The 56,152-nt window shown below is 61.3% G+C and carries 51 protein-coding genes and 2 pseudogenes (1 of these 53 cut by a window edge); 28 read left to right on the plus strand and 25 right to left on the minus strand.

Annotated elements, in window-relative coordinates; genetic code table 11:
• Positions 1-122 precede the first annotated feature (122 nt).
• Positions 123-1,616: a CoA-acylating methylmalonate-semialdehyde dehydrogenase gene (locus tag ACLD1X_RS03915; protein ID WP_008021905.1), complete on the minus strand. Its 1,494-nt coding sequence runs from the start codon at positions 1,614-1,616 to the stop codon at positions 123-125.
• 74 nt (positions 1,617-1,690) lie between these two features.
• Entirely contained in the window at positions 1,691-3,040 is a 1,350-nt protein-coding gene (locus ACLD1X_RS03920) for an aspartate aminotransferase family protein (RefSeq protein WP_085718112.1), read from the minus strand.
• A gap of 139 nt (positions 3,041-3,179) precedes the next feature.
• Between ACLD1X_RS03920 and ACLD1X_RS03925 the strand changes: the two genes are divergently transcribed.
• The 3 genes from ACLD1X_RS03925 to ACLD1X_RS03935 all read left to right on the plus strand — a co-directional run bounded on the left by ACLD1X_RS03925 (position 3,180) and on the right by ACLD1X_RS03935 (position 5,533).
• On the plus strand, positions 3,180-4,100 hold the full coding sequence (locus ACLD1X_RS03925; protein WP_007971880.1) for a LysR family transcriptional regulator: 921 nt from the start codon (positions 3,180-3,182) through the stop codon (positions 4,098-4,100).
• Positions 4,101-4,294: 194 nt separating this feature from the next.
• Positions 4,295-4,945: a TetR/AcrR family transcriptional regulator gene (locus tag ACLD1X_RS03930; protein ID WP_429366211.1), complete on the plus strand. Its 651-nt coding sequence runs from the start codon at positions 4,295-4,297 to the stop codon at positions 4,943-4,945.
• Positions 4,946-4,951: 6 nt separating this feature from the next.
• A complete protein-coding gene (locus tag ACLD1X_RS03935; RefSeq protein WP_429366212.1) occupies positions 4,952-5,533 on the plus strand; it encodes an IMPACT family protein in 582 nt (193 codons plus the stop codon).
• 379 nt (positions 5,534-5,912) lie between these two features.
• Here ACLD1X_RS03935 and ACLD1X_RS03940 read toward each other — a convergent pair whose 3' ends face one another.
• Positions 5,913-6,350, minus strand: a complete 438-nt coding sequence (locus ACLD1X_RS03940) for a hypothetical protein (RefSeq protein ID WP_429366213.1) — start codon at positions 6,348-6,350, stop codon at positions 5,913-5,915.
• A gap of 82 nt (positions 6,351-6,432) precedes the next feature.
• Here ACLD1X_RS03940 and ACLD1X_RS03945 point away from each other — a divergent pair, with 82 nt between their 5' ends.
• From ACLD1X_RS03945 to ACLD1X_RS03965, 5 genes and pseudogenes are all read left to right on the plus strand, one after another.
• On the plus strand, positions 6,433-6,789 hold the full coding sequence (locus ACLD1X_RS03945; protein ID WP_429366459.1) for a MerR family transcriptional regulator: 357 nt from the start codon (positions 6,433-6,435) through the stop codon (positions 6,787-6,789).
• Positions 6,790-6,808: 19 nt separating this feature from the next.
• Positions 6,809-7,498 (plus strand): SDR family oxidoreductase, encoded by a 690-nt coding sequence (locus ACLD1X_RS03950; protein ID WP_429366214.1) that lies wholly within the window; start codon positions 6,809-6,811, stop codon positions 7,496-7,498.
• Between the two features lie 254 nt (positions 7,499-7,752).
• Complete coding sequence (locus ACLD1X_RS03955) at positions 7,753-9,111, plus strand: 8-oxoguanine deaminase (RefSeq protein WP_429366215.1); 1,359 nt, start codon at positions 7,753-7,755, stop codon at positions 9,109-9,111.
• Between the two features lie 394 nt (positions 9,112-9,505).
• Positions 9,506-9,754: pseudogene (locus ACLD1X_RS03960) on the plus strand (BMP family ABC transporter substrate-binding protein); the annotation flags it as partial.
• 85 nt (positions 9,755-9,839) lie between these two features.
• Positions 9,840-10,793: an adenosine deaminase gene (locus ACLD1X_RS03965; RefSeq protein WP_429366216.1), complete on the plus strand. Its 954-nt coding sequence runs from the start codon at positions 9,840-9,842 to the stop codon at positions 10,791-10,793.
• Positions 10,794-10,870: 77 nt separating this feature from the next.
• Here ACLD1X_RS03965 and ACLD1X_RS03970 read toward each other — a convergent pair whose 3' ends face one another.
• Together ACLD1X_RS03970 and ACLD1X_RS03975 are read right to left on the minus strand one after the other, a co-directional pair.
• Positions 10,871-11,605, minus strand: a complete 735-nt coding sequence (locus ACLD1X_RS03970) for an ArsR/SmtB family transcription factor (RefSeq protein ID WP_429366217.1) — start codon at positions 11,603-11,605, stop codon at positions 10,871-10,873.
• Between the two features lie 315 nt (positions 11,606-11,920).
• Complete coding sequence (locus ACLD1X_RS03975; protein WP_429366218.1) at positions 11,921-12,850, minus strand: LysR family transcriptional regulator; 930 nt, start codon at positions 12,848-12,850, stop codon at positions 11,921-11,923.
• A 125-nt stretch (positions 12,851-12,975) separates the two neighbouring features.
• Here ACLD1X_RS03975 and ACLD1X_RS03980 point away from each other — a divergent pair, with 125 nt between their 5' ends.
• Positions 12,976-13,989 carry a zinc-binding alcohol dehydrogenase family protein gene (locus ACLD1X_RS03980; RefSeq protein ID WP_429366219.1) on the plus strand — a complete coding sequence of 338 codons (1,014 nt, stop codon included), beginning with the start codon at positions 12,976-12,978 and terminating at the stop codon, positions 13,987-13,989.
• A gap of 251 nt (positions 13,990-14,240) precedes the next feature.
• Complete coding sequence (locus ACLD1X_RS03985; RefSeq protein ID WP_008021930.1) at positions 14,241-14,414, plus strand: hypothetical protein; 174 nt, start codon at positions 14,241-14,243, stop codon at positions 14,412-14,414.
• Between the two features lie 8 nt (positions 14,415-14,422).
• Here ACLD1X_RS03985 and ACLD1X_RS03990 read toward each other — a convergent pair whose 3' ends face one another.
• Together ACLD1X_RS03990 and ACLD1X_RS03995 are read right to left on the minus strand one after the other, a co-directional pair.
• Positions 14,423-15,619 (minus strand): multidrug effflux MFS transporter, encoded by a 1,197-nt coding sequence (locus tag ACLD1X_RS03990; protein WP_429366220.1) that lies wholly within the window; start codon positions 15,617-15,619, stop codon positions 14,423-14,425.
• 90 nt (positions 15,620-15,709) lie between these two features.
• The gene (locus tag ACLD1X_RS03995; RefSeq protein WP_429366221.1) at positions 15,710-15,907 is read right to left on the minus strand and encodes a cation transporter; all 198 of its coding nucleotides are present in this window, start codon (positions 15,905-15,907) and stop codon (positions 15,710-15,712) included.
• Positions 15,908-16,055: 148 nt separating this feature from the next.
• Between ACLD1X_RS03995 and ACLD1X_RS04000 the strand changes: the two genes are divergently transcribed.
• The 3 genes from ACLD1X_RS04000 (at position 16,056) to cueR (ending at position 19,415) form a co-directional block, all read left to right on the plus strand.
• The gene (locus ACLD1X_RS04000; RefSeq protein WP_429366222.1) at positions 16,056-16,439 is read left to right on the plus strand and encodes a hypothetical protein; all 384 of its coding nucleotides are present in this window, start codon (positions 16,056-16,058) and stop codon (positions 16,437-16,439) included.
• A 172-nt stretch (positions 16,440-16,611) separates the two neighbouring features.
• Positions 16,612-19,005: a heavy metal translocating P-type ATPase gene (locus tag ACLD1X_RS04005; protein ID WP_429366223.1), complete on the plus strand. Its 2,394-nt coding sequence runs from the start codon at positions 16,612-16,614 to the stop codon at positions 19,003-19,005.
• Entirely contained in the window at positions 19,002-19,415 is a 414-nt protein-coding gene (cueR, locus tag ACLD1X_RS04010) for a Cu(I)-responsive transcriptional regulator (RefSeq protein WP_429366224.1), read from the plus strand. Before ACLD1X_RS04005 ends, cueR begins: the two co-directional genes overlap by 4 nt.
• A gap of 153 nt (positions 19,416-19,568) precedes the next feature.
• Here cueR and ACLD1X_RS04015 read toward each other — a convergent pair whose 3' ends face one another.
• Positions 19,569-20,462, minus strand: a complete 894-nt coding sequence (locus ACLD1X_RS04015; RefSeq protein WP_429366225.1) for a PA4780 family RIO1-like protein kinase — start codon at positions 20,460-20,462, stop codon at positions 19,569-19,571.
• Positions 20,463-20,908: 446 nt separating this feature from the next.
• On the opposite strand from ACLD1X_RS04015, the pseudogene ACLD1X_RS04020 reads away from it, so the two are divergent.
• Positions 20,909-21,997: pseudogene (locus tag ACLD1X_RS04020) on the plus strand (cache domain-containing protein); the annotation flags it as partial.
• 129 nt (positions 21,998-22,126) lie between these two features.
• The gene (locus ACLD1X_RS04025) at positions 22,127-22,855 is read left to right on the plus strand and encodes a methyl-accepting chemotaxis protein (protein ID WP_371317838.1); all 729 of its coding nucleotides are present in this window, start codon (positions 22,127-22,129) and stop codon (positions 22,853-22,855) included.
• 122 nt (positions 22,856-22,977) lie between these two features.
• On the opposite strand, the gene ACLD1X_RS04030 is transcribed toward ACLD1X_RS04025, so the two are convergent.
• Positions 22,978-24,255: an acetyl-CoA C-acetyltransferase gene (locus ACLD1X_RS04030; RefSeq protein WP_429366226.1), complete on the minus strand. Its 1,278-nt coding sequence runs from the start codon at positions 24,253-24,255 to the stop codon at positions 22,978-22,980.
• 265 nt (positions 24,256-24,520) lie between these two features.
• Between ACLD1X_RS04030 and ACLD1X_RS04035 the strand changes: the two genes are divergently transcribed.
• Positions 24,521-25,873: a 3-oxoacyl-ACP reductase gene (locus ACLD1X_RS04035; protein WP_429366227.1), complete on the plus strand. Its 1,353-nt coding sequence runs from the start codon at positions 24,521-24,523 to the stop codon at positions 25,871-25,873.
• A gap of 2 nt (positions 25,874-25,875) precedes the next feature.
• A complete protein-coding gene (locus tag ACLD1X_RS04040; RefSeq protein WP_429366228.1) occupies positions 25,876-26,730 on the plus strand; it encodes a MaoC/PaaZ C-terminal domain-containing protein in 855 nt (284 codons plus the stop codon).
• 595 nt (positions 26,731-27,325) lie between these two features.
• Here the strand turns inward: ACLD1X_RS04040 and ACLD1X_RS04045 are convergent.
• Positions 27,326-27,739: a response regulator gene (locus ACLD1X_RS04045; protein ID WP_429366229.1), complete on the minus strand. Its 414-nt coding sequence runs from the start codon at positions 27,737-27,739 to the stop codon at positions 27,326-27,328.
• Positions 27,740-27,814: 75 nt separating this feature from the next.
• Complete coding sequence (locus ACLD1X_RS04050) at positions 27,815-28,012, minus strand: Flp family type IVb pilin (RefSeq protein WP_429366230.1); 198 nt, start codon at positions 28,010-28,012, stop codon at positions 27,815-27,817.
• A 323-nt stretch (positions 28,013-28,335) separates the two neighbouring features.
• Between ACLD1X_RS04050 and cpaB the strand changes: the two genes are divergently transcribed.
• From cpaB to ACLD1X_RS04075, 5 genes are read left to right on the plus strand one after another with little or no spacing between them, the layout of a single operon-like run.
• A complete protein-coding gene (gene cpaB, locus ACLD1X_RS04055) occupies positions 28,336-29,277 on the plus strand; it encodes a Flp pilus assembly protein CpaB (protein WP_429366231.1) in 942 nt (313 codons plus the stop codon).
• A 26-nt stretch (positions 29,278-29,303) separates the two neighbouring features.
• Positions 29,304-30,494, plus strand: a complete 1,191-nt coding sequence (locus ACLD1X_RS04060) for an AAA family ATPase (protein WP_429366232.1) — start codon at positions 29,304-29,306, stop codon at positions 30,492-30,494.
• Entirely contained in the window at positions 30,491-31,771 is a 1,281-nt protein-coding gene (locus ACLD1X_RS04065) for a CpaF family protein (protein WP_429366233.1), read from the plus strand. Before ACLD1X_RS04060 ends, ACLD1X_RS04065 begins: the two co-directional genes overlap by 4 nt.
• Before the next feature lie 9 nt (positions 31,772-31,780).
• Positions 31,781-32,665: a type II secretion system F family protein gene (locus ACLD1X_RS04070; protein WP_429366234.1), complete on the plus strand. Its 885-nt coding sequence runs from the start codon at positions 31,781-31,783 to the stop codon at positions 32,663-32,665.
• A gap of 2 nt (positions 32,666-32,667) precedes the next feature.
• Positions 32,668-33,558, plus strand: a complete 891-nt coding sequence (locus ACLD1X_RS04075; protein WP_429366235.1) for a type II secretion system F family protein — start codon at positions 32,668-32,670, stop codon at positions 33,556-33,558.
• On the opposite strand, the gene ACLD1X_RS04080 is transcribed toward ACLD1X_RS04075, so the two are convergent.
• The 3 genes from ACLD1X_RS04080 to ACLD1X_RS04090 all read right to left on the minus strand — a co-directional run bounded on the left by ACLD1X_RS04080 (position 33,555) and on the right by ACLD1X_RS04090 (position 35,977).
• Entirely contained in the window at positions 33,555-33,818 is a 264-nt protein-coding gene (locus ACLD1X_RS04080) for a DUF6124 family protein (RefSeq protein WP_429366236.1), read from the minus strand. The two genes, ACLD1X_RS04075 and ACLD1X_RS04080, sit on opposite strands and share 4 nt — an antisense overlap.
• A 791-nt stretch (positions 33,819-34,609) precedes the next feature.
• Complete coding sequence (locus ACLD1X_RS04085) at positions 34,610-35,392, minus strand: response regulator transcription factor (RefSeq protein WP_429366237.1); 783 nt, start codon at positions 35,390-35,392, stop codon at positions 34,610-34,612.
• Between the two features lie 114 nt (positions 35,393-35,506).
• Positions 35,507-35,977, minus strand: coding sequence for a prepilin peptidase (locus ACLD1X_RS04090; protein WP_429366238.1), 471 nt, complete (start codon positions 35,975-35,977; stop codon positions 35,507-35,509).
• A 75-nt stretch (positions 35,978-36,052) separates the two neighbouring features.
• On the opposite strand from ACLD1X_RS04090, the gene ACLD1X_RS04095 reads away from it, so the two are divergent.
• Both ACLD1X_RS04095 and ACLD1X_RS04100 read left to right on the plus strand, forming a co-directional pair.
• On the plus strand, positions 36,053-36,493 hold the full coding sequence (locus ACLD1X_RS04095; protein WP_429366239.1) for a TadE/TadG family type IV pilus assembly protein: 441 nt from the start codon (positions 36,053-36,055) through the stop codon (positions 36,491-36,493).
• Positions 36,490-39,258: an ATP-binding protein gene (locus tag ACLD1X_RS04100; RefSeq protein WP_429366240.1), complete on the plus strand. Its 2,769-nt coding sequence runs from the start codon at positions 36,490-36,492 to the stop codon at positions 39,256-39,258. Before ACLD1X_RS04095 ends, ACLD1X_RS04100 begins: the two co-directional genes overlap by 4 nt.
• Here the strand turns inward: ACLD1X_RS04100 and ACLD1X_RS04105 are convergent.
• The 5 genes from ACLD1X_RS04105 to ACLD1X_RS04125 form a co-directional block, all read right to left on the minus strand.
• The gene (locus ACLD1X_RS04105; RefSeq protein WP_429366241.1) at positions 39,228-41,210 is read right to left on the minus strand and encodes a pilus assembly protein TadG-related protein; all 1,983 of its coding nucleotides are present in this window, start codon (positions 41,208-41,210) and stop codon (positions 39,228-39,230) included. The genes ACLD1X_RS04100 and ACLD1X_RS04105 overlap by 31 nt on opposite strands.
• A gap of 149 nt (positions 41,211-41,359) precedes the next feature.
• Positions 41,360-41,923: a DUF4136 domain-containing protein gene (locus ACLD1X_RS04110; RefSeq protein WP_429366242.1), complete on the minus strand. Its 564-nt coding sequence runs from the start codon at positions 41,921-41,923 to the stop codon at positions 41,360-41,362.
• Between the two features lie 55 nt (positions 41,924-41,978).
• On the minus strand, positions 41,979-42,581 hold the full coding sequence (locus ACLD1X_RS04115; RefSeq protein ID WP_429366243.1) for a DUF4136 domain-containing protein: 603 nt from the start codon (positions 42,579-42,581) through the stop codon (positions 41,979-41,981).
• 12 nt (positions 42,582-42,593) lie between these two features.
• Positions 42,594-43,343: a methyltransferase domain-containing protein gene (locus ACLD1X_RS04120; RefSeq protein WP_429366244.1), complete on the minus strand. Its 750-nt coding sequence runs from the start codon at positions 43,341-43,343 to the stop codon at positions 42,594-42,596.
• Positions 43,343-43,645: a MazG-like family protein gene (locus tag ACLD1X_RS04125; protein ID WP_007971343.1), complete on the minus strand. Its 303-nt coding sequence runs from the start codon at positions 43,643-43,645 to the stop codon at positions 43,343-43,345. Before ACLD1X_RS04125 ends, ACLD1X_RS04120 begins: the two co-directional genes overlap by 1 nt.
• Before the next feature lie 230 nt (positions 43,646-43,875).
• Here ACLD1X_RS04125 and ACLD1X_RS04130 point away from each other — a divergent pair, with 230 nt between their 5' ends.
• Entirely contained in the window at positions 43,876-44,169 is a 294-nt protein-coding gene (locus ACLD1X_RS04130) for a hypothetical protein (RefSeq protein ID WP_429366245.1), read from the plus strand.
• Between the two features lie 161 nt (positions 44,170-44,330).
• Positions 44,331-45,680, plus strand: a complete 1,350-nt coding sequence (locus ACLD1X_RS04135) for an MATE family efflux transporter (RefSeq protein ID WP_429366246.1) — start codon at positions 44,331-44,333, stop codon at positions 45,678-45,680.
• Positions 45,681-45,710: 30 nt separating this feature from the next.
• Here ACLD1X_RS04135 and ACLD1X_RS04140 read toward each other — a convergent pair whose 3' ends face one another.
• The 6 genes from ACLD1X_RS04140 to ACLD1X_RS04165 all read right to left on the minus strand — a co-directional run bounded on the left by ACLD1X_RS04140 (position 45,711) and on the right by ACLD1X_RS04165 (position 52,487).
• Positions 45,711-46,505: a DUF4123 domain-containing protein gene (locus tag ACLD1X_RS04140; RefSeq protein WP_429366247.1), complete on the minus strand. Its 795-nt coding sequence runs from the start codon at positions 46,503-46,505 to the stop codon at positions 45,711-45,713.
• Positions 46,502-47,821, minus strand: a complete 1,320-nt coding sequence (locus ACLD1X_RS04145) for a type VI secretion system Vgr family protein (RefSeq protein WP_429366248.1) — start codon at positions 47,819-47,821, stop codon at positions 46,502-46,504. Before ACLD1X_RS04145 ends, ACLD1X_RS04140 begins: the two co-directional genes overlap by 4 nt.
• A gap of 232 nt (positions 47,822-48,053) precedes the next feature.
• A complete protein-coding gene (speA, locus tag ACLD1X_RS04150; protein ID WP_429366249.1) occupies positions 48,054-49,967 on the minus strand; it encodes an arginine decarboxylase in 1,914 nt (637 codons plus the stop codon).
• Positions 49,968-50,186: 219 nt separating this feature from the next.
• On the minus strand, positions 50,187-50,558 hold the full coding sequence (locus tag ACLD1X_RS04155; protein WP_008016777.1) for a translation initiation factor Sui1: 372 nt from the start codon (positions 50,556-50,558) through the stop codon (positions 50,187-50,189).
• A gap of 300 nt (positions 50,559-50,858) precedes the next feature.
• Positions 50,859-51,416 (minus strand): NUDIX hydrolase, encoded by a 558-nt coding sequence (locus ACLD1X_RS04160; protein ID WP_429366250.1) that lies wholly within the window; start codon positions 51,414-51,416, stop codon positions 50,859-50,861.
• 3 nt (positions 51,417-51,419) lie between these two features.
• On the minus strand, positions 51,420-52,487 hold the full coding sequence (locus ACLD1X_RS04165) for a DUF2333 family protein (protein ID WP_429366251.1): 1,068 nt from the start codon (positions 52,485-52,487) through the stop codon (positions 51,420-51,422).
• A gap of 485 nt (positions 52,488-52,972) precedes the next feature.
• Here ACLD1X_RS04165 and gcbA point away from each other — a divergent pair, with 485 nt between their 5' ends.
• Both gcbA and ACLD1X_RS04175 read left to right on the plus strand, forming a co-directional pair.
• Complete coding sequence (gene gcbA / locus ACLD1X_RS04170) at positions 52,973-54,643, plus strand: diguanylate cyclase GcbA (RefSeq protein WP_429366252.1); 1,671 nt, start codon at positions 52,973-52,975, stop codon at positions 54,641-54,643.
• A gap of 955 nt (positions 54,644-55,598) precedes the next feature.
• Positions 55,599-56,152: the 5' portion of a methyl-accepting chemotaxis protein gene (locus ACLD1X_RS04175; protein WP_429366460.1), read on the plus strand. 490 nt of this gene lie beyond the right edge of the window; only the first 554 of its 1,044 coding nucleotides appear in the window; the start codon lies at positions 55,599-55,601; its stop codon lies beyond the right edge, outside the window.

Consider the following 56,152-nt stretch of genomic DNA (forward strand, 5'->3'; position numbering starts at 1 on the left):
GCGAATTATAGGCTTCCAGAATCTGCCGTCAACACCTATTTTCACAAAACTGTCATATAGGTCAAAAAAGCCCCAGAAACAAAAAGGCCGACCCAATGGGTCGGCCTTCTTCGCCCTTCTACTTACAAGCTAGGGAAGGCGAACTGCGAAGCTTCATGGCTCGCACGCTGCGGCCAGCGCTGGGTGATGGCTTTGCGGCGGGTGTAGAAACGCACGCCATCCGGGCCATAGGCGTGCAGGTCGCCAAACAGCGAACGCTTCCAGCCGCCGAAGCTGTGGTAAGCAACCGGCACCGGCAGCGGTACGTTGACGCCGACCATGCCGACTTCGATCTCATCGCAGAACAAACGCGCCGCTTCCCCGTCACGGGTGAAGATGCAGGTGCCGTTGCCGTACTCGTGATCGTTGATCAGTTGCATGGCTTCTTCCAGGCTGTTGACCCGAACAACGCAAAGCACTGGTCCGAAGATCTCTTCTTTATAGATACGCATCTCTGGCGTGACGTTGTCGAACAGGCAGCCACCCAGGAAGAAACCTTCCTCGTGACCAGCCACGGTCAGGCCACGGCCGTCCACGACCAGTGTCGCGCCGGCAGCTACGCCGTCTTCTACATAACCGCTGACTTTATCGCGGGCCTGACCGGTGACCAGAGGCCCCATGTCCAGACCGCAAGAAGTACCGGCGCCGATTTTCAGCGCCTGGATTTGCGGTACCAGCTTGGCCACCAGCGCATCCGCCACTTGATCGCCCACGCACACGGCCACCGAGATCGCCATGCAGCGCTCACCGCAAGAACCGTAGGCTGCGCCCATCAGTGCGCTGACGGCGTTGTCCAGGTCTGCATCCGGCATCAGCACCGCGTGGTTCTTCGCGCCGCCCAAGGCCTGAACGCGTTTGCCGCGCTTGGTGCCTTCGGAGTAGATGTACTCGGCAATCGGGGTCGAACCGACGAAGCTCAGTGCCTTGACTTCCGGCGCTTCGATCAATGCGTCCACCGCAGTCTTGTCACCGTGCACCACGCTCAGTACGCCTTTAGGCAAACCGGCTTCCAGCAGCAACTGGGCGATCAGCAGCGTCGAGCTTGGATCGCGCTCGGATGGCTTGAGGATGAAGCAGTTGCCGCAGACGATCGCCAGCGGGTACATCCACAGCGGCACCATGGCCGGGAAGTTGAACGGAGTGATACCGGCAACCACGCCCAGCGGCTGGAAGTCAGACCAGGCATCGATGTTCGGGCCGACGTTACGGCTGTACTCGCCCTTGAGGATTTCCGGGGCTGCACAGGCGAACTCGACGTTCTCGATGCCGCGCTTAAGTTCACCGGCAGCATCTTCCAGGGTCTTGCCGTGCTCTTCGCTGATCAGTTGGGCGATACGCGCTTCGTTCTGCTCCAGCAGTTGCTTGAAGCGGAACATCACCTGGGCACGCTTGGCCGGTGGCGTGTTACGCCAGGCCGGGAACGCCGCCTTGGCCGCGTCGATGGCGCTCTGGATGGTTTCGCGGGTCGCCAGCGGCAACTTGTGAATGGCCTGGCCGGTGGACGGGTTGAACACATCAACCGCGCGACCGTTCTCGGTCACCAGTTCGCCATTGATCAAATGCGGGATAACGCTCATGGAAGCTCCTGAAAAGTTGTCCACAGGCGCCTGTTTCCAGGCGCCCGTTGTTTGTAGGTATATAGAAGGAGAAATCAGTCGATCTTGCTCAGCACTTCGCCGACCGCGTCGAACAGGCGGTCCAGGTCCTGCGGCTTGCTGTTGAAGGTTGGGCCGAATTGCAGGGTGTCGCCGCCGAAGCGCACGTAGAACCCGGCTTTCCACAGCGCCATGCCGGCTTCGAACGGACGCACGATGGCGTCGCCGTCACGTGCAGCGATCTGGATCGCGCCGGCCAGGCCGAAGTTGCGGATGTCGATGATGTTCTTGGTGCCTTTGAGGCCATGCAGCGCATTTTCGAAATGCGGCGCGACTTCGGCCACGCTCTGCACCAGGTTTTCCTTTTGCAGCAGGTCGAGCGCGGCCAGGCCCGCGGCGCAAGCCACCGGGTGCGCCGAATAGGTGTAGCCATGAGGGAATTCAACCGCGTATTCAGGCGTCGGCTGATTCATGAAGGTCTGGTAGATCTCGGAGCTGGCAATCACCGCGCCCATCGGGATGGCGCCGTTGGTGACTTGCTTGGCGATGCACATCAGGTCCGGGGTCACGCCGAAGGTGGTGGCGCCGAACATGGTGCCGGTACGGCCGAAACCGGTGATCACTTCGTCGAACACCAGCAGGATGTTGTGCTGGTCGCAGATTTCACGCAAACGCTTGAGGTAACCCTGTGGCGGAACCAGCACGCCCGCGGAGCCGGCCAATGGCTCGACGAATACCGCCGCGATGTTCGACGCATCGTGCAGTTCGATCAGCTTCAGCAGTTCGTCAGCCAGGGCGATACCACCCTGCTCCGGCATGCCTCGCGAGTAAGCGTTGCTTGCCAGCAACGTGTGCGGCAGGTGGTCGACGTCCATCATCGCCTGGCCAAACAGTTTGCGGTTGCCGTTCACGCCACCGAGGCTGGTGCCGGCGATGTTCACACCGTGGTAACCACGGGCACGGCCGATCATTTTGGTCTTGGTCGACTGGCCTTTCAGGCGCCAGTAAGCGCGGACCATCTTCACCGCCGTGTCAGCGCACTCGGAGCCCGAGTCGGTAAAGAACACGTGATTCAGGTTGCCCGGGGTCAGGTCGGTGATTTTCTCGGCCAGCTGGAAGGACAGCGGATGGCCGTACTGGAAGCCTGGCGAGTAGTCGAGGGTGCCCAGTTGCTTGGCCACGGCCTCCTGGATTTCCTTGCGGGTGTGCCCGGCGCCGCAGGTCCACAGACCGGACAGCGAGTCATACACCTTGCGACCCTTGTCGTCGATCAGCCAGCTGCCTTCAGCGCCAACGATCAGGCGCGGGTCGCGCTGGAAGTTGCGGTTGGCGGTGTAAGGCATCCAGTGAGCATCGAGCTTGAGCTGGCTGGCCAGGGAAGACGGGGCGTTTTCAGGCAAGTTCATGGGCGAAACCTCGCAAGGCAATAAGCGGCGTAAGGATTGAAAACCGTTGTTGCAGCTAAATTGCCACGGGGATAAAGTCGGTGAAATGCAACTTTTCTAATGTTCAGTCAGCCCATTACTAAACTTTCGAGTAACAAGCATGAGCACTCGCCGTCCCGATCCGCTGGCCCAGGTCAGCGACTTTGACATTCGCCTGCTGAGGATCTTTCGCAGCGTGGTGGAATGCGGCGGCTTCTCCGCGGCGGAAACCGTGCTGGGCATCGGTCGCTCAGCAATCAGCCAGCAGATGAGCGATCTGGAGCAACGCCTCGGCTTGCGCCTTTGCCAACGCGGACGTGCCGGTTTTTCCTTGACCGAAGAAGGTCGCGAGGTCTATCAATCGGCGTTGCAGCTGTTAAGTGCGCTGGAAAGCTTCCGCACCGAGGTCAATGGCCTGCACCAGCACTTGCGCGGCGAATTGATCATCGGCCTGACGGACAACCTGGTCACCCTGCCCCACATGCGCATCACCCATGCCCTCGCGCAATTGAAAGAGCGCGGCCCGGACGTGCAGATCCAGATCCGCATGATCGCGCCCAATGAAGTCGAGCAAGGCGTACTCGACGGTCGTCTGCACGTCGGCGTGGTGCCGCAGGCCAGCGCGCTGTCGGGGCTGGAATATCAACCGCTGTATAGCGAACGATCGCTGTTGTACTGCGCGGTCGGCCATCCGCTGTTTTATGTCGACGATAAACAACTGGACGACGAGCGCCTGAACAGCCAGGACGCCATCGCACCCACCTTCCGTTTGCCAGCGGAGATTCAGGCTCACTACCAGGCGCTCAATTGCACCGCCAGCGCCTCGGACCGCGAAGGCATGGCGTTCCTGATCCTGACCGGGCGCTATATCGGCTACCTGCCGGATCACTACGCGAGTCTTTGGGTGCAGCAAGGCCGGTTACGAGCGTTGAAAGCAAAAACGCGCTTTTATGATCTCAGCCTGGCGTCGGTCACCCGCAAGGGGCGTCGACCTCATCTGGTGCTGGAGAGTTTTCTGGAGAGCCTGGCCGCGACACGCTGAAAATTGTGGGAGCGGGCTTGCTCGCGAAGACGGAGTGTCAGCCATGCAGATATCGACTGACGCGCCCTCTTCGCGAGCAAGCCCGCTCCCACAGTAGATTGCGGAGTAGGGTTTTATCGTGTGAGGACTTGTCTGAAGCCGGTGGGTGCGATATCAACGCACTGGCCGTCCCACCCACCCGTTCGGAAGTGCTTATGACCTTTGAAGTCCCAGCCCACGGCGCAAAATCCGTCAGCCGCATTCGTCAGAAAAACGAAGAGACCATCATCAAGGCCGCCGAAGACGAGTTCGCCCGTCACGGGTACAAAGGCACGAGCATGAACACCATCGCCCAGAACGCCGGGCTGCCCAAGGCCAACCTGCATTACTACTTCACCAACAAGCTCGGTTTGTACGTGGCGGTGCTGAGCAACATCCTGGAACTGTGGGACAGCACCTTCAACACCCTCACCGCCGTGGACGATCCTGCCGAAGCCTTGACCCGCTATATCCGCGCGAAAATGGAGTTCTCACGGCGCCAGCCGCAAGCCTCGCGAATCTTTGCCATGGAAGTCATCAGTGGCGGCGAATGCCTGACCGAGTATTTCAACCAGGATTACCGCGCCTGGTTCCAGGGCCGTGCGGGCGTGTTCCAGGCCTGGATCGACGCCGGTAAAATGGACCCGGTCGATCCGGTGCACCTGATTTTCCTGTTGTGGGGCAGCACCCAGCATTACGCCGATTTCGCCACGCAGATCTGCCGCGTCACCGGGCGCACCAGGTTGACCAGACAAGACATGGAAGATGCCGGGGACAACCTGATCCGCATCATTCTCAAGGGCTGCGGCCTGTCACCGACCATTTAAGTTCTTATGCCTTTTACCCTCAGCGGTTTTTGCGAACACCGCGAAGAAATTCGCAAGAGCCGCTTCATCACCTTTGCCGCGCCCATCTCCAGCCCGGCCGAAGCCCAGGCATTCATTGAACAGCACAGTGACTTGAATGCCACGCACAACTGCTGGGCGTGGAAGCTCGGCGATCAATACCGCAGCACTGATGATGGCGAACCCGGCGGTACGGCCGGTCGACCGATACTGGCGGCGATAGAGGCACAGGACTGCGATCAGGTCGCAGTGCTGGTGATTCGCTGGTATGGCGGCATCCAGCTGGGGACCGGCGGGCTCGCCCGGGCCTATGGCGGTGGTGCGAACAAATGCCTGCAAGCGGCACCAAAGATCGAGCTGATCAGCCGAGTGCCACTGCATTGCGCTTGCGGATTTGCCGAGCTGGCCCTGGTCAAGCTGCGGGTGGCGGAGGCAGGTGGATTGGTTGTGGATGAAACCTTCACTGCCAATGGTGTCGAGCTGCAGTTGGCCGTGGGTGATGCACAAATCGACACCTTGCAGTCTCAATTGGCCGATTTGAGTCGCGGGCGTATTTTGTTGCAGCGCTAAAAGACTCCGCTGCAGGCTGCGATCTTTTGGGGCACGGCGTTTTTTCACTTATTCCATACTTGCCCACATCTGCTGTGCACCCGGCTGTGGATAACCTGAGCACATACCGCTGCAACCCTTCTGTCATGCGGCTTTGCGGACTTTGCTCAATTTTCGTCCAATCTGCCATCAAGCACAGTAAATTCAAATAAAAACAAACAGTTAGATCGGTATATCGCCTTTAGAAGAAAGCCACCCAGTGCTTATGCCCGTGCTTTGCGCTTGCACACAAATACTGTGGAGCAATCTGTGGATAACCCGTTCATGGCCGTCGCCGCGCCGTGTGCGACATGGCTCGTGATCATTTGCTCATTTTTTGATCAATGGCACACGAGCAAAATCAGGGCCTGATTCTCGGCATTGCCCCCATGTGGTGCCCGGCCCCTTCGCGAACAGGCAACGCCTGAGCCACGCCCCACGCCAATTCAAACACCAGAAAAACCACCAGCAGCGAACTCACGCCGTGGATCAGGGCATAAGCCTGCCATGCCGCAAACAGAAACCTCGCGACCGAGTCATACCGCCCATAAGCCTGCTGCGGATCACGAATCCGCAACACCGCCCACACGCAGACAATCGACCCCAGCAGATTCGCCATCAGCATGTGCACCGGTTCGAACGGCGGCAGCTCACCGGCTAAATTCAACGCCTGGCTCACGCCCGTCAAAACCCCGTGCAACGCCGCAAAACTCCACGGCGTGACAAACGCGACCGTCACGATCAGGTCGTACCAGGCACTGCCTTGCACCAGGCGGCGATATTGCGTTGCAGTCCACATCGATATTGCTCCATCAATTTCGGGAGCAACAAGGCTAAAGCCTGGAGTATGCTCCAGGGTCAAGCCCCTTCGAGAGGTCATGATGCGCATCGGTGAATTAGCCCAGGCCAGCGCCGTCAGCCGCGACACACTGCGTTTCTACGAGCAACGCGGGTTGATCGCGGCGCAACGCAGCGCCAACGGATATCGCGACTATCCGCCAGACATGGTGCAACTGGTGCAGTACATCAAGACCGCTCAACGGCTGGGCTTTACCCTCGGCGAAATCGGCAACAGCGTCGCGGCAATCTGGCAGTCGCCCGATCCCGACGGTGCCGTCACGCAACTGCTGCAAGACAAACTCAAACTGATCGAAGCCCGCATGACCGAACTCGGCGCTCTGCGCGATGAGTTGCAACAACGGCTCGGGCAACAGTGTCCATTGAATCCACGACTCTGAATTTTCAAGGAAGCCACTCATGTCCAAGGCAAAAACCGCACTCATCATCGGCGCCTCCCGGGGGCTTGGCCTCGGTCTGGTTAAAACCCTGCTGGCCGATGGCTGGCAAGTCACCGCCACCGTGCGCAATCCGCAAAAAGCCGAAGCCTTGCAGGCCCTGGGCGATGTGCGGATCGAAAAGCTCGACATGGACGACCAGCAAGCGGTGGCTGCCCTGAGCCAACAACTCAAGGGCGATGTGTTTGACCTGCTGTTCGTCAATGCCGGGGTCAAGGGGCCGGATGTCCAGATACCGAACGGTGGCGCGACAATGGCCGACGTCGGCCAGCTGTTTTTCACCAATGCAGTGGCGCCGATCAACCTGGCCCAGCGTTTTGTCGAGCACATCCGCCCGGACACCGGCGTGCTGGCGTTCATGAGCTCGGTGCTGGGCAGCGTGACCATGCCCGATGCACCAGAACTGGCACTGTACAAGGCCAGCAAGGCGGCACTGAATTCCATGACCAACAGCTTTGTCACTCAGTTGGGTGAAACCAGCCTCACCGTGCTGTCGCTGCACCCGGGCTGGGTGAAAACCGACATGGGCGGCGAAGGCGCGGACATCGACGTCGAAACCAGCACCCGTGGCCTGGTTGATCAGGTGAATGCGTATATCGGCAAGGGCGGGCACCATTTCATCAATTACCGGGGTGAGACCATTCCCTGGTAATACCCCAAATCTAAATGTGGGAGCGGGCTTGCTCGCGAAGGCGTCGTATCAGTCGACAGGTATGTGCCTGACACACCGCTTTCGCGAGCAAGCCCGCTCCCACAGGGTTATGGGTTGTCCTGTCGGGCCGGGCTTGCCCCCGGCAACGTTTTGTTTGACACTTCGCACCTCGCCTCCCCGGCGACCCTGGATCAGCAGACAGGGCAACACTGAGCTGGCAACCCTGAACCCAACTTTCAGAGGAGCCGGCCAACATGCCTGCGACCCGTACCTGGTTAAAAAATCCCCTCGCCATTTTCACGGCCAACGATCTCGATGCCCGTGGCGGTCTGGTGCTGCAAGACGGCTTGATCGTCGAAGTGCTGGGCGCTGGCCAGCAACCTTCCAGCCCCTGCAATGAAGTGTTCGATGCCCGCGAGCATGTGATCCTGCCCGGCCTGATCAACACCCATCATCACTTCTATCAGACCCTGACCCGCGCCTGGGCGCCGGTGGTCAACCAGCCGCTGTTCCCGTGGCTGAAAACCCTGTACCCGGTCTGGGCACGCCTGACCCCGGAAAAACTCGCCCTCGCCACCAAAGTCGCGCTGGCTGAGTTGCTGCTGTCCGGCTGCACCACCGCGGCCGACCATCACTACCTGTTCCCTGAAGGCCTGGAAAATGCCATCGACGTGCAGGTCGAGAGCGTTCGCGAACTGGGCATGCGTGCCATGCTCACCCGCGGCTCCATGAGCCTTGGCGAAAAGGACGGTGGCCTGCCGCCGCAACAGACCGTGCAGGAAGGCGAAGTGATCCTCGCCGACAGCCAGCGGCTGATCGCCGAGTACCACGAACGCGGCGAAGGCGCGCAAATCCAGATCGCCCTGGCTCCGTGCTCACCGTTCTCGGTGACAGCGCAAATCATGTCGGCCAGCGCCGAACTGGCGAACAAACTCGACGTGCGCCTGCACACCCACCTGGCCGAAACCCTCGACGAAGAAGATTTCTGCCTGCAACGCTTCGGCCTGCGCACCGTGGACTATCTGGACAGTGTTGGCTGGCTCGGCCCGCGTACCTGGCTGGCCCATGGCATCCATTTCAACCCGGATGAAATCGCCCGCCTCGGTGCCGCCGGTACTGGTATTTGCCATTGCCCGAGTTCGAACATGCGCCTGGCCTCGGGCATCTGCCCGAGCATCGAGCTGACCGATGCCGGTGCCCTGCTTGGCTTGGGTGTGGACGGTTCGGCATCCAACGATGCCTCGAACATGATGCTCGAAGCACGTCAGGCCCTGTACATCCAGCGCTTGCGCTACGGCGCCGAGAAGATCACCCCGGAACGCGTGCTCGGCTGGGCAACCAAGGGTTCGGCCAGCCTGTTGGGCCGTACCGATATCGGTGAACTGGCTGTAGGCAAGCAGGCCGACCTGGCCCTGTTCAAGCTGGATGAACTGCGCTTCTCCGGCAGTCACGATCCGGTCTCGGCACTGCTGCTGTGCGGCGCCGATCGCGCGGACCGGGTGATGGTCGGCGGCAAATGGCGAGTGATTGACGGGCAGGTCGAGGGGCTGGACTTGAAGGCGCTGATCGCTGATCACAGCCAGGCGGCACGGCAGCTGATCGCCGGGACCTGATACAACACCGATTGAAACGGTGGGAGCGAGCCTGCTCGCGATGGCGGTATTTCAGTCACTGACGATGTCGACTGACACTCCGCTTTCGCGAGCAGGCTCGCTCCCGCATTGGTTTTGTGGAGGGCAAGGCCATCTGGATTGGTGCACCAGTGGATGGCAGCTGTGCAAGGACATGCACCGTTATCGGACTTCAAGGACCTGTTGCGAGCCTGCTCGCGATGGCATCACCGCGACTTCAAGTTTTTGTGTCCTGTTGGTCAGCCGTTTGCATTGTCCTGTGCAAGCCAAAGAGCCCAGCCAACCTCACGACAAAATGGAGTCCGAATTCATGCACAACCTTGCGTTGAAGAAGCTGCTGTGCGTCATGGCGGTGGCCATCAGCCTGAGCATAATCCTGACGGCCAGTGCCACCAACCCTTCAAAGTTCGGCTTCGTCGCCTCGCTGCTGATCCCGGAAGTGATCCGCGACATCAACGCCATCCAGCCGGCCTTGAACAAATACAACCCCGGGCCGATCCAGGACGCTGAGCGTCGTGGCGTGTACGCCGTGGGCTACGCTTCGGACATGGCGTACTTCGGACCGAAAATGGTGCTGACCTCCATCGTCAACGATTGGGCCCCGCAACGGGAACTGGAAGCGGTGTGGTGAACCTCCTGGTCAGGTTTTACCAATTGTTGCGGCAACCCTCTGTAGAATGGCGACCATTGCACCTGATGAGAAAAGAATCATGTACGACTGGCTGAACGCCCTGCCCAAGGCAGAACTGCACCTGCACCTGGAAGGCTCGCTGGAACCCGAGCTGCTGTTCGCCCTGGCCGAGCGCAACAAAATTGCCTTGCCATGGAACGACGTCGAAACCTTGCGCAAGGCCTATGCCTTCAACAACCTGCAGGAGTTCCTCGACCTTTATTACCAGGGCGCCGATGTGCTGCGCACGTCCCAGGATTTCTATGACCTGACCTGGGCGTATCTGCTGCGCTGCAAAGAACAGAACGTGATTCACACCGAACCGTTCTTCGACCCGCAGACCCACACCGACCGTGGCATCCCGTTCGAAGTCGTGCTCAATGGCATCGCCGCGGCACTGAAGGATGGCGAGCAGCAACTGGGAATCACCAGTGGTTTGATCCTGAGCTTCCTGCGCCATCTGAGCGAAGACCAAGCGCAGAAAACCCTCGACCAGGCACTGCCGTTCCGCGACGCGTTCGTCGCCGTAGGCCTGGACAGCTCCGAGATGGGCCACCCGCCAAGCAAGTTCCAGCGGGTGTTCGACCGTGCCCGTCACGAAGGCTTCCTGACCGTCGCCCACGCCGGTGAAGAAGGCCCGCCCGAGTACATCTGGGAAGCCATCGACCTGCTGAAGATCCAGCGCATCGACCATGGCGTGCGCGCCATCGAAGACGAGCGCCTGATGCAGCGGATCATCGACGAGCAGATCCCGTTGACCGTGTGCCCGTTGTCGAACACCAAGCTCTGCGTGTTCGATCACATGTCGCAGCACAACATTCTCGACATGCTGGAACGCGGCGTGAAAGTGACGGTGAACTCCGATGACCCGGCGTACTTCGGCGGTTATGTCACCGAGAATTTCCATGCACTGCACACCCACCTGGGCATGACCCAGGACCAGGCCCGACGCCTGGCGCAGAACAGCCTCGATGCGCGCTTGGTAAAACCCTGAAGGCAAACGCAAACCCTGTAGGAACTGGCTTGCCAGCGATAAGGCCATCACGGTCGCCATCGCCGGCAAGCCGGCTCCTACAGCGCCATTTCCAACTCGGTCTCCTGGGCAAAGCGATGGATTTCCCGCTGCCCGGAGGCTGTCACCTGCAAGGTTCGCGAATCGTTGGGCAGGCTCAGCCAGCCCGACTGCATGAACAGTTGCAACAATGCCGCGCCGAGCGAACCGCCCAGGTGCGGGCGCCTTTCGCTCCAGTCGGGACACGCACAGGCAACCCGGCCGTTGTGATGGGCCAGCGCCTGAATGAACACTCCCCGTGCCGCCAACTCCGTCGCGCCCTTGAGTGTGACCTTGACCCGCTGATCAGAATGTTCGATCCAGCCTGCCTCTAGCAATCGCTGATACAGGTCGGCGGACAGGGTTCCCCCCAAGTGATCGTCACACAGTCGGGCACTCAGCAACGACGAACGCACCGCCCGGGGTTTGATCAGTGGCCCATTGCGTTTGAATACGTCGGGAACATCCTGGGGAGCGCTGGCGAAGGTCGCGCTGGCCAGTGCTTCGATTGCCGCCCCGACCTCGGGAGCGGCCAGGCGGAAGAAGCGTTTGCGGCCGCGGTTCTCAACCCGCAACAGGCCTCCAGCGGACAAACGTCCCAGGTGTGCACTGGCCGAAGACGGTGACAAGCCTGCCAGCAACGCCAGCTCTTCGGTTGCTCGCGCCGAACCGTCCATCAAGGCCCACATCATTGCGCTGCGCTTTGGGTCAGCCAGCAATGTGGCGATCTGGCTGATGCAAGGTGCATGTTCCATGTATTCACTCCCTGTTGAATCGTTTCGTCTACTGCCCGGAAACTCTTGACCAGTAATGTGTCGTCGGCCAATTCGTGGAAACTGCCATGAGCCCGGCAACGCTTTGCTCACTCATTAGCGCTGCCTGGCGAATGCGGTGAAGGCCAGAAGAATGACCGTGCAACCGGGCCGACCCGAACGTGGACCCGCCAATGGTGGATCGACGCTACTTATATGATGAGGGCGTTAGTATATGCGGGTTGATCGTTGGATCCTGTCCTCTGCCCGGCATAGGTGCTGATCGTACCTGAGGGAAATTTCTCTTTTTCTGTGCGACTAATCATCAATGTCCGAAAAGCCCGGAAATTGACTACTCAAAAGGGCGCATCGGCTGGCAAGCATTTCCCGCAGCAGGTTCACCGGCTTACTCAATTGCGCACGATGGGCGCACAATAGATTCAACGGTGCGCGCTCACAGAACAACTCCGGCATCAGCACCTTCAAGCGGCCAGCCAGTACATCGGCGGCGACATCGAGCCAGGATTTATAAGCGATCCCGGCACCTGCCACGGCCCAAAGGCGCACGACATCGGCATCGTCGCTGAAGCGATCACCGCTGACGGTCAAGCTGACTTCGCGCTTGCCGTCGTGAAAGCTCCAGTGATCGTGGACCCGGCTGCCGAGCATGTACAACAGGCAATTGTGCTGTGCCAGTTGCTCCAGATGCCGCGGCTCGCCATGGCGAGCCAGATAGCCGGGAGCGGCACACAACACCCGGCGGTTCTGCGGGGCGATGGGCAGCGCCACCAGGCTGGAGTCCTCCGGTTCACCGTAGCGCAGGGCAACGTCTACCGGTTGGCGAAACAGGTCGGCGATGCGGTCACCCAGCAGCAGGCGCACGGTCAGTTTCGGATGCTCGCGTTGAAACTCGTCGAGCCAGGGCAGTAGCAGGTTGCGGCCAAAATCCGATGGCGCCGACAGTTGCAGAACCCCGCTGACCTGGTCCTGACCACTGGCCAGCAATCGTCGTCCCTCGTCGAGGTTGCTCAGGGCTGCGCGGGCATATTCGAGAAAGCCCTCGCCTTCGGCGGTCAGGCGCAGGCTGCGGGTCGAACGGGCCAATAAACGGGCGCCGAGTTGCTGTTCGATACGCTTGAGCGCCGCACTGGCCACCGCCGCCGACATGTCCATGCCCCGCGCGGCGGCGGACAGACTGCCCAGGTCCGCCGCCCGGACAAACAACTGCAAGTCATCGAATCGCAGCATCAAGAGCACCGATTATCAAAAAAATATTGAAAGAGACTGCTCTTTTAGCCGGTTTTATCTTCAGGAGAAATAGCCAATCATCTCTCCCATTGAATCTCTTCTTTATCAGTGTTCAGGAGTCGCCCATGAAAGCCATTGCCTACTATGCCTCGTTGCCGATCGATGACGACAAGGCTCTGCAAGACATCGAACTGCCGGAGCCGGTTGCCGGCCCCCGCGATCTGCTGGTGGAAGTCAAAGCCATCTCGGTCAACCCGGTGGACACCAAGGTGCGCCAGAACGTGCAGCCCGAAGGCGGCGTAGCCAAGGTGCTGGGTTGGGATGTGGCCGGCGTGGTCAAGGCGGTGGGCAGTGAGGTCACACTGTTCAAGGCCGGTGACAAGGTGTATTACGCCGGCTCCATCGCGCGTGCGGGCGGCAACAGCGAGTTGCATGTGGTGGACGAACGCATCGTTGGCCACATGCCCAAGACCCTCGGTTTCGCCGAGGCCGCGGCCCTGCCGCTTACCGCGATTACGGCGTGGGAACTGTTGTTCGAGCGCCTGCAAGTGCGCGAAGGCAAAACCGATGAAGGCCAGCGCCTGTTGATCGTCGGCGCGGCGGGTGGCGTGGGCTCGATTCTTACGCAACTGGCCAGCCAATTGACGGCCCTTGAAGTCATCGGCACTGCTTCGCGCCCGCAAACTCAAAGCTGGGTAAAGGAGCTGGGCGCCGATCGGGTGATCGACCATAGCCAGCCACTGAGCGAAGCACTCAAGCTTGCCGGCGTGGATCAGGTCACCCACGTTGCCAGCCTGACCCAGACCGACCAGCACCTGGACCAACTGATCGAGGCATTGGCGCCCCAAGGCAAACTGGCGCTGATCGATGACCCCAAGTCGCTGGACGTGACCAAGCTCAAACGCAAGAGCCTGTCACTGCACTGGGAGTTCATGTACACCCGTTCGCTGTTTGAAACCCCGGACATGATCGAGCAGCACAACCTGCTCAATCGCGTCGCCTGGCTGATCGATACCGGGACCTTGAAAACCACCATGGGCGAACACTTCGGCACGATCAATGCGGCCAATTTGCGCCGTGCCCATGCCCTGCTGGAGAGCGGCAAAGCCAAGGGCAAGATTGTGCTGGAAGGGTTCTGATGCGCTGAAAAAAGCCATCGCCGATTTCATCGTGCCTTGAGTTTTTTTGTCTGCGACCGCGACGTCCGGGTCGCAGACAGCCCCTGTGGACGCCATCGAAAAGTCGTGTTTTTTTTAGTTACAAACCGTCAGTCCGACAGTTGCCCCTTGTCACAATGGCGCTCGTATTCAGGACTACAATCGAATCTCCTGCGAAGCAGTCTTTTGCGTAACGTCTTTTACGAGACATCTTTTACGATAGGAGTTCAGCTATGAAGATCCTGATAAAAGAACTGGCGAAGTCCCAGTGGCAAGTTCGCTTGGACCAACATGCCGTGACGTTTCGCAGCGAAGCGGAAGCTCGCGCTTTCACGCGCACCCTTGAAGCCCGCATCCAGGCCCCTCACCAGATTCCCGTCCTCCACCCGCAGCGTGCCGCCGGCTGACTCCAGCCTCAAACCTGGGCTTGCGCCAGCGCCCGGGCATTTTGCAAACGCCGGGTGAGCATCGCCGCACTCACCACCAGAACTCCACACAGGCTGATGACCATGGCCATCGGCACGGCGCTGCCGTCGTGCAGCACACCCACCAGCGCAGAGGCACCGGCCGCGACGCTGAATTGCAGGCAACCGAGCAATGCCGACGCACTGCCGGCCCGCGCGCCCTGCCCGCTCATCGCGCAGGCTGCGGCGTTGGGGCTGATGCAACCGAGGCTGGCGATACAGATGAACAATGGAATCAGCAGCGGCCACAGGTGGGCCGTGTGCAGGGAGCTGACAGCGAGCAGGGTCAGACCGGCCGCGAGATAAACCCACACCGCGCGCGTCAGCAGGAACGTCGGGCCACGCTTGGCCAGCAACCGTGCGTTGACCTGCGCCACCAGAATGAAGCCCGCGGCATTGGTGCCGAACAACCAGCCAAAGTGCTCGGCCGGAACACCGTAGAGTTTGATAATGATGAAGGGAGAACCTGCAATGTAGGCAAACATCCCGGCGATGGCGATGCCTCCGGTCAAGGCATGGCCAAGAAATATCGGGTCGGCCAGCAACCGGCCGTACTGACGCAGCGCCCCCGACAGCGGTTGACGTGGAATGTGGGCCGGCAAGCTTTCCGGCAATCCCGTCGCAACCGCCAGCCCTGCCAGCGCACTGAATCCGGTCAAGGCCAGGAAGATCGACTGCCAGCCTGTCGTGTTGACCAACAAGCCACCCAGCAATGGCGCGAGGATGGGGGCCAGCCCCATCACCAGCATCAACTGCGAAAAGACTTTCGCCGACCCCACCGCATCACATTTGTCGCTGACCACCGCCCGGGAAATCACCATCCCGGCGCAGCCGCCCAAGGCCTGGACAAAACGCGCGCCGATCAGCCATTCCAGGTTCGGTGCATAGGCACACGCCACGGAGGCGGCGGTAAACAAGCCGACACCGGTGAGCAATGGAATGCGTCGCCCGAAGCGGTCCGCCACCGGGCCATAAGCCAGTTGACCGATGGACAGGCCGAGGAAGTACGCCGCCAACGTCATCTGAACGTGATTTTCGTCCGTTCCGAAAGCCAGTGCCATGGCCGGAAAGGCCGGCAGATAGAAGTCGATCGCCAGCGGACCGAAAGCGCTCAAGGCGCCGAGAATCAGAATGGTACGAAAGTTCATCAGGCATCCAGTGAGGCAGGAGTCGGCAGCCCGACAGTCTAGCCGCGCATGGACGCCTTGAACATTCCGGTAGCTCGCTAACTATCAAAATCAGGCCAGTTTGACGCCATACCCCTCCTCGCTGATCGCCTCGATCACCTGCTCGGCAGTCAGTGCACTTTCGACACCGACTTCCCTGGTTGCCAGGTCGACCCGCACACTGGCCGCCGGATCCTTGGCCTGGACCGCTTGAGTGATGGCCTTCACGCAGTGACCACAAGACATGCCTTCAACGTTGAACACTTGCATGGGATGACTCCTTTTCCGAGGTTTGAAGCGAGTTTCGGGCTTGCCACCGTGGCAAGGTCAAGTTCTGAAGGTAGCTGCCGGGCTGGCAATCGGTGCCGGGCTCGGCCAAGCTGCGTCCATCAATGACTCGAACTCAGGAGATTCAGCCATGCGCTGGTCAGTTTTCAGCCTGTTAGGCTTTCTCAGCCTTTTCGCCGCCGTGCCTTCGGTCAATGCTGCCGGTCAGGATTATGGCGTGCTGATCATTTCCCGCGAGCGCCTGGAAGTCGCAACCAGCTGCGAAATCGGTGTGTACATCCACGATCAACTGGCGGCGCGGTTGTTTCAGGAGCAGAGCACCTCATTCAACTTGCCGCCCGGCATCGTCTCGTTGCGCCTCAAATTGCTGCCGGGCCAGGTGCCGGGTTGCAACCCGGGCATGCTCGCGCCGGGTTCGCAGGATATCCAGCTCAAGGCCGGGGATGTGCTCAAGTACCGCATCGCGATGACGCAGGAAGGGATGTACCTGAAACGCGCCGGCCTCGGCTACTGACACACCGTCCCTGCAGGAGCGAGCTTGCTCGCGAATACGGACTATCTGACGCATTGATGCTGGATATGCTGACGCCTTCGCGAGCAGGCTCGCTCCCACATTAGATTGGTGCTTGACCTTGCCAGCATGGCAAGGTTGATCCTGTGGTCATCTACTACAGGGAGTGCGACCGATGTCCGAATCCACCACGTTCGACCTGCCGATTGCCGGCATGACCTGCGCCAGTTGCGCCGGGCGGGTCGAGCGCGCCTTGAGCAAAGTCATTGGCGCCAGTGCCGTCAGCGTCAACCTCGCCACGGAGCAGGCCCGGGTCCAGGCACCCGGCGACAGTTTGCCGGCCTTGATGGAGGCCGTAGCCAGGGCCGGCTACAGCGTGCCACAGCAGAGCCTGGAGCTGAGCATCGACGGCATGACCTGCGCGTCCTGCGTCGGTCGGGTCGAGCGCGCGCTGGGCAAGGTTGCAGGGGTAAAAAGCGTCAGCGTCAACCTGGCCAACGAACGTGCCCACCTGGAACTGCTCGGCCAGATCGATCCGCAAACCTTGATCGCGGCCGTGACCAAGGCCGGCTATACCGCCAGCGTATGGGAAGCCGAACACCCGCCAGCCGACCTTCAGCAGCAGCGCCTGCACCGCGAACGCATGGCATTGATCATCGCCATGGCCCTCGCCTTGCCGCTGGTATTGCCGATGCTGCTACAGCCCTTCGGCGTGCACTGGATGCTCCCGGCCTGGGCGCAATTCGCCCTGGCCACGCCCGTGCAGTTCATCTTCGGCGCCCGGTTTTACGTGGCAGCGTGGAAAGCCGTGCGCGCCGGAGCCGGCAACATGGACCTGCTGGTCGCCCTGGGCACCAGCGCCGGATACGGCTTGAGCCTGTACGAGTGGGCCACCGCCGCCGGGCGCATGCCGCATCTGTATTTCGAAGCCTCGGCGGTGGTGATCGCCCTGGTGCTGCTGGGCAAGTACCTGGAAAGTCGCGCCAAGCGCCAGACCGCCAGCGCCATCCGCGCCCTCGAAGCCTTGCGTCCGGAGCGGGCGATTCGGGTGACCGATGGTCACGAGCAAGAGGTCGCCATCAGCGCCCTGCACCTCAATGACCTGGTGCTGGTCAAACCCGGCGAACGCTTCCCGGTAGACGGTGAAGTAATGGAAGGCCAGAGCCACGCCGACGAAGCGCTGATCAGCGGCGAAAGCCTGCCGGTGCCCAAGCAGCCCGGCGACAAAGTCACTGGCGGCGCGATCAACGGTGAAGGCCGCTTGCTGGTGCGCACCCAGGCCCTCGGTGCGGAAACCGTGCTGGCGCGGATCATCCGCCTGGTGGAAGACGCCCAGGCCGCAAAAGCGCCGATCCAGAAACTGGTGGATAAAGTCAGCCAGGTATTCGTGCCCACCGTGCTGCTGATTGCCCTGGCAACCCTGATCGGCTGGTTACTGTATGGCGCGCCGATGGAAACCGCGTTGATCAACGCCGTGGCGGTGCTGGTGATCGCCTGCCCCTGCGCCCTGGGCCTGGCTACGCCGACGGCGATCATGGCCGGCACGGGCGTGGCGGCGCGCTACGGGATTCTGATCAAGGACGCCGAAGCACTGGAGCGTGCCCATGAAGTCAGCGCGGTGGTGTTCGACAAGACCGGCACCCTGACCTCCGGCGCCCCGCGCATTGCTCATCTGAGTGCCATCGACGGTAACGAGGCGAGCCTGCTGCAATTGGCCGGTGCCCTGCAACGCGGCAGTGAGCATCCGCTGGCCAAGGCCGTTCTGGATGCCTGTGCCGAACGCCACTTGACGGTGGCCGATGTCAGCGACAGCCGATCCCTGACCGGACGCGGCATCGCCGGCAACCTCGAAGGGCGTCGCCTGGCGCTGGGCAATCGTCGCCTGCTGGAGGAAAGCGGTTTGAACGCCGGGCCGCTGGCCGATTCGGCAATCGCGTGGGAAAAACAAGGCCGGACCCTGTCCTGGCTGATCGAACAATCCCCCGAACCCCAAGTGCTGGGCCTGTTCGCCTTCGGTGACACCCTCAAGCCCGGCGCGCTGCAAGCGGTGCAACAACTGAGCGCGCGAAACATCAGCAGCCACCTGCTGACCGGCGACAATCGCGGCAGCGCCAACGTGGTAGCCGAGGCGCTGGGCATCCAGGATGTGCATGCCGAAGTGCTGCCGGCGGATAAAGCCGCCACGGTCGCCGCATTGAAAGAAACCGGCGTGGTGGCGATGGTCGGCGACGGAATCAACGACGCCCCGGCACTGGCCGCCGCCGACATCGGCATCGCCATGGGGGGCGGCACCGACGTCGCCATGCACGCAGCCGGCATCACCCTGATGCGCGGTGATCCGCGACTGGTACCGGCCGCCTTGGAGATCAGCCGCAAGACCTACGCCAAGATTCGGCAGAACCTGTTCTGGGCCTTCGTCTATAACCTGATTGGCATCCCGCTGGCGGCGCTCGGCTTCCTCAATCCAGTGCTGGCCGGTGCAGCCATGGCGTTGTCGAGCGTCAGCGTGGTGAGCAATGCGCTACTGTTGAAAACCTGGAAACCCAAGGACCTGGAGGACAACCGATGAACATCGGCCAAGCGGCCCGCCACAGCGGCCTGAGCGCAAAGATGATCCGTTATTACGAGTCCATCGGCCTGCTCAAGGCGGCCCATCGCACTGATAGCGGTTATCGGGTGTATGGCGATGACGACCTGCACACGCTGGCGTTCATCAAGCGCTCGCGGGACCTGGGGTTTTCCCTGGAAGAAGTCGGCAAGTTGCTGACCCTCTGGCAAGACCGCCAGCGCGCCAGCGCCGATGTGAAAGCCTTGGCCCGCCAGCACATCGATGAGTTGAACCGCAAGATCCTTGAGCTTGGCCAGTTGCGCGACACCTTGCAGGACCTGGTTGAGCACTGTCAGGGCGATCATCGGCCGGATTGCCCGATTCTGAAAAACCTGGAGTCGGGCTGCTGCACCAGCCCGACTCATGCCTGATCCCTGTGGGAGCGAGCCTGCTCGCGAAAGCGGTCTGCCTGCCACATTGATGCTGGATGTGCCGACGTCTTCGCGAGCGGGCTCGCTCCCACAGGGTTTCGGTGCTTCCTGATCCCCACAAAAAAACCGGCCGAAGCCGGTTTTTTTATCCGATCACTGCATCCACGGTGGAGGCGGTTCTTCGGTCTTGCCCGGTGGCGCATCGTCCGCCGCTCGGGCCGCCTGCTTGCGCTCTTCATCCAGGCGCGCGGCCTCGATTTCGCGGATGATGCCGCCCACGTCGGCCAGCTCCTCCGTATCGGCGAACTCGCCGGTCAGGACACTGGCCGGGTGCAAGGTGCCGGCCTCGTACAAAGCCCACATTTCCTTGGCGTATCGGGTCTTCTTCAACTCCGGCGCAAACCGCCCGAAGTAGGAAGCCATGTTGCCCACATCCCGCTCCAGCATGCTGAATGCGTGGTTGTTACCCGCAGCATCCACCGCTTGTGGCAGGTCGATGATCACCGGGCCGGTCGGCGTCAGCAGCACGTTGAACTCGGACAGGTCGCCGTGCACCAGACCGGTACACAGCATCAGCACGATCTGGGAAATCAGATACGCGTGATACTCGCGGGCCTGGTCCGGCTCCAGCACCACATCGTTCAGGCGCGGCGCGGCATCGCCGTACTCGTCGGCCACCAGCTCCATGAGCAGTACGCCTTCGAGGAAATCGAACGGCTTGGGCACCCGCACACCGGCGTTGGCCAGACGGAACAGCGCCGCCACTTCGGCGTTCTGCCAGGCGTCTTCGGTTTCCTTGCGGCCGAACTTGGAGCCCTTGGCCATCGCACGGGCCTGACGGCTATTGCGTACCTTGCGGCCTTCCTGGTACTCGGCCGCCTGACGGAAACTGCGTTTATTCGCCTCCTTGTAGACCTTCGCGCAACGTAGCTCGTTACCGCAGCGCACCACATAAACAGCTGCTTCTTTACCACTCATGAGTGGGCGCAGCACCTCGTCGACCAGACCGTCCTCGATCAGGGGTTCAATGCGTTTTGGAGTCTTCATCAGCTTTTATTGTGGGTCCTTTATTACCAAACACGCGAAAGTCATTCGTTATACGGCAATCCACTCACCGGGGGGAGGGGTTGCCGACTGATGAGCATTGCAGAGGCACACAATGTGCCAAATTCATCGGGTAAAACCGACGACCACCACGGGTCGACCCAAATCATAGCCGAGCCTGCGTCACTTGTTGTGCAAGGGTATTGAGGCCAATTGCGACAGAAACTGACACCACAGCTCGTACCTTCCGTAGGATTTTTCCCATATGGCCTCAATTTCCTCCGACAACAGCCGAAGTCCTTAGTGACAAAGTGATTTGTCCGACAATCGCTGCCACAACAAAAGCGATGCCGCACTCAAGGACCAGGGTTGACCAAGAACGTTTACGGCTGCCAATAAACCGCGAGTCATCTGCACTGCGTGGGCCTACAAGAAAATCTGGAGCGCGGATGAACATCAAACAGAAGTTGACCTGGGCGTTTGCAATCATCGCCTGCTTGCCTGTGGTGCTGGTCGCCACCCTCGTTGTGCTGAACTTGCGCAGTGATGCCAAGGATGAATTCGTCGACAGCAGCGGTCGCGAAATCCGTCAGGTCAGCAATGCCATGCAACTGTTCTTCGACGGCATCAGCCAGAACGTCGAATACCTGGCTCACCAGCCGCTGATCAAGAACTCCGACGACAGCCTCAAGACCTACATGGCGGCCAACGCCGAGAGCGTCCCGCAGGGCGAGATGGACAAAAAAGTCTTCGGATTCCTCCAGGACCTGGGCAACGCCCACCCCTCCTACGCCTACGCCATTCTGGGCACCGCTGCCGGTGGTTACGTGTCCTGGCCCGATGATGCCAAGCTGAGCAACTACGACCCGCGCCAACGTCCCTGGTACAAGGCAGCCCAGGCCAAACCGGGCAAGCCGTTCCGTACCGAGGCCTACTATTGGGCCGAAAACGATACGTCCTATGTCAGCACCGTGCGCACCATCGACAACAAGCTGGGCACCAACGGCGGCGTGGTCAGCATCGACGTGTCACTCAAACAGCTCACCGAGCTGGTCAAACAGATCAAGCTTGGCGAATCCGGCTACCTGATGCTGCTGGAAAATACCGGCACCGTGCTGGTCGATCCGAAGCAACCGGAGCACAACTTCAAGGCCCTGGGCAGCCTCGGCGAAGGTTATGCACAACTGGCCAAGGCCGGCAAAGGCATGCTCGAAGTCGAACTCAACGGTGAGCGCTACATGGCCAACGTCTGGCCGTCCGAGCAACTGGGCTGGACGTTCATCGGCCTGATCAAGCAAAGCGACGTGATGAGCACCGCGACCCAACTGACCTGGTTGATCGCGATCATCGCCGCCGTGCTGGCCGTGATCTTCGCCATTGTCGGCGCCAGCTTCGCCAGCCTTATCGTGCGCCCGATCCGCAGCGTGGCCAGCGGTCTGGAAGGCATCGCCCAGGGCGAAGGCGACCTGACTCAGAACCTGCAAATACGTGGCAGCGACGAAACCGCGCAACTGGCCAACTGGTTCAACCAGTTCCTGGCGGCGATCCGCAACCTGATCCAGAACATCGGCGGCGCGGCGGGCAAGATCCTCGACACCTCCAAGAGCTCGACCCGGGTCTCCAGTGACATGGCCGAAGCGGCCGGACGCCAGCGTGAAGCCGTGGACATGGTGTCCACTGCATTCCACGAAATGGTCGCCACCGCCAACGAAGTCGCACGCTCTTGCAGCCAGGCTGCGGAATCCGCCGACAGTGGCCAGCGCCAGGCGCGTGAAGGTCAGCAGCAGATTGATGCGGCGGTGAACAGTGTTGATCGCCTGAGCCAGGAAATCGAACAGTCGGCCCAGTCGATGCAACAGCTGGAACGCGACAGCAACGACATTCAGTCGATCCTGGGGACCATCCGTTCGATCGCCGAGCAGACCAACCTGCTGGCGCTGAACGCTGCGATCGAAGCGGCCCGTGCCGGTGAACAAGGTCGCGGCTTTGCCGTGGTGGCTGATGAAGTGCGGGCCCTGGCCAAGCGCACGGCCGACTCCACGGCGGAAATCGACGGCCTGCTGGGCAACCTGGCCAAACGCACGAGCCAGGTGACCCAACAGATGCACGCCAGCCTGGAAGTGTCCCAGCAATCGGTGACGCGCATCGGCGAAGCGCGCAACAGCTTCGGGCAGATTCGCGAGTCGGTGGACGTGATCCGCGACATGAACACCCAGATCGCCACGGCGGCGGAACAGCAGCATCAAGTGGCCGAAGACATCAACCGGCACATCAGCCAGATCCATGGCGATGCGCAACTGGTGGCGGAACTGGCCAACTCGGCACGCCTGGACTCACAGAGCCTTGCCGGGTTGTCGAATGAGCTGGACGGGTTGGTGCGCAGGTTCCGTACCTGATCCACAAGCACACCACTAAACCCTGTGGGAGCGAGCCTGCTCGCGAAAGCGGTGTGTCAGTCACATTGATTTGACTGACACTCCCTCTTCGCGAGCAGGCTCGCTCCCACAGTTGTTCTTGTTCAGCGTTCAATAATGGCAGTCACGCCCTGCCCGCCCGCCGCGCAAATCGAAATCAGCCCCCGCCCCTTGCCCGCCGCATCCAGCAACTTCGCCAGGTTGGCGACGATGCGCCCGCCCGTGGCGGCAAACGGGTGCCCCGCGGCCAGTGAACTGCCCTTGACGTTGAGCTTGCTGCGGTCGATCGAGCCCAGCGCCGCATCGAGACCGAGACGGGTTTGGCAATACTGCGGATCCTCCCAGGCCTTCAACGTGCACAGCACTTGCGCGGCGAAGGCTTCGTGGATTTCGTAGTAGTCGAAGTCCTGCAGGGTCAGTCCATTGCGCGCAAGCAGGCGCGGTACGGCATAGACCGGCGCCATCAATAACCCTTCGGCGCCATTGACGAAATCCACCGCCGCCGCCTCGCCGTCACGCCAGTAGGCAAGAATCGGTAACCCGCGTGCCTTGGCCCATTCCTCGCTGCCCAGCAGCACCAGAGACGCGCCATCGGTCAGCGGCGTGGAGTTGCCTGCGGTCAGGGTGCCCTTGGCGCTTTTCTCATAGGCCGGCTTGAGGGCGGCGAGCTTTTCCAGCGTGGAGTCCGGGCGCAGGTTGTTGTCGCGGGTGAGTCCCAGGAACGGTGTCATCAGGTCGTTGTGCCAGCCCTCGGCGTAGGACGCGGCCAGTTTCTGGTGGCTCTCAAGCGCCAGTTGATCCTGTGCCTGGCGAGGGATGTTCCAGGTCTGCGCCATCAGCTCGCAATGCTGGCCCATGGACAAGCCGGTGCGCGGCTCGCCGTTGCGCGGGAACTCGGGGACCAGATGTCCGGGTCGCAATTGCAGGAAGGTTTTCAGTTTGTCGCCGGTGGTTTTCGCGCGATTGGCTTGCAGGAGGATTTTGCGCAACCCCTCGCTGACACTGATCGGCGCATCCGAAGTGGTGTCCACGCCACCGGCAATGCCGCAGTCGATCTGGCCCAGGGCAATCTTGTTCGCCACCAGCAACGCCGCCTCCAGCCCGGTGCCGCATGCCTGCTGGATGTCATAGGCCGGAGTGGCAGGCGACAGCCGCGAACCCAGTACGCATTCGCGTGTGAGGTTCATGTCCCGCGACAACTTGAGCACCGCCCCGGCAACCACCTCGCCGATGCGCAGGCCGTGCAGGTTGTAACGCTCGATCAGGCCCTCGAGGGCGGCGGTGAGCATCACCTGGTTACTGGCCGTGGCGTAGGGGCCGTTGGAGCGGGCGAAGGGAATCCGGTTACCGCCGATGATCGCGACGCGGCGTAGCTGGGTCATGAAAAGCTCCTGATGAATGATCTGAACCGAACACAGCCCCCCTGTGGGAGCGGGCTTGCTCGCGAAGGGGTCGGCACACTCAACATCGTTGATGGCTGATCCACCGCATTCGCGAGCAAGCCCGCTCCCACAAGGACTGCATTGCCCACTAAATCCTGCGACAAACTACTCTGCTGTAACCAAGCGTAGGCCTTATCTCGTGGATCGAACGACTGATCGCCATTCGTGGTCCACACTTTCAACCCCAGCTTTCGGAGCGCGTTCCATGTCTGACCGCTATATCGACTTCGCCAACTCGTCCATCGGCCATCGCCTGGTCGGCGCCCTGGGGTTGCCAGCGCCCACCAGACTGGAGCGCTGGCAAGCAGGCCGACTGCGCCCCGTGGAAGGTGCGCTGCTGATCGGCGGCGGGCCGTTGGCGGAACATGTCAGCGCCTTCGCCAACCGCCTGACCGATGCGATCTACAGCTACGGCACCGAGCCTTCAATGGCCACCGCCTGGATTCCAGGTCACGGGCCGAAGCTCAAGGCCGTGGTGTTCGACGCCAGCGATCTGCTGCACACCGATCAGCTCAAGCAACTGCGCGAGTTTTTCCAGCCGCTGATGAAAAACCTTGATCACTGTGCGCACCTGGTGATTCTCGGGCGCGATCCGCAATCCCTGAGCGACCCGTTCGCCGCCAGCGCGCAGCGAGCCCTGGAAGGTTTCAACCGTTCGCTGGCCAAGGAATTGCGCAGCGGTGGCACCCTGCAATTGATCCATGTCGGCGAAGGTGCCGAGACACAACTGGAAGGCCCGCTGCGGTTTTTCCTATCACCGAAAAGCGCCTTCGTATCCGGGCAGGTCATTCGCTTGAATCCATGTTCAACACCCGTCAGCGACTGGACACGCCCCCTCGCCGGGCGCAAGGCACTGGTTACCGGTGCAGCGCGCGGCATTGGTGCTGCCATCGCGGAAACCCTGGCCGGTGATGGTGCCGACGTCATCCTGCTCGATGTGCCACCGGCCAGAGTCGATCTCGACGCCCTCGCCGCGCGTCTCGGCGGGCGCAGCATCACCCTCGACATCTGCGCCGAAGACGCTGCCGCGCAGTTGATCGAACAGTTGCCCGACGGCCTCGACATCGTGGTGCACAACGCCGGCATCACCCGGGATAAAACCCTGGCCAACATGACCCCGGAATACTGGGACGCCGTGCTGGCGGTCAACCTCAATGCGCCGCAAGTGCTGACCAAGGCCCTGCTCGACAGCGGCACCCTGCACGACAACGGCCGGGTGGTTCTGCTGGCTTCCATCAGCGGCATCGCCGGCAATCGCGGACAAACCAACTACGCCGCGAGCAAGGCCGGGCTCATCGGCCTGGCGCAAGCCTGGGCGCCGCTGCTCCAGGCGCGTGGCATCAGCATCAACGCCGTGGCGCCGGGTTTCATCGAAACGCAAATGACCGCGCACATTCCCTTCGGCCTGCGCGAAGCCGGACGCCGCATGAGTTCCCTCGGCCAGGGCGGCCTGCCGCAAGACGTCGCCGAGGCCGTGGCCTGGCTGGCGCAACCGGGCACCGGCGCATTCACCGGGCAAGCGTTGCGCGTATGCGGGCAGAGCGTTCTGGGGGCTTAAGGATGATCACCGACTGGCACACACTCGACCGCGAACCCAGCCTGCCGGGGTTGTACGCACGAGCGGCGACGCGACGAAAAATCACCGGCACCACCTTGCCCGATGCCGGTTTGCATTGCTGGGTCGATGTCGACCCCAAGCGCCTGGCGGCCTATCGCAAGGTCTGTGGTTTCGCCGACAACGGCCTGCTGCCCCCGACCTACCCGCATATCCTTGGCTTTGCCTTGCAGATGCAATTGCTCACGGCCAGGGAGTTCCCGTTCCCGCTGTTGGGCCTGATTCACCTGAGCAATCGCATTCGTGTGCTGCGCCCCATGGGCGCAGTGAATCGAGCACGCGTCAGCGTGCAGGTGCAGAACCTGCAACCCCACGCCAAAGGCGCGACGTTCGATCTGCTGACCACCCTCGACGATCAGTTGGGAACACTGTGGGAAGCGCAAAGCCGGATGCTCTGTCGCGGGGTCAAACTCGAGGGCGAACCGCTCGAAGAACAACGGGCAAGCAGCTTGGCCCTGACTGAACTCGAACACTGGAAAGCCCCCTCAGACATCGGTCGGCAATACGCCAAAGTCTCCGGCGACTACAACCCGATCCACCTGAGCGCAGCCAGCGCCCGACTCTTCGGCTTCCCGACCGCCATCGCCCATGGCCTGTGGAACAAAGCCCGCACGCTGGCAGCACTGGCCGCGCATCTGCCAGTAGGGAATGTCGAGATCGCGGTGCAGTTCAGGAAACCGGTACGGTTGCCCAGCGAGGTGACATTGCTGGCCAGTGCGCCGGGAGCGAGCGGGGACTTTCAGCTGGTGGGTGCCGGGGACCTGGAGCATATGGTCGGGTATTGGCGGCCGGTGGCCTGACATGTTTGATGTCTGTGGCGAGGGAGTTTGTGCACACAGGTGATGAGTTCGACCGGATAATAAAGTCGACCATTAGGCCGCCTTCGCGGGCAAGCCCGCTCCCACAGGTCTTGGGTACGGCCAGATAACCAGGTCGGCCAGTAGGCCGCCTTCGCGAGCAGGCTCGCTCCCACAGAAGAGCAAAGCAGAGCAAAAGCAGATCGGCGTACACAGACGCTTTTCACCACACCACAGGCCGAGCGTTAGCTCGCCTGCCGCTCTTGATCTTGATCCACCCGCCCCCTCGGCAGGCTGAGCGGAGGTGTTCATCCGGGGAATGGCGCGTAGCGCCGTGCGGCGCTGCCGCACACATTGCAGGGAGGTGCAGCGAAGCAAACCGTAGGGCAATGCCCCCGGATGAATACCGGAGCGAAGGAATCCCGAGCCTAAGCGAGGGGCCGGACGTTCGGGGCGAGCGCTTTTTTTGCTTACTTTTTTTGAGGCGCTTGTTAAAAAAAGTGAGTCGCCGTAAGGGCGAAACCGCCAGCCGCCATGACCGAAGCAACGGATATGTACACCACACAACAACAGCCTGGTCGGCCCAGAGGCCGCCAAGTCACCTCCTGACCAGATAAACCTGCGGCAGCGGAAAAAGATTATTCAGCGTCTCCAACAACCGCACGTGATAAATCGGCTTGCGAAAAAGATCCAGCACCTGCAAGCGCAACATGTCACTGACATCGTCCATGTCCGCATGCCCCGACATCACAATCACCGGCAAATGCTCACGCGATGTATGCTCGCGCAGCCGCTTGATCAACGACATGCCGCTCTCCTCCGGCATGCGCAAATCGGTGATCACCAAAGCAATATCAGGATGTCGGGTCAGATGCTGCAGCGCGAGCTTGACCGAAGTGGCCGTAAAACAATTGAACCCCTCGCCCTCCAGCAACTCCGCCAACTCGAGCAATGCGTCCTCTTCGTCATCCACCAGAAGCAACTGTTGGCGTGGCTGTGCGAGAGCGTTCATGAGGTAACACCTGCAATGGACCAAGCACTGACGTTAGGATCCGTTTGACGCAAAATCAAATGGCCGACTTCCTTGTCACAGCGCGGCTTTAATCGTGGTGAACGTAGCGGAAATGGCAGTCTGGACACCTGTACTGAAACCGGCCAGTACCACCGCAACCATGGCCGCAATAATCGCGTACTCAATACCCGATGCACCCTCGGTATCTTTGGCCAGCCCTTTGTAAAAAGCGATCCCGGATTTGACCTTCTGAACAAGCTTGGAAAAAGACATGACATTTCTCCTGGACGACGACGGGTGTTGCACGGACGCAACATGATTCCCCAGTGCCAGCACCAGCATTGTCGGCATTCCCCGGCCCAACAACTGTAAATACGCATTAACACTAAAGTATTAACCGTTTCGTTGACGTCAAAAACCGGTTATTTCAGCGCAAGTTTGTACTTTCGTTAGATATTTTCCCCGCACTAATGGCATTTCGCTCTACCTGCGCTACGGTCAAATAGCAAAATAGTTCCATGTTCATAGCTGCCTGATTGCGAAGTTGTCTCGTTGGACTTGGCGGGGTTTAGCGCAGCAGGAAAGGGAGAGCCTTCATGAACAGCCGCGTCACTCTGGGCCTTGCCGGATTGTTTCTGTTCGGCGCCATCATTACCGGTTACTGGGGGCTCACGTTGAGTCGTCAACCGGCCCCCGAGCCCGTTGCCCAATCCACCATCGGTGCAGCACTCGCCAACGCTCAATCACCGGTAGAAGACCCTACCCGCCATCCCGTGGTCGTGCTGGTCAATGATGTCGCGCCGTTCGCGCCGATCACCGCTGCCGATATCGCCCTGGAACAATTGCGCACCGTCCCGGCCGGCAGCCTGACCAGCCTCGACCAGGCGATTGGCCGCACACCCTGGCGCGCCCTGACGGCCGGGAGCTGGCTCAATGACGAAAGTTTCGAGGCCGGCAGCAAACTGTCGCGGATGATCCGCCCCGATGAACGCGCCCTGGCGGTCGCCGTGGACGAAGTGGTCAATATCGGTGGGCAACTGACACCCGGTGACTATGTCGACGTGCTGCTGTTCCTGCGCATGGACACCCTCAATCCCCAGCCGACGGCCCAACTCGTGGTGCCCGCCTTGCGGGTGCTCGGGGTCGGCGAACAGTTGGGATTGACCAACGACGGCCAACCCTCCAGCCCGGCGCGCAACGCTGATGAAAAACTCAAACTGGATCAATCCCGCGCCACGGCCCGGACCGTGTTGCTCGCCGTGCCTGAAAAACTGGTAAGCCGCCTGATGCTTGCGACCCAGGCCGGCGTGTTGCGCCTGGCCGTGCGCAGCGCCGATGAAAAACGCCTGGCGCGCTACTGGGCCGGCGACAGCAACTCAGCCGCCAGCCTGGCCAATGCCAACCGCGAGTTGTTGCAGTTCAGCCAACTGGCCATGACCGGGCCAGCCAAACCCGTCGCCACCAGCCCTGGCGTCGCGCCGCGCAAGCCGAGCGTGGAAATCATTCGCGGCAACGAAATCACTCAACAAACTCCCTGATTCACGCATCGCAGCGGGTTATCGCAATGAGCCAGAACCTCAGTCAGACCTTCCTCGCGATCACGCGCAACAGCACCGACCTGGAATGGCTGCAAGGCGCGCTCGCGCCCTTGGGTCAGGTGGTCAGCGCCGGTGGCGGCAGCCTCGACGAACTGTTGGCGCTGGTGGACGTGACGTTTTCCAGCCTGGTCTTCATCGGCCTGGACCGTGATCACGTGGTGGCCCAAAGCGCATTGATCGAAGGCGCGCTGGAAGCCAAACCGATGCTGGCGATCGTTGCACTGGGCGACGGCATGGACAACCAGTTGGTACTGAATGCGATGCGTGCCGGGGCCCGGGATTTCGTGGCCTATGGCTCTCGCTCCAGTGAAGTCGCGGGGCTGGTGCGGCGCCTGAGCAAACGCCTGCCCGCTGTCGCGCCGAACACGCACCTGGGCCGCCTGACCGTGCTGTATGGCGTGCAGAGCAGCGCCGACGGCGCATTGCTGGCCACACACATGGCGCAAGTGGTGCAAAAAAGCGGTCAGCACACCTTGCTGCTGGACCTCGGCTTGCCTCGCGGTGACAGCCTGGCGTTGCTCGGCCTGGAGAGTTCGTTTCATTTCGGCGATGCATTGCGCCACTTGCGCCGGCTGGACGCGACACTGATCGACAGCGCCTTCACCAGCTGCGAAGCCGGGCTGCGCATCCTCGCCTACTCCAGTAGCGATGAACCACTGGACCACACCAGCGCCGCCGAGTTGTACATGTTGCTCAGCGCCCTGCGCCAACACTTCCAGCACATCGTGGTGAACCTCACCGGGCAGCCGGACAGCGAGGCGCTGCGCACCTTCGTCAGCCATTGCGACAAGCTGTTGTGGTACACCGATCAGAACGTGCTCGACTGCCGCCGCAACCTCGCAGTGCTCAATCTGTGGCGCGAAAAAGGCATGAAGCTCGATCACGCCAGATTGCTCATTGACCGCTACCTGCGCAGCGTCGCCCCGGACTCCGACACCCTGGGCAAGACGTTCGATCTGGAGATCATCGCCACCCTCGCCTACAGCCCGGAAGTGCGGCTCAACGCCAAGAACCAGGGCCTGACCCTGTTCGAACTGGCCCCACGCGAAGGCCTCACCCAGGGCCTGCGCGCCCTCGGCGAACACCTGGCCAGGCACTCCGAAGGCCTGGCCAAACCCAGGACCGGCTGGTTCAACCGCTTGAGGCGCGCACAATGAACAGTGAAAAACTCTTTGGTTCACCCCAGCGCGGCGCGGTCGGCAATACCGACCACGAAGGCCTGAAACTGGTACTGCACCGCTACATCATCGACGCCATCGAAGAGTCCGGGAAAAACCTGCTGGAAGGTTCGCGGCAGGCCCTGTCGCAGTTCGTGATCGACAAAGTGGCCGAGTACATCGCGCGTTTGCACCTGGCGATATCCCGCTATGAAATGGAGCGACTGGCCGAAGAAATCGTCGACGAACTCACCGGTTTCGGCCCGCTGGAAGTGCTGTTGCGCGACACGGCGGTGACCGAGATCCTGGTCAACGGCCCGCACCGGGTGTTTGTCGAACGCGAAGGCGTGCTGCACCTGAGTGACCTGCGCTTTATCGATTCGCACCACGTCGAACGGGTCATGCAACGGATTCTCGCGCCGCTGGGCCGACGCCTCGACGAGTCCTCGCCGATGGTCGACGCGCGCCTGCCTGATGGCAGCCGGGTCAACGCCATCATTCCACCGATAGCCCTCGATGGCCCGTGCCTGTCGATCCGCAAATTCCGCCAGGACATGCTCAAAAGCTCCGACCTGATGGCGATGCAAACCATCGACCAGGCGATCTACGAATTCATTCAGGACGCCGTGGGCAAACGCTGCAACATCCTCATCAGCGGCGGCACCGGCACAGGCAAGACCACGCTGCTGAACATTCTCAGCCAGTTGATCAGCCCGCACGAACGCCTGGTCACCATCGAAGACGTCGCCGAACTGCAACTGGGCCACCCTCACGTGGTGCGCCTGGAAACCCGCCCGCCGAATGCCGAAGGCCATGGCGAGGTGAAAGCCAGCGACCTGATTCGCAACGCCCTGCGGATGCGCCCGGACCGGATCATCCTCGGCGAAATTCGCGGTGTCGAAGTGGTCGATGTGTTGACCGCCATGAACACCGGGCACGACGGTTCGATGAGTACCGTACACGCCAACAACGCCCAGGATGCGCTGCTGCGCCTGGAGACCCTGGTGGGCTTGACCGGCCGCAGCATCGCCGAGCGCACCCTGCGGCAAATGATCTGCGCGGCGCTCGACGTGGTCATCCAGCTCACGCGCCTGCCTGACGGTCGCCGTTGCGTCAGTGAAGTGGTGGAAGTCGTTGGTGTGCGCGACGACGTGTATGTCACCAACACGCTGTTCCGTTTCGACCGCCACACCGGTTTCGGTTTCCTGCGCGAGGCGATCAACCCGGCTGGCGACAAACTGCGCCGGGACTCGGCGCTGTCTCCCTCGGCGTACTGAGGCCATCGCATGCTCAAACCGGCGCTGCTCATCCTCGTTTGCCTGACCCTTCTCGGCCTGTCGCTGCGCTTGCTCTACAACGGTATGCGCCAGACCGGCAATGAGCGGATCCTGGGGCGCCTGAACCAGGGGCAACCGCAGCGGGTCGTGCACAAATCATCGTGGGCAGGGCTTGAGCGGGCGTTCCTGCGCGCCGGGCTCGGACGCCCCACCGACCGCCTGGGCCAGTGGCTGGCGTTCTGGATACTCGGGGTGCTGCTGGGGTTTGCCGAGGGCGGCTGGATCGGCGCACTGCTGTTGCTGCTGGTGCCTCCTGCGGTGGTACGGCTGTTTGTCAGCTGGCGATATCAACGTCGACTCGCCCGGATGGTCGAACAGCTACCGATGCTGCTCGACCATGCCGTGCGCAGCCTGAAGTCCGGACGAACCCTGGCCGATGCCGTGCTTGGCGCCATCGATGCCGCCGAAGACCCGCTGAAAAATGCCATGGGCCGGATTCAGCGCAATGTGCAATTGGGAGTCAGCCTGGCGGACGCCGCGTCGGACTTCGCCGAGCTGTACGAAAAAGATGAACTGCGCTTGTTCGCGCTCGGCCTGAAGGTCAACCATCGTTACGGCGGCAATGCCAGTGAGCTGCTGGAAAACCTGATCAAGATGATCCGCGAGCGCGAGCAAGCGGCCCGCCAGTTGAAGGCCATGACCGGCGAAACCCGTATCACGGCCGTGGTCCTGGCCCTGTTGCCGGTGACGGTCGCCGGCTACTTTCTGCTCGCCAATCCGACCTACCTGCTTTCCATGTGGCACGACAGCTCGGGGCAAACCATGCTGGCGAGTGCCTTCGGTTTTCAGGTGATCGGCTGCCTCGCGCTGTGGCGCATGTTGCGTAGCCTATGAATATGAAGATGCCTTTGCTGATCAGTGCGTTACTCCTGTTCGGGGCAGCACTGTTGCTGCTCAGCGCTTTGCTGGAGCAACACCGACGAGCGCGCCAGGTGGCCCAGCGCCTGGATGGCAAGGCGCCTGGCGATAGCCACTTCAGCCAATTGCTGCATGCCCTGGGCGCCAGTCGCCTTGGACAGCAGTCGGTCAAAATGGACAACGAAACCCAGAGCCTGCTCAACCGCCTGGGCTGGCGCAGCGTTCGCCAACGCTCGATGTTCGCCGCCTTGCAGGTGGGCATGCCGGTGCTGGCGCTGTCCCTTTGCCTGTTGATCCAGGGATTGTTCTACCCGAATGTGCAGAACCACTGGATGGCCCCGATGCTCGCCACCAGTGCCGGCTATCTGTTGCCCAAACGCTGGCTCGCCGCCGCCGCACAGCGTCGGCAAAAACAACTCGCCATCGAGACGTCGACATTCATCGCACTGCTGCGCACCCTGTTCGAATCGGGCATGGCGGTGGAGCAATCACTGCGTGTGCTGAGCCAGGAAGGCAGGCAGTTGCTGCCCGCCCTGACCCATGAGTTGCGCCTGATACTGACCCGCGTCGACTCGGGCATGGAACTGGGCGAAGAGCTGAACAAAGCCACCCGATTGCTTTCGGTGGATGAATTCACCGACACCTGCGTGATCCTTCAACAATTGATCCATCAGGGCGGTGGCGCGATGAAATCCTTGCTGGCGCTCAAGCAATTGCTCGATGACCGGCGCCTGACGCGCCTGCAGGAATACATCTCCAAGATGTCCGCCAAAATGTCCGTCGTGATGATGCTGTTTCTCTTCCCGGCGCTACTGATCGTCCTCGCCGGCCCGGGCTTCACGGCCCTGTCCCGGGCCTTTGTCCACTAATCCTGCGGGTCGAGATTATCCAGCGCCCGATTCACCGCCAGCTCGCCGAGCATGATCACCTGCGCGATCCCCAGCATCGTATTGCGCTGCGAACCCTGCAGAAACCCCGCGAAATCACTCGCCATCACACTCGCCGACGCCAACGATTCACAGGCGTGGGCCAGCAGGGTTTCGGTATCGATGCCAGGGGCGATGACGAACATGGTGCCGGGTTTGTGAATGGCGGGTTGTTTGGGGGGATTGGGGGTGGGTTTGATCATGGTTGCACCTCTGGGATGAAATGGAGCCACGTCCAAATTGCCGCGAAACAAATTGGGGTGGCAGCTGTACGCGGGTTCGCGGACCGATCCCAGAGGCAGCTCGGCATACCCGAAGGTATCCCGCGCACAGTCGCCATGACACAGAACGACAGACACAAGAATGTGTTGTTGTCAGGTGGAGCGATTATGCCTTAGGAATCGAGCCGCGACGCCCGGACGCTGATTTTGCAGCGACGGACAGAGGCTAGAGATCGCACTTCCGACGGACAACCTGAAAAGCATGTCGGAGGTTTCCTAGGAAGTTGAGGAAAAAAACTAGGGATTGGTTGGCTGTCAGACCGCCTTCGCGAGCAGGCTCGCTCCCACAGTTGGGCAGGGGTATCTGAATGAAAATGGTCGGCTGGCAGGCCGCCTTCGCGAGCAAGCCCGCTCCCACAGAAGATCAGACTGTCGTCCCCCCAAACCACGAGGTCGAGCGTTAGCTCGCCTCGCTTGCTTTTGATTTGCCCGCCCCCTCGGCAGGCCTCGTTCCGGTGTTCATCCGGGGAATGGCGCGCAGCGCCGTGCGGCGCACGCCGCACACATTGCAGGGAGGTGCAGCGAAGCAAACCGTAGGGCAATGCCCCCGGATGAATGCCGGAGCGAAGGAACCCCGAGCCCAAGCGAGGGGTCGGACGTTCGGGGCGAGCGTTTTTTTGCTTACTTTTTTTAGGCGCTTGTAAAAAAAGTGAGTCGCCGTAAGGGCGAAACCATAAGTAGCCGTTACCAAGAAATCGGATATGTACACAAAATCAGTGCGCCAAAACCCTCTGCCGCAACCCCGAACCACTGGGCGACAAAGCCAAAGCCAACTGCGTCCGATTATGCATATGCGTCAACCGCAACACCTGCGACACATACAACTTCACCGTGTTCTCGGTAATCCCCAACTCACAGGCAATCTGATAATTGGTCTGCCCCTTGCCCACCGACCGCGCCACCTCCAGTTGCCGCGGAGACAGTTGATGGAAAATCGCCGGAATCTCCAGCCCATCGGCATCAGCGCCACCCCGGTCAAGCTCGCCAGCCACATGCGGACCACGTCGCACCTTGTCCAGATCCTGGTACAGATCTTCGATCGACTCGGACAAATACTGCAGCTTCTGATTCAAATGCCCCAATTGCAGGTGCTTGTGCCTCTCCTGCAAGACCACTTCCTGACGCTGCAATCCTTCGAACAACTCCTCCAGATCGATCGGCTTCTGGTAATAGTCGGCAACGCCAGCGCGCAGGGCCTTGATCACATCCTGCTTGTCGGCACACCCGGTCAGCATGATCGCCTCGAACGCCCGGTGCTTGCCCGACAGCCGTTGCAGCTCCTGCATCAACTCGATGCCGTCCATGCGGGGCATGTGCAAGTCCAGCAACACCAGGCCGATATCGAGATCATTGCTGAAACGCTCGATCGCCTGATAGCCCGACTCGCAGGGAACGCAACGGTAACCTTTACCCTCCAGAAATTCGCAAAGCTCTTCAACGATCAAGGGTGCATCGTCGACCACAAGGACTTTTACTGCCGAAGTAAACTTGCTCACGTGCAACTCCCTGTCAGGTCAAAGGTTGACCCGTCCCTCACTGACAGCCACCGGCTGAATGACTTCTGTCTGAAAAGTAGACCTAGTTTCAGGCTCTGTACATACAAGGGATGACTAGTGGAACCAGGCGAAGGTCAGCATCAACCCCACCAGCACAAAAGGTGCAAATGGCTGCTTCCTTGACATTTCAGGCGCCATATAAAAAAGATGGGTTCTAAGCCCTTGACTCATATGAAGCCAGACTCTTGGCGCCAGCAGCAGCCAGAAAACACTGGCCAATCCGGCGCCAATAAAGGTGCCGAGCACGTGCATACCGTCCGTCGCAAGACCCAGGGCCGCCATGAGTTTCACGTCGCCGCCGCCCAGGCGTTTCATGGCGTAGCCCGGTAGCGTGAAGCCCAGGGCCAGCAAAAATGCCCAGCCGCCCTGTTGCGCCTCGGCACCCAGCCAGGTCGTTCCGTTCCACAGCAACCAGGCCAGGGCCAGGGCGCCGGCACCCAGGGTCAGGCCATTGGCGATGTGCCGTTGCCGGGCATCCTGTGCGGCGCACAGCGCCAGCCAGATCAGTAGGACAAAGCTCTGCATTCGGTAAAAATCGTCCGTTTTGGCTGAATGATTCTATGCTGACATTACACAGTGTTGGTCAGGGTAGACACACTCATGAAAGCCAGCCTCCCCCACAAACAAAAAGGCGCCGCCGCGATTGAGTTCGCCCTGGTGTTCATCATCTTTTTCGGCGTGTTCTACGGCATCATCAGCTACAGCCTGCCGCTGCTGCTGATGCAGTCGTTCAACCGCTCGACCGCCGAAGCCGTGCGCCGCAGCGTGGCGCTGGACCCTTCCACCCCCGGCTACAATGCCGCGCTGATCGCCCTCGCCAAGACGGAATTGACCACGCAAACGGCCTGGATTCCACCGGCCCTGAATTTCAATACCGCAACCGACGCCAGTGTCACTTACGTCGGTGGCTTGCTGACCGTGCGCATCAGTTACCCCACCAATAAAATCAACGCCGCCATCCCGTTCCTGAACCTGCCGGGCATCGGTCAGGTGCCGAATCTGCCGGCGACCCTCACGGCCAGTGCGAGCCTGCAATTTTGAGTGCCGGCGACAAACTCTTCGGGCGCCTGCTCAATCGCCATCCGCCGCCCCCGCCGGAGCCGCAAGAGACACCGCGGGTGCACAGCTTCGGACTGCAGGTGCAACTGGATACCCAGGGGCGTGTGGTTCAACTGAGCGGTCCGCTGCGGCACTTGCTGGCCCAGCAAAACCCCGGCGCACAAGCACCGCACCTGCTCAACTTCCTGTTGCCCCACAGCAGCCTCGCCATCGAAGGAGTGCCGGCTGACTGGCAGGGACAAACCCTGGATCTGGACTTCTACAGCCTCAACGGGCCGCCGCTGCATCTGCGCGGCTGGGTGCAACCCTCGGCCGATGCCTGGCTGTTGCAGATGCTCGACATCGGCGACTTGCTGCTCGAACGCCGGCAGTCGCGCAACCGTGAACAGTGCCAGGTGCTGGCGATGCACATCGCCGAACAGTTGCGCCTGTGCAGCCTGACGCGCCTGCCCGAAATGCTGGGCGAACAACTGCAAAGCCTGGCCCAGCGCTTTCAGATTCCCTGCATTGCCCTGGCCTTGCTCGATGAGCTGGGACAGGGTTGGCAGATTCACCAACACTACGCAGCCCACGACGCACCGCAACTGTGGCAAAACGGCCAGCGCCTGGGCACGGGGCTGGACAGTTTGAGTGGCTTGTCACCACAGCACCTGACCCTGCGCGAACACCCGCGCCTGCAAGACACCTTCGGCAATGTCGATGGCTTCGCCGTGCCCTACCACGATGCGCAAGGGCTGGTGGCCTGGTTGCTGTGCGGTTTCTACACGGCGCCACAACACGCCCCCGACGTCACTGAGCGCGACTGGCTGCAAATCGCCGCCGCACTCGCCAGCCCTTTGCTCGAACGCCTGCGCGAGCACCGCCATCATCTGCAACTGGAACGCCTGGAATCGCTGCAAGCGTTGCTCGGCACAGGCTGGTGGGAAGTCTTCAGCGACAGCGGCGAGGTGCAGTTGGCACCTTCTCTGGCCACGACCCTGAACCTTGGAACGTCACGTTTAACCGTGCAGGACTGGCTCGATCAGGTGTATCCCGCCGACCGCGAGGAACTGCGCATCCGCCTGCAAGACTTGCAGGATTCGGGCACGCCGCTGTTGTTGTGCGTGCGCCTGTATCGCCCCGACGATACGCCCGAACCCATTTGGTATCGCCTGCAAGGCCAGGCGCTGGGCGTGGGGAAAAACCGTCGGCTGGTGGGCTTCATGCTCGACATCAGCGACATCAAGAACCAGGAGCAGAGCGCCGCCGCGGCCCATGCGCGCCTGGACAATCTGATCGCCAGTTCGCCAGCGGTGATTTATGTGCAGCGCTATGTCGAAGGTGCGTTGCAACCGGTGTTCTTCAGCGACAGCCTGTTGCCCTTGCTTGGCTTGAGCCTCGCCGACTGCGCGCCCGGGACGCTGGTGGAGCGGGTGCATCCCGACGACCGCCTGCAGTACTTCGAGCGCACGCGACGGTTGCTGCGTGAAGGCTCGGTGCGCGCCCGCTACCGGATACGCGACAGTCGCGGCGACTATCACTGGCTGCTGGATGAAGCGAAGCTGTTGCGCGACGACCTCGGCTTGCCGGTGGAAGCCGTGGGCCTGTGGCTGGACGTCACCGAGGCGACCCTGGCCACCGAACAGGTCAGGCAGAGCGAGGAACGCTACCGGATTCTGGTGGAGGACTCGCCGGCGATGATCTGCCGCTACCAGCCGGACCTGACCTTGACCTTCGGCAACCGCCCGTTGGCCACTTACCTGGAACTGGCGCCCGAGCAACTGCCGGGGGTGAACCTGGGCAGCTGGATGTCCGGGGAACAACGCGATGCGTTCACCCAACGGCTGCACCAACTGAGCCCCGAGTTTCCGGTCAGCACCGCCGAGATCAACCTGCAACTGCCCGGCCGCGAACACGCCTGGTGGGTCTGGTCCGATCGCGGGGTATTCGACGAACAGGGCCGGTTGCTCGAAATTCAGGCTGTGGGGCGCGACAACACCGAGGTGCGGCGCTCGCAGCAACAGCTCACGCAAAGCGCGAAAATGGCCACCCTCGGTGAGATGGCCACCGGCCTGGCCCATGAGATCAACCAGCCGTTGAACGTGATGCGCATGGCCATCGTCAATGTGCTAAAGCGGCTGAACAACGGTGACGTGCAGGTCGATTACCTGCTCGACAAACTCACCCGCATCGACTCCCAGGTGCAGCGCGCCGCGCGGGTGGTGGACCACATGCGGGTGTTCGGCCGCCGCTCGGAAATCGAGCAGCAACCCTTCAACCCGGCCCAGGCCATCGAAGGCACTCTGTCGCTGTTGTCCGAGGGCATGCGCGGCAAAGGCGTCGACCTGCGCGTCAGCGAGACCGGTTTTGAAGTGCAGGTGCGCGGCTACGTCGATCAGCTTGAACAGGTGTTGATCAACCTGATGGTCAACGCCCGGGACGCGCTGCTCGGCAAGCGCGAAACCCGGCCCGGGTTCAAGCCGTGGATTTCGCTGTATGCCGAACGGGATACGCACTCGGTCCGCCTGTGGGTCGAGGACAACGGCGGCGGGATCGACCCGCGTTTGCTGGAACGGATTTTCGAGCCGTTCTTCACCACCAAACCGGTGGGCGTCGGCACTGGCCTGGGGCTCTCGGTGAGCTACGGCATCGTCGAAAACATGGGCGGTAAACTGAGTGTCAGGAACTCCACCGAGGGTGCGCGTTTCTGCATCGAACTGCCGATTGTGCTGTCGGATCAGATCACCAGCGATGGGCGTCCCGAGTGACAACTGAGGTTGGCCCCGACCTCGACTTTGTTCAGGTCGATACCCAGGCTCGCCAGCAACGTGTTGATCAGCGTGTCCAGCAACGGGCTGAGCACCGTATTGACCGCATTGACCAGCGCTGCAGTGACATCGTTCAAAATCGTCCCCAAGCCCCCCACGATGCTGCCCGACGGCCCGTACATGTTCACACCGAGGTTGCTGACAGTGGTGTTCAGGCTGTTGACGATATTGGTCGTGGTGTAGGCGTAGTAGAACGGCGGCTGATTGATCTCCGGAAGGTTGGCCGCCGCCGGCGCTGAATAGACGTGGGACATGCTGGCATTCTGAGCAATCGAGGTGTTGAGCATGATATCGATGCCACCGCCAATGCCGGGCCGATGGTTGTAACAGCTTACGGGCAGGAACAGCAGCCGCTGGCAGGTCTTGACGCCGATATCGATGACCTTCAGAGGACTGACGTTGTTGGTGGGGGGAACGGTGGATGAGCCAAACACATCGGCCGGGGTGATCTGCCCGATCTTCAATCCGATCAAAGTGGTGGTGGTATTGGTCGTCAGGTTTTTATTCGTCGCACTCACACAGCTGTAAGCCGTGACATAACTCCAGGCACCGGCCGCCTCCAGTGCTACATCAATTCGGATGGGGGGTGGCAACAACAGGATTTCCGGCGTGTCGCAGGGCACGAGCAACGCACAGGTCACTGAGTTGACAACACCCACCAGGTCCAGGTTCAGCAATGCCTTCAGGGTGTTGGTCAGCGGTGCAACGAGATCGACGACAGCGTTGACCAGTGGTGTGAAGGCGTCCAGTACGGGCAGGTTGATCGACAACAATGTCTTGACCTGGGCTGTGCGCACATAGATCCGGTTGGGCCCCAATGGGGCCAATGCCGCGTTTTTCGGGTTGCCGATGGCAGACAGTTGCGGCGGTTCCATCACCTGCACCCGTGCAGTGATTTGCGCCAGCCCCGCGAGGTTGATCGGCAAGGTTGCGACCAGGGCATTTTTCTTGTTGGCCAGCTGCACAAACCCTTCGATCAGATCGAACGCTTTCAGGTTCACGGCAAGGGCCGAAATGTCGGTGCCACTTTCAACATGCAACATATTCCCCAGCACGACGGAAGTCGTACCCGCTGCCACCTTCAATGCCTGCAGGCTGACGATCGTTGCAGTGGCGCCTAGTGTGCCGCCGGGGTCCAGCACGTTGACGGCGGTCTGGATCAACTGGCTGACATTGACCGTACTGCCCAGTACCTGATCGTAGCCAGCCGCGGTCAGGCCGAGGTCGACTTTCAACCGATCGAGGTAGCCGAGCAGGCTGATGTCGGTATTGACCAGGCCGTTCCAACCCGCCGCACTGATACTGACGTTGCCGCCGAGCAATCCCCCGAACAGCAGGCTGGTAATGTCGGCCTTGCTGGTATCGAAGGTCAGGGCCGTACTGCGGATCGTCAATGCCGCCAAGGGGGGCGGCAGCGCGGCGACCGCCGTGGCGGTGAGCGTCATGGTTGACCCTGCCGGCGCACCGCCGAACAGCGCGCCAATACCTCCGGCAATACTCTGTTGCACGACGTGGCTGGCGATAACCCGGATAGCATCGTTTTTGCTGGAGTCTGCACTGAAGACCCGAAGGTTGTTGGCATCCAGTGCCAGCGTACCGCAAGCCACCGCCAGTGCGCGCCCCGTAACGGGTAACGCAAAACCATTGCGTTGGGCGCTGGCCGTGGCATAGGTGTTCGCGGTGGAGCCGGCGGAACAGTCTCCACCCCTTGTGGCCGCTTCAAGCGCGGCCATGTCGGCGACGCGCTGCAAACTGCGCTTTTCCAGGTACAGCCTGCCGGTATCGACCACCAACAACATGAACCCCAAAGCCAGGACCAGGGTCAACGCAGCCATCAAGCCGATCGCTCCCCGTTGCCGGGCCGGGCCGCGAAACTGCAGGCGGGGAGACATGGTGCACTCCTTTGCCGGCGCACTGCCGGACGCAACCTCCATGGGTGACAAGCAGTGTAGACAAGGGTGGTCGCAGCTGCTGGCAACTTGCCAGCGTCCAGCATAAAAAACCCCTGTGAGGCGCACAGGGGTCGAGGGACCGGGGGATTCTAAGAGGCGTGCGGTGGATAGTTGGCCAATATCCGCGTGATTGTTTCCCGGATGGCATCGCGACGATCCGACGGGTTCGGCGTGCGGCTGAGTATTTGTTCGTCACTGCCGCGCCACACCAGCTTGCCGTCCTTGCCATCGAGCATGTCGATCTGGAGGGTCGCTACCTTGTAGCTGACATTGCGCGTTTCGTTATACATGGGAGCGCCGTAGTAGCCATGCCACGGGTTACCCCAGCCGCCGCCGTAATTGGTGGTCACCTGTTGTTGCCGCTCTTCGACAACCAGATAAGTCTGCACATTCAAATCGCCCTTGGCGCCTGTAGCGGCCGGACGCAGACCGCGCTGATCCAGTTGATCGGCAACCGCCTGACGGATGCGCTGATCGGTCAGGTCACTCTTGAGGCGAGGATCATCTGGACGGTATTGCACGGCGGGTTCTTTCCAGGTCCAGCTGCGATAGGCAGCAAAATCGCGGCTGGCGTCGAAGTCATTATTGACCTGGTTGGCGGCGCAGGCACTGAGCAGCGCGGCCACTGCCAGTAATACAAAACGGCGGAACATGATGGTTCTCCGGTTGAAGGCATGATCCTGTGGAATGCTTCTTATCTACAAGAAGCTAACTAGGAGGATACGCCGACATCGCCTTTTCCACAGCCTCCCGAATCGCGTCGGCCCGCTCGCTTTCGCTGCCCCGGTTGCCGGTTTCAGCGCTCGAACTCCACACTGGCTGGCCGCTCTTGGCGTCGAACAGATCCACCTGAACCACCACGACCTGCTCTGAGTAGGTGCGCACTATCGGCACGCTACCGTACATGCCGTACCCCGGTCCGTAGCCGCCGTAACCGCCGTAGTAACCGTAATCGTCCTGAACCTGGCGCAAGCGGGTTTCCAGGCGCAGGTCGGCGCTGACAAACAGGTCGGCTGGGCGATTGTCGTGCAACGGGCGCAAGCCGCGTTGATCCAGCGCATTGCTGACCGCTTCGGCGACCTGCGCCGAGTCGGCCCAGGCGGTGCCCGCTGGCAGGTGCCCGTCGAGCCAGGCCCAGCTGCGGTAGCGGCCATAGTCACGCGGTGCTGCCGGGTAAGCGCTGCGGTCAAAGGTGTTGGCAGCCTGGGGTGGCGCCGGTGGCAAAGGGTTGGATGTGGCGACATAGGGGTTGCTGCCCTGACAAGCGGCCAGCCCCAGGCAGAACATCAGTACACCTGAATGACTTTTCATATCGCGCTCCGATCAGACAGGCCGACATATCCAGTGCAAGTAACGCCCGAGCCCGGCAAAGCCCGGGTGACGACGGTGGGCCAGTTCCATTTCCAGCAGGTCCGCCAGCGCGGCACGGGCCTGGAATTCCACCGGCATGTAATCGTGAAAAACCCTTACTCCACTCTGGGATTCGACCCGCCACAGACCTTCAAGTTGCGCCGCCAGCTCGCGTGGATCAAGGGGTTGCTGCGGGGTCAGGCTCTGCTTTTCGCCAGCCATGTCGTTCTTGCGCATCTTGCGGAAATGGCCCTTGAGCAAGTTGCGATAAATCAGTGCATCGCGGTTGTAGAACGCCAGGGACAGCCAGCCGTCCGCCTTGGTCAGCTGATGCAGCACCGGCAGGATGGCATGGGGTTCGGCCAGCCATTCCAGCACGGCGTGGCACAGCACCAGGTCGTAGGGTTCAGTGAGCTGCCCGAGCAGCTCCTGCCACGGTGCCTGAATGAACGTCGCGCTCTGCCCGGCTTCGGCAAAACGCTGGCGGGCGCCTTCGAGCATCGGTTCGGCTGGCTCGGCGAGGGTCACCTGATGGCCACGCTGGGCCAGCCACAACGACATGTGGCCAAGGCCGGCGCCGATGTCCAGAACGCGCAGCGGCCGGTCGGGCAGGATTTCGGCCAGATCGGCCTGCAGCACCGCCAGACGGATCGCGCCTTTGGCACCGCCGTAGATTTTTTCGGCGAAACGGGTCGCCAGTTGATCGAAATGACGGTCGCTCATCAGCTGAACCTCCGCTCGCTGTCGGCCAGCTTGCTGCGCACCACGGCCTCCATGTCCAGGCCCAGCTCGCTGCACAACAGCAACAGATAAAGCACGATGTCACCGACTTCCTGCCCGGCGTGGGCGAGTTTGTCCGCCGGCAACTGGCGTGACTGGTCTTCGGTCAGCCACTGGAAAATTTCCACCAGCTCGGACATTTCCACACTCGCGGCCATGGCGAGGTTTTTCGGGCTGTGAAATTGCCGCCAGTCATTGCGGTCACGGATGGCGTGCAGGCGTTCGGTCAGTTCAACAAGGTTCATCGGGCTCTCCTGAAGACGTATAGCTTCGGGGGGATGACCGAGGATGGCAAGGGGTGGGAGCGGGCTTGCTCGCGAAGGCGGAGTGTCAGTCGAATCATAACTGACTGGACAGCCGCTTTCGCGAGCAAGCCCGCTCCCACAGGTACTGTGCAACGCTCTATGCTTGTGGGAACTCGGCAGCATGATCGGCAGCCCAAGGCTCAATTCTTTTATATCAGGACGTTCACTCCATGCAGGTAGAAGGTTTTTTCGAATGGCTGGGCCAGGTACTCGGCTCGATCATCCGCTTCATCGTTGATGGCCTCAGTGGGCTGTTCAATCTGTTGAGCAACGCCAGCAGCAATTTTATCGAAGGCCTGTCCATGGCGCTGGGCATGGATACTTCGATCGTCAGCATCGTGACCTTGATCCTCGGGCTGATCCTGCTTTGGTCGGCGATCCGCGCATTTCTCAATGCGTCGTTCATCATGGGGCTCATCTGGTTGGTGCTGGGGCTCTGGTTGCTCAGCTGGATCATTCACTGACCCCACCGAACACGGTGGGAGCGAGCCTGCTCGCGAAGGCGGCATCCCATCCAGTATCAATGCGTCTGACAGAATGCTTTCGCGAGCAGGCTCGCACCCACAATCGATCGCGGAAGAATTCAAATGTGCCGCTACAATGCCCGCTCCGCCAAGGAGCCTGCATGTCCAACCTGACCGCCGACTGGCGCGACCGCCCTACCCATCGCCGGGTCTGGGCGCTCGCCGCGCCGATGATTCTTTCGAACATTTCCGTACCGCTGGTGGCACTGGTCGACAGCACCGTCATCGGTCACCTGCCCCATGCCCATCAACTCGGCGCCGTCGCGGTCGGGGCCAGTCTGTATACCTTCCTTGCCTGGGCCATGGGTTTTCTGCGCATGGGCTCCACCGGATTCGCCGCCCAGGCAGCCGGGCGTGGAGATGGTGCGGCCTTGCGGCAGATTCTGTTGCAAGGCCTGTTGCTCGCCATCGGCCTGGCCGTGGTGCTGGGTGCGGTGGGCGTGCCATTGAGCGGGGTCGCGTTGCACTTCATGCAGCCATCGGCGGAACTCGATCACCTGACCCGCGAATTTTTCCACACCCGCCTGTTCGGCCTGCCGGCGGCGCTGGCCAGTTATGCCTTGGTCGGCTGGTTTCTCGGCACCCAGAATGCCCGGGCGCCGCTGGCGATCTTGCTGAGCACCAACCTGGTCAACATTGCCCTGAACCTGTGGTTTGTCCTCGGCCTGGAATGGGGCGTGGTGGGTGCTGCCCGGGCCTCGGTGATTGCCGAATGGACCGGTGCACTGATCGGTTTGCTGATGACCCGCAAAGCCCTGCGTGCCTACCCCGGGCATATCGTCTGGGCGGCATTGGCGCTGTGGCAGAGTTGGCGGCCGTTGCTGGCGGTCAACCGCGACATTTTCATCCGCAGCCTGGCGCTGCAATCGGTGTTTTTCCTGATCACGGTGCAAGGCGCGCGGCTGGGCGACGCCACGGTCGCGGCCAATGCCTTGCTGCTCAATGGTTTGCTGCTCACCGCCCACGCCCTCGATGGCCTGGCCCACGCCGTCGAGGCCCTGTGCGGACATGCGCTTGGCGCCCGCGACCGTGATGCCCTGCGCCGCTCATTGGTGGTGGCCGGCGGCTGGTCGCTGCTGGCGAGCCTGGGTTTTGCCGCACTGTTCCTGCTCGCCGGGCATTTGTTCATCGAGATGCAGACGGACATTCAGAGTGTGCGCGACACCGCATTCATCTACCTGCCCTACCTTGCCGTACTGCCGCTGATTGCCGTCTGGAGCTACCTGCTCGACGGCCTGTTCATCGGCGCTACCCGCGCCATGGAAATGCGCAATGGCATGCTGCTGACCGTAGCGTTGGTGCTGCCTTTCGGCTGGGCGCTGCAAGACTGGGGCAACCATGGTCTGTGGATAACCTTTTTGTTGTTCATGTTGCTGCGCAGCCTGACCCTCGGCGTGATCGCCTGGCGCCTGCGCCGTCACGATGGCTGGTTCGCTGGCAGCACTCATTGAGCGGACGCGAGTCCACGCAATGAACGAGCATCAGGGTGGGTCGTTCTGCCACAGCTGACGCAGGCTATCGAGACGTTCCTGTTGAGTCATGCCCGGCAATGGCTGCACGGGCACGGCGTCGGGGTACTGCAAGCGCAGCCAGATCCAGCCATCAAGTACCGGGCGCTCGCTGAAACCCAGCGCCAGCCCCTCCTGCACATGGGCAAACAGGCGGGAGAAATCAACACCGGTGGACTGGTTCCAGCGCCAGGCATATTGCTCGAGCAGGCAGGTTTGCAGCGTTCCCTGTTGCCCGGCGCTGAGGCTCTCCTCGACGGCCAACGGGCTGACCGCCAGCCCAGGGTTGGACAAGCGCTGCCAGCCCTCGCACCCCATCGCGCGATCCGCCCAACTGCCACCGAACCAGCGCAACTGGTTGATGGGCCCTAGCCAGCGACTCAGTTCAGCGGCATCGCAAGCATCGAAAAAATAGCTGGCCGTGATCGGGTTGTAGTAGCTCAAAAGGGCCCGGTGCGGGCCAAGCGTAACCGTGAGCATGCGCCGTAAATGGGCCAGCAATGATGAAGCGCTGGCCTCGCTGACCATCAGTAATCCGGGCCAGCGTTGTCCGTCGACGATGCACAGGTCGGCCAGTGCCGGGCAGCTGCGCAGATCGACCAGCACCGGCCCCTGGTCATGCTGCGCATGCCACTGCGTACCTTCGAACAACCCGGACCAGCGTGCTTGCGCAAACATCTGCCGAAGTGCGGCACCCGCCTGCGGCGTGCCCGGCACATCCAGCAACAGCCACTGCGGGGCAGCCTCGGGTGTGCGTGTGGCGATCATGCTCCAGAGCTCTGGCCAAGCTGCGTCGCCAGACGGCAGGTGCACAATGCCTGTGCACAGTGCTTGAAGCTGCCACCGCCAGGCAGCTGGCACAACACCAGCAATGGCTCTCCCGACCGCAACCATTGCTCCACGCCCGGATCATCGGTGCAGGCGGCCTGGGGTACGTCGGTGCTCGTCACCTCGATCGTCGCCGGTGCGTGCAGCAATCCGGTTATCTGTGGTTGATCGGGATCGCCCTCGACAAAACTCACGACCAGCTCAGTCCCTTCCCGCAATGGCGAGAACGTTTCGGCCTGCAACGGCTTGGCCAGGGGCAACCAGCAATGACTGGGCGCGGCGCCTTCGCCCTGATAAAGCCAGTCGAATTGCACCGGTACCGGTCTTGCCGGGTCGGGGCGTGGGTCATCGACTTCGACGACCCACGCCCGTTGCAGGCTGTGCATCCGGGGTTTGACCGCCGCACAAGGCGGCTCGAAGCGGGCAGGCCAGCGCAGGGCACGGGCCTGATTGTGGTAAGGCGCCAGCGTATCCTGGCTGCCCCAATGCTCGACATGGGTCAGCAGCCAGAGTCGATTGCAATCGGCAACCGGATGACCGGACAGCGGCATCAGCCGGCCGCTACGCAAGGTCGCAAGGTCTGTCCGGCATTCGGCATGCACTGCCGCCGTATCACTGCGGCACTGACGTTCGAACTGCCGCACCGCCGGCCGACCGCCCTCGTTGCGAAATACCACCGCTGCCTCGGCAGGAAAATGCTGTCGGTCATCCCCAAACACCACACAGTGCCCGCGCGCCAGGTGTTCAAAGTGGTAGTGAAGCCGTTCCTCGGCACACAGACGCTGGAGAAATTGCAGGTCCGACTCTCGATATTGCGTACAAAAATCCCGGGGCGGGTATTCGTCGCTCAGTTCCAGGCGCCGGTCCTTGCCGGTAATGCCGTGCTCCTTGAGCACCTGGTCGAGGATGTGTGGCACTGAAAGGCCACTGAAGATTCGCTGGCTGAAGCGCTGGGCCAGGCAAGCCAGTTTTGGCCCCAGGCGCACCTGGCAGAGTCGGGGTCCCGAGCCATGATCACGCTGGACGAGTTCATGCAATTGTCCATGCACATGGCTTGCGTCGGGACCGAAATGCAAGGAGGCCGGGCGGTAAAGCAAACTGGCAAGGTCAAGCATCGGGTCATCGACCAGCAGTTCCAGGTCAAACACGAACGGCTCGCTGATGGCCTCTTTACCAGTAAAGGCCAGGACCTCCAGGGAGTCGGGCAGACCTGCTATATCCAGACGAAATGACGGTTCGTTGACTGGATTGAACATCGGCGATTCTCTACAGGAGGGGCGGCCGGGGATTCTCGCTGAGAGACATGGCCGAGTAGAGTGCCGAAATACAAATTAGGAAATAACCTACGCGAAAAGAAGACCAAATGCGTTGGGTAGTCGAGGACGCAGGAAATTCCCCTTGGACCGGGAGAATTGTCGCACCAGGTCATCTGAAATTTCCGAGGTAAACGGTAAAATTTCAGACAACCTGATTAGCGCGACGCTTGCCTCAGGAGGACAGGTAAGACGAACGGGTCAGCCCCAGACGCAAGGCATCGAGGAACTGTGTGCGCTCGGTTGCGCTGATGCGGGCACTGGCGCACTTGTCGCGGTAGTGAGTCATCAGCTCCTCCGGCGACAAGTGCACGTAACGCAGCATGTCTTCGATGGTGTCGTGGGTTTCGATACCGGCGTGGTACACGCTGCCATCGGCATTCTGGTAGATGTTCACCGAATCGGTGTCACCGAACAGGTTGTGCATGTCGCCAAGAATTTCCTGATAGGCACCGACCAGGAACACACCCAACAGGTAGTCCTCGCCTTCGTTCAGTGCATGCACCGGCAGGCTGGTTTCGATGCTCTGCTCGTCGACGTACTGGTTGATCTTGCCGTCGGAGTCGCAGGTCAGGTCCTGCAGCACGGCACGACGCAGCGGCTCTTCGTCGAGGCGATGCAACGGGATGATCGGCAGCACCTGGTCAATGGCCCAGGTGTCCGGCAGGCTCTGGAACACCGAGAAGTTGCAGATGTACTTGTCGGCCAGCTTGTCGTTGAGTTCGTCCAGCACCTGACGGTGGGAACGCTGGCGCGCCTTCAGCGAGTTGTGCAGGCGACGGCACACGGCGAAGTAGCACTGCTCGGCCAGGGCTTTCTCGGCCAGGGTCAGCTTGCCGTCGGCATACTGGGCAGCGACATCGCTCATGTAGTGCGTGGCGCGCCAGTAGGTTTCGGTGACCATCTCGATGTCGGTCGGACCCAGCAGGTCCACCAGCCACTGCACGGTTTCCGGCAGCGCTTCCTTGTTCTCGATCTGCGGAACGTCGTCGTTGTGTTTCTCGACATCGGTCACTTGCACCACCAGCATCGCGTGGTGGGCGGTCAGGGAGCGGCCGCTTTCGGAGAAGATGTTCGGGTGCGGCAGGCTCTGCGCATCGCAGAATTCCTTGAGCATCCCGACCACGACACCGGCGTAATCGTCCATGTCGTAGTTGATCGAACTGGCGTTACGCGAGTGCGTACCGTCGTAGTCCACACCCAGGCCACCGCCGACATCGATGTGGTCCACCGGCAGGCCGAGGTTGCGCAACTCGCCGTAGTAACGGATCGCTTCCTTGAAGCCGTGCTGGTAGTCAGCGAGGTTGGCGATCTGCGAACCCATGTGGAAGTGCAGCAGGCGGATGCCCTGATCCAGGCCGGCCGCGCGGAAACGCTCGACCACCGACAGCAGTTGCGCCGCCGACAAGCCGAACTTGGATTTCTCGCCGCCGGTGTCCGCCCACTTGCTCGACGCCAGGGACGACAGGCGAACGCGCAGGCCCACCTGAGGCTTGACCTTGAGCGAGGCCGCTTCTTCGATCACCAGACCGACTTCGGACTCTTTCTCGATCACGATGAACACGTTGTGGCCGAGCTTCTGGCCCATCAGCGCCAGGCGGATGAATTCGCGGTCCTTGTAACCGTTGCAGACGATGGTACCGCCCTTCGGCGCCAGTGCCAGCACCGCCAGCAGTTCGGGCTTGGAGCCGGCTTCCAGGCCGATGGAAACATTCTGGGTGGCGATGATGTTCTCGATCACCGCTTCCTGCTGGTTGACCTTGATCGGGTACAGCGCGGTGTACTTGCTCTGGTATTCCAGGCGTTCGATGTTCGAGTCGAAAGCACCCGTCAGTTGACGCACGCGGTCTTGCAGAATGTCCGGGAAGCGGACCAGCAACGGCAAGGACAGGCCGCTTTTGCGCAGCTGGTCGACTTGTTCGAACAGGTCGATAGGCGAGCTGCTCGGACCGTTCGGACGAACTTCGACGCGACCGGCGTCATTGATCGCGAAATACCCGGCCCCCCAATGGCGAATCCCGTAAACACTGCGGCTGTCCGCAACTGTCCATTGGCTGCCATCGTCTTTGCGTGTGCGTCGTACGGACATCGAAGTCCCCTATAAAGAAGTCATAGTGCGTCGCCTGGGTTCAGGCCGGCGCAGTCTAAAGAATGAAAATGACGGTTCGTCAACGAGGCAATAGACCCCGCCGACCGCTGTGAGTTTAGAAACCGGTCATGAACAGGCTCTGTGAAAACCATGTAGCTGACGCCAGGCCTGAATGTCATCAGGACCGGGTCAAGCCGAGGGTGGTTTTCACAGAGGCTGCTAGCCGCCGGACTTCTTCGCTTTGAAACCGAGCTTGATCAGTTCTGCCAAGAGTAGCTCGACATGATCGCCCTGGATTTCGATGACACCGTCTTTCAACGCCCCGCCGGTACCACAACGTTTTTTCAACGTCGTACCCAACTCCTTGAGCGCATCTTCAGCCAATGGCACGCCGGTGATGGTGGTCACCGTCTTGCCGCCACGGCCCTTGCTTTCGCGACGCACGCGCGCGATGCCGTCGCCGGCCGGGATAACGGTCTGTTTGCAGATGCAGGCGTCCACCGGTTTACTGCATTCCGGGCAATGACGACCTGCGTCGGTGGAAAATACCAGGCCGCCCAAGGCGGCGAAGGATGCGGCTTTTTTGGCCACCGGCAATCCTCTTTGGAGGACAAAGACTGGTCGCGGCACCTGGGAAGTGCCATCGACCGCGAAGCCCCACTCAGGCAGGGGCAGCGCTACTGAAACGGTACGACCTTCATTTCACTTGTAGGAGCGAGCTTGCTCGCGATGGACTCAAAGGCGACGCGTTCATTCTGGATGCCCGCGTTATCGTTGACCTCCATCGCGAGCAAGCTCGCTCCTACAGGGACAGCCATACCGTTACAGCTTGAAAAGGTCGCGCAGTGTAACGGCAAAAACGCCGATTGCTAAGAGCCAATCAGCGCCAATTTATAGCTCTTTTGCGACGTCTTGCCCACGAGACCTCAGATAACGTTTCAATGCCGCCAAAGAGTCCGGGCAGTAAGGCTTTTCCTCGATTTCCCGCAGCACTTGCCCAATGGGCAAAAAGCGCGCTTCGAGCACCTCTTCCGGTTGCAGGATCAACGGGCCGTCCCACACCGCCGAGAACGCCGAACACCACAGGCGATTACCGGTGTCTTCGAAGAAAAAATGGTCATGGGCGGTCAGTTCCACACCACTCACCCCCAGCTCTTCTTCCAGTTCCCTGGCCGCCGACTCGGCGTAGGTTTCACTGGCGAGCACCATGCCGCCCGCCGCCACATCCCAGTAACCGGGATAGATCGCCTTGCTCAGGGTGCGGCGATGCACACACAGCTCGCCAGCGGAGTTGAACAACATGATGTAGGTGCCGCGCCCGATCAGCCCGCGCTCGCGCAAGTCGGAGCGGACCAGGGCGCCGAGCAGGTTGTCCTGCTCGTCGACCCAGGCGATCTGTTCGGCATCGGACGCCGCGCGGTGCGCGGCCTCCCTGGCGTTATCGACCATGACTCAGCCCTGATTGAGCAATTGACGCAAATCGATCACCGCGGCATTGGCCCGGGAAATGTAGTTGGCCATGACCAGCGAGTGGTTGGCCAGTACGCCAAAGCCACTGCCGTTGAGGATCATCGGACTCCATACCGGCTCCTGCGATGCTTCCAGTTCACGAATGATCTGGCGCACGCTGACCGTGGCGTTCTTCTTGGCCAGCACGTCGGCGAAGTCGACTTCGATGGCGCGCAACAGGTGCGACAGAGCCCAGGCCTGGCCGCGGGCTTCGTAGAACACGTTGTCGATCTGCATCCACGGGGTCTCGACGATTTCCTCGTCGACCTGCGGCGCCACACCCGGCGCCACCACCTCGGTTTTCAACGCGGTGTTGAGCTTGACCCGGCCCACACTGGCCGACAGCCGTTGCGACAGCGAACCCAGGCGGGTGCCGACATCACCCAGCCAGTTGTTCAGGTTATCGGCCCGGGCATAGAACAGTGCAGTCTTCTGGTTCGGATCGGACAGGCGCGCCTGATAGCGGCTCAGGGAATTGATGCCTTCCTGGTACTCGGATTCACTGGATGGCAGCACCCAGCTCTTGTTGTCGAAGTTGAAACGCGGCTCGGCCTTGGCCAGGTCGGCGTCTTCGGCGGACTGCGACTGCGAGCGGGCGAAGTCTTTACGCAATGCACGGCTCAGGTCACGGACCTGCACCAGCACGCCATATTCCCAGCTCGGCATGTTGTCCATCCACAGGCCCGGCGGGAATCGGTCGTTGGAAATATAGCCACCCGGCTTGGTCAGCAAGGTGCCGGCGACGGTCTTGAGGGTTTCCACCGTGGTGTAGCCGACCACCATCTGCTTGCCTTCTTTCTCGGCTGCCATTTGAGCGGTTTGCTGGACCGGGAACAACGCCGGCTCCTGGCTCCAGTACCAGCCCAGGACACTCGCCACCAACAGGTAGATGCCCAGCAGAGTGGCCAGCGCCCGGCTGAACAACAGGCCACCCAGATAACTGCGGGCCTCCGACTTCGGTTCAGCGGCACGTTCAGGCGCACTGCCTGTGCGGTTCTTCCAGTCCAGCATGGCGATATCCTTTCAATCTCTTGAGTTCGACGGTTCGACCACAACCATACAACAACGTGCCTTGGCCCGGCACCCGCCTTTGCATCGATGGGGAAAATTACCGGGCTTGCGCATGAAAAGTGTTCCTGCCCAGCCCGCGACGCTGCGGCCTCGAAATCCACCTAATGGTCTGGATTGCCACCATAAGGGAATCCCCTACCCCCAGAAACCGGAAAAACCGAGCCGATCAGCACGGGCAAAAAAATCATGCATGACCGAATATCAGTCACTCGCCAATGGCTGCCCCACACCCGTCAAGTGCCCTGATTAAAGTACTTCGCCCACCGCACACCGCGACTTTAAAGGCCCGAACCAGACCGACCAGTCACAAACTGAATAGGGTCACATTGCAGATTATTGACGTACAGCACTCATGTAATGGAAAAGTGGTGCTAGCATAGAGCCACCAGTCGACCTCAGTGTGCACCCTAACTAGTAGTCAGGATATGACCGAGCCAGAAGACCCCAGCCGCGAGCGCCTCAAGCACCACTTTGCCCAGCGGGTAATTCACCAGGCTCGTCAGATTCTTGAGATATGGCAGCGCCTGCAACGCAGTGAGTGGTCCACCGCCGACCTTTCGGAACTGAGCGAGGCCAACCTGCGCCTGCTGCGTTTCGCCGAGCGTTTCGAGCAACCGGAGCACACGCAACTGGCGCGTCATATCGGTCAGTCCCTGGAGGCCGTCGATGCCAACCGCGGGCGCCTGAGCAGCGGCCTGATCACCGACCTCAATCGCTTGATGCAGCGCCTGTCTCGCACCGGCCTGCGCCATGGCGACCAACTCGATCAAACCTTCCTGCCACCACTGCGCAAGCCCATCTATGTGATGCTGCAGGATCACGACCGTGCCGAGCGCCTGGCCAAGCAGCTGGAATTCTTCGGGCTCAGCGCCCAGTCCCTGGACAGCGTAGACGCGTTTCGCTCATCGATGGTCGAGCGCCTGCCGGCGGCGATTGTCATGGACGTCGATTTCAGCGGCCCCGGCGTCGGCCTGAAACTGGCTGCCGAAGCCCAGGAAGGCCTGGACCATCGCCTGCCGCTGCTGTTCTTCAGCCTGCACGAAACCGACACCCCGACCCGTCTGGCCGCCGTGCGTGCCGGTGGCCAGGAGTTCCTCACCGGCACCCTCGAAGCGTCGAGCCTGCTGGAGAAAATCGAAGTCCTGACCTGCGTTGCCCAGTACGAACCTTATAAAGTGCTGATCATCGACGACTCCCGCGCCCAGGCCCTGCACACCGAGCGCCTGCTCAATAGTGCAGGGATCGTCACGCGGACGTTGATCGAGCCGATCCAGGCCATGGCTGAACTGGCGGATTTCCAGCCCGACCTGATCATCCTCGACATGTACATGCCGGCCTGCACCGGTACGGAACTGGCCAAGGTGATCCGCCATAACGACCGTTACGTCAGCGTACCGATCATCTACCTGTCGGCCGAAGACGACCTGGACAAACAGCTCGACGCCATGAGCGAGGGCGGCGATGACTTCCTGACCAAGCCGATCAAGCCCCGGCACCTGATCACCACCGTGCGCAACCGCGCGGCACGTGCCCGCAACCTCAAGGCACGGATGGTCCGTGACAGCCTCACCGGCCTGTACAACCACACGCACATCCTGCAATTGCTCGAAGACTGCTCGTTCCGCGCCCGTCGCGAGAGCAAGCCGCTGAGCTTTGCCATGCTCGACATCGACCACTTCAAGCGGGTCAACGACAGCCACGGCCACCCCATGGGCGATCGGGTGATCAAGAGCCTGGCGCTGTTTCTCAAGCAACGCCTGCGCAAAACCGACTTCATCGGCCGCTACGGTGGCGAAGAGTTCGCCATCGTCATGCCGGACACCGATATCGAAGCGGCCTACAACGTGCTCGATGAAATCCGTCAGCGTTTTGCCGAGATTCACTACCCCGCCCAACCCCAGGATCTGTGGTGCACCTTCAGTGCCGGGGTGGTGGAGTTATGCGAAAGCTCCGACAGCCTGATGATGGCCAGTCAGGCCGACGAGGCGCTGTACCGCGCCAAAGACGGTGGACGCAATCGCGTACAGGCCGCGCGCACATCAAAGCAAAGTGCCACTTTTTTATCGGAATCGACCGATACGGTCATAACCCTGTAACATAAACGCAATAACTTCAGGCACTTACCATTTCTGCCGTTGGTAGTCCGTAATGCGCCTGAAGCTGCTGACCAATCTCAATACCCTCCTTCTGGTGGCCGTGTGCGTGGCCCTCGGCGCTACGCTGTGGTGGTCGCAGAAAGCCCTTGAGCGTCCGTATCTATTAATGGAGCGCTACCTGGGCCTGTCGCAGCAGTTTCAGAATGAAGTCGCCCGCAGCGTCGAAGACTACCTTGGCAGCGGCGATGCACTGCGCCTGAGCAGTGCCGCCCAAGGCATCGACAGCCTGCAAAGACAACTCGGCGAATTGCCACCGGCCCTGGCCGAGACCTTGCGCCCCAGCCTGTCGACCCTTGAAGAATTCAGCAAAACCGACCTGCTGGCCGCCGGCAAGCTGGCCGGCGATCCGCAAGCGCTGCTGCTGCAGGCCGAGCGGGAGCTGGGCGCCAGTCTCGACCAACTCAGCCAGTACGCCAATGGCAATGCGGCCTACCTGACACCGCTGCTCGCTGCCTCCCAGCATCTGGGCAAACTGTCCCTGGCGCGGGACAAACTGGTCAGCAGCGGCCGTAGTGAACTGGCCGCCGATGTCGAACGCGAAGTGGCCAACATCCGCACCCAGGCGGAGAAGCTCGACGCCCTGCCGCTGCTGGGGGTGACCACCAGCAGCGAGTCGAACACCGATGATTTCGCCTCGATGATGGGCCTTGAGAACCAGGAAAAAACCGTCGCCGAAGATGCCGGTGTCGGCCTCAAGCGTGAGCTCAACAGCCTGCTCACCCGCTACCCGGCCGAGCTCTCGCGCACCCGCGATCAAATCAGCAAACGCGCCGACCTCAGCACCGCGACTCACTTGAAAATCGCCGACGTGCAACAGGCCATCGCCGGGCTGGAACCGGTGGTACGCGCCCAGCACGGGCAAATCCAGGGTGAAGTGCGGTTGATGCAAGGCGTGATGATCGGTTTGATCCTGTTGATCGCGCTGCTGATCGATACCCTGCAGCGCAAACTGGCCCGGACCCTGACCAACCTCGCCCCGGCCCTGTCGACCTGGGCCGAAGGCGACTTCAGCCGCGACATTCAACTGGGCAACACCAACCGCGAATTGCAGGACATCGAGGCCTCGCTCAACCGCCTGCGTGCTTATCTGGTGGACCTGGTGGGGACCATTCGCCGCAATGCCGAGCAGGTGGCCGGCAGCAGCCGCACCCTGGCCGACCTGAGCAACGACTTGCACAGCGGCGCCGAGCATCAGGCCGGCGACACGGCGCTGATTCGTGATTCCCTCAGCGAACTGGAGGCGACCATTCAACAAGTCGCCGGTGATGCCAGCCAGGCCGCCGATGCCAGCCGCCATGCGGGCCTGGCCGTGGAGCATGGACAAAAAGTCATCGGCCTGAGCCTCACCGGCCTGCATGCGCTGGTGGATGAAGTGCAAGGCAATGCGCAAATGATCGAACACCTGGCCGAAGAGTCGGCCACCATCGGTGGCGTGTTGACCGTGATCCG

This window comes from Pseudomonas sp. 18173, from assembly GCF_050432945.1.
In the GTDB taxonomy this organism is placed as follows: domain Bacteria; phylum Pseudomonadota; class Gammaproteobacteria; order Pseudomonadales; family Pseudomonadaceae; genus Aquipseudomonas.

Excerpts from the sequence above, each read along its gene's own strand:
- ACLD1X_RS03950 (WP_429366214.1), top strand. The coding sequence starts at position 6,809 with ATGTCCAAGGCAAAAACCGCACTCATCATCGGCGCCTCCCGGGGGCTT.
- ACLD1X_RS04120 (WP_429366244.1), bottom strand. The coding sequence starts at position 43,343 with ATGAGCGACCGTCATTTCGATCAACTGGCGACCCGTTTCGCCGAAAAA.
- ACLD1X_RS04165 (WP_429366251.1), bottom strand. The coding sequence starts at position 52,487 with ATGCTGGACTGGAAGAACCGCACAGGCAGTGCGCCTGAACGTGCCGCT.
- ACLD1X_RS04080 (WP_429366236.1), bottom strand. The coding sequence starts at position 33,818 with ATGATCAAACCCACCCCCAATCCCCCCAAACAACCCGCCATTCACAAA.
- ACLD1X_RS04060 (WP_429366232.1), top strand. The coding sequence starts at position 29,304 with ATGAGCCAGAACCTCAGTCAGACCTTCCTCGCGATCACGCGCAACAGC.
- ACLD1X_RS04145 (WP_429366248.1), bottom strand. The coding sequence starts at position 47,821 with ATGTTCAATCCAGTCAACGAACCGTCATTTCGTCTGGATATAGCAGGT.
- ACLD1X_RS04110 (WP_429366242.1), bottom strand. The coding sequence starts at position 41,923 with ATGTTCCGCCGTTTTGTATTACTGGCAGTGGCCGCGCTGCTCAGTGCC.
- cueR (WP_429366224.1), top strand. The coding sequence starts at position 19,002 with ATGAACATCGGCCAAGCGGCCCGCCACAGCGGCCTGAGCGCAAAGATG.
- ACLD1X_RS04035 (WP_429366227.1), top strand. The coding sequence starts at position 24,521 with ATGTCTGACCGCTATATCGACTTCGCCAACTCGTCCATCGGCCATCGC.
- ACLD1X_RS03945 (WP_429366459.1), top strand. The coding sequence starts at position 6,433 with ATGCGCATCGGTGAATTAGCCCAGGCCAGCGCCGTCAGCCGCGACACA.
- gcbA (WP_429366252.1), top strand. The coding sequence starts at position 52,973 with ATGACCGAGCCAGAAGACCCCAGCCGCGAGCGCCTCAAGCACCACTTT.
- ACLD1X_RS03920 (WP_085718112.1), bottom strand. The coding sequence starts at position 3,040 with ATGAACTTGCCTGAAAACGCCCCGTCTTCCCTGGCCAGCCAGCTCAAG.
- ACLD1X_RS03965 (WP_429366216.1), top strand. The coding sequence starts at position 9,840 with ATGTACGACTGGCTGAACGCCCTGCCCAAGGCAGAACTGCACCTGCAC.
- ACLD1X_RS03995 (WP_429366221.1), bottom strand. The coding sequence starts at position 15,907 with ATGCAAGTGTTCAACGTTGAAGGCATGTCTTGTGGTCACTGCGTGAAG.
- ACLD1X_RS04115 (WP_429366243.1), bottom strand. The coding sequence starts at position 42,581 with ATGAAAAGTCATTCAGGTGTACTGATGTTCTGCCTGGGGCTGGCCGCT.
- ACLD1X_RS04130 (WP_429366245.1), top strand. The coding sequence starts at position 43,876 with ATGCAGGTAGAAGGTTTTTTCGAATGGCTGGGCCAGGTACTCGGCTCG.
- ACLD1X_RS03930 (WP_429366211.1), top strand. The coding sequence starts at position 4,295 with ATGACCTTTGAAGTCCCAGCCCACGGCGCAAAATCCGTCAGCCGCATT.
- ACLD1X_RS04000 (WP_429366222.1), top strand. The coding sequence starts at position 16,056 with ATGCGCTGGTCAGTTTTCAGCCTGTTAGGCTTTCTCAGCCTTTTCGCC.
- ACLD1X_RS04160 (WP_429366250.1), bottom strand. The coding sequence starts at position 51,416 with ATGGTCGATAACGCCAGGGAGGCCGCGCACCGCGCGGCGTCCGATGCC.
- ACLD1X_RS04135 (WP_429366246.1), top strand. The coding sequence starts at position 44,331 with ATGTCCAACCTGACCGCCGACTGGCGCGACCGCCCTACCCATCGCCGG.
- ACLD1X_RS03940 (WP_429366213.1), bottom strand. The coding sequence starts at position 6,350 with ATGTGGACTGCAACGCAATATCGCCGCCTGGTGCAAGGCAGTGCCTGG.
- ACLD1X_RS04095 (WP_429366239.1), top strand. The coding sequence starts at position 36,053 with ATGAAAGCCAGCCTCCCCCACAAACAAAAAGGCGCCGCCGCGATTGAG.
- ACLD1X_RS04090 (WP_429366238.1), bottom strand. The coding sequence starts at position 35,977 with ATGCAGAGCTTTGTCCTACTGATCTGGCTGGCGCTGTGCGCCGCACAG.
- ACLD1X_RS03955 (WP_429366215.1), top strand. The coding sequence starts at position 7,753 with ATGCCTGCGACCCGTACCTGGTTAAAAAATCCCCTCGCCATTTTCACG.
- ACLD1X_RS04015 (WP_429366225.1), bottom strand. The coding sequence starts at position 20,462 with ATGAAGACTCCAAAACGCATTGAACCCCTGATCGAGGACGGTCTGGTC.
- ACLD1X_RS04040 (WP_429366228.1), top strand. The coding sequence starts at position 25,876 with ATGATCACCGACTGGCACACACTCGACCGCGAACCCAGCCTGCCGGGG.
- ACLD1X_RS04025 (WP_371317838.1), top strand. The coding sequence starts at position 22,127 with ATGGTGTCCACTGCATTCCACGAAATGGTCGCCACCGCCAACGAAGTC.
- ACLD1X_RS03925 (WP_007971880.1), top strand. The coding sequence starts at position 3,180 with ATGAGCACTCGCCGTCCCGATCCGCTGGCCCAGGTCAGCGACTTTGAC.
- ACLD1X_RS04105 (WP_429366241.1), bottom strand. The coding sequence starts at position 41,210 with ATGTCTCCCCGCCTGCAGTTTCGCGGCCCGGCCCGGCAACGGGGAGCG.
- ACLD1X_RS03970 (WP_429366217.1), bottom strand. The coding sequence starts at position 11,605 with ATGGAACATGCACCTTGCATCAGCCAGATCGCCACATTGCTGGCTGAC.
- ACLD1X_RS03915 (WP_008021905.1), bottom strand. The coding sequence starts at position 1,616 with ATGAGCGTTATCCCGCATTTGATCAATGGCGAACTGGTGACCGAGAAC.
- ACLD1X_RS04075 (WP_429366235.1), top strand. The coding sequence starts at position 32,668 with ATGAAGATGCCTTTGCTGATCAGTGCGTTACTCCTGTTCGGGGCAGCA.
- ACLD1X_RS04030 (WP_429366226.1), bottom strand. The coding sequence starts at position 24,255 with ATGACCCAGCTACGCCGCGTCGCGATCATCGGCGGTAACCGGATTCCC.
- ACLD1X_RS03985 (WP_008021930.1), top strand. The coding sequence starts at position 14,241 with ATGAAGATCCTGATAAAAGAACTGGCGAAGTCCCAGTGGCAAGTTCGC.
- ACLD1X_RS03980 (WP_429366219.1), top strand. The coding sequence starts at position 12,976 with ATGAAAGCCATTGCCTACTATGCCTCGTTGCCGATCGATGACGACAAG.
- ACLD1X_RS04125 (WP_007971343.1), bottom strand. The coding sequence starts at position 43,645 with ATGAACCTTGTTGAACTGACCGAACGCCTGCACGCCATCCGTGACCGC.
- ACLD1X_RS04070 (WP_429366234.1), top strand. The coding sequence starts at position 31,781 with ATGCTCAAACCGGCGCTGCTCATCCTCGTTTGCCTGACCCTTCTCGGC.
- ACLD1X_RS04005 (WP_429366223.1), top strand. The coding sequence starts at position 16,612 with ATGTCCGAATCCACCACGTTCGACCTGCCGATTGCCGGCATGACCTGC.
- ACLD1X_RS04065 (WP_429366233.1), top strand. The coding sequence starts at position 30,491 with ATGAACAGTGAAAAACTCTTTGGTTCACCCCAGCGCGGCGCGGTCGGC.
- ACLD1X_RS04140 (WP_429366247.1), bottom strand. The coding sequence starts at position 46,505 with ATGATCGCCACACGCACACCCGAGGCTGCCCCGCAGTGGCTGTTGCTG.
- ACLD1X_RS03990 (WP_429366220.1), bottom strand. The coding sequence starts at position 15,619 with ATGAACTTTCGTACCATTCTGATTCTCGGCGCCTTGAGCGCTTTCGGT.
- ACLD1X_RS03935 (WP_429366212.1), top strand. The coding sequence starts at position 4,952 with ATGCCTTTTACCCTCAGCGGTTTTTGCGAACACCGCGAAGAAATTCGC.
- cpaB (WP_429366231.1), top strand. The coding sequence starts at position 28,336 with ATGAACAGCCGCGTCACTCTGGGCCTTGCCGGATTGTTTCTGTTCGGC.
- ACLD1X_RS03975 (WP_429366218.1), bottom strand. The coding sequence starts at position 12,850 with ATGCTGCGATTCGATGACTTGCAGTTGTTTGTCCGGGCGGCGGACCTG.
- ACLD1X_RS04050 (WP_429366230.1), bottom strand. The coding sequence starts at position 28,012 with ATGTCTTTTTCCAAGCTTGTTCAGAAGGTCAAATCCGGGATCGCTTTT.
- ACLD1X_RS04045 (WP_429366229.1), bottom strand. The coding sequence starts at position 27,739 with ATGAACGCTCTCGCACAGCCACGCCAACAGTTGCTTCTGGTGGATGAC.
- speA (WP_429366249.1), bottom strand. The coding sequence starts at position 49,967 with ATGTCCGTACGACGCACACGCAAAGACGATGGCAGCCAATGGACAGTT.